Origin of the sequence: Bordetella ansorpii, from assembly GCF_900078315.1 — a bacterium.
GTDB classification, from domain to species: Bacteria; Pseudomonadota; Gammaproteobacteria; order Burkholderiales; family Burkholderiaceae_B; genus Bordetella; species Bordetella ansorpii.
In genome coordinates, this window is record NZ_FKBS01000015.1 from 1 (window position 1) to 55,713 (window position 55,713).

Consider the following 55,713-nt stretch of genomic DNA (forward strand, 5'->3'; position numbering starts at 1 on the left):
TCCGTGAAGGCGGTCGTACCGTCGGCGCCGGCGTCGTCGCCAAGATCCTGAAGTAATCCCCTCGGGGTAAAACCCGAAGCGGCGCCTCCACCGGTGGCGGGGGCGCCAGCAATTCTTCCGGGGTGGTAATCTTGCCGCCCCGAATCGCCGCAACATTCGTTCTTTAGGAATCGCCATGAAAAACCAGAAGATCCGCATCCGCTTGAAGGCTTTCGATTACAAGCTGATCGATCAATCCGCCGCCGAGATCGTCGACACCGCCAAGCGCACCGGCGCCGTGGTCCGTGGCCCCGTGCCGCTGCCCACCCGCATCCGCCGCTATGACGTGCTGCGTTCGCCGCACGTCAACAAGACGTCGCGCGACCAGTTCGAGATCCGCACGCACCAGCGTCTGATGGACATCGTCGATCCGACCGACAAGACGGTCGACGCGCTGATGCGCCTGGACCTGCCGGCCGGCGTGGACGTGGAAATCGCGCTGCAATAAGCAACGCAAGCAATACCTCTTACATGGCGCGCCCCGCGCGCCATGACACCGCGGCGGACTTCATCGAAGTCCGCCGCAGTCGTTTTGGGGCCTGCTTCTTGTATGCCCAACGGCCTGCGCCATCGCGCCGCGGCCGGGCCGATATCGAGCGCTCAGCCGCCGATGAATACCGTCTCGGAGCCTTCGGCGATCTGCCCGCCGCACGAGATGGGGTCGCCGATCCTGCCGGCGGCCTTGCCGTTGATGAACACCGAGCTGGAGCCCGTGGCCAGTGCCCGCGCGTGGTCGGCCTCGTTCGGTCGGGCATGCGAGGCGAAGGGGTCGCCCTCGCGCACCGCGGGCTTGCCATCAATGCTGACGTCGGGCGAGGCGCCGATGCACGGCGTCGGCGGAGCGCCATCGTGATCAGAGGCTTGATCGTCGAGGCGGGCGGCGGCTGGCATAGGGTCGATGTCTCTGAACAGGTGGGATGGTCTGCGGGGCCTGGCGCTCAGCGCCGGGCGTCCGTCTGGGCGAGCTTGATTTCGGGATGAGACAGGAATTGCCGGAAGTCCTTGGGCAGGGCATGCAGCGCCGCTGGCGTGCAGTCGATCTTCACCTGGTCCGAGCGCGCCGCCAGTGTCACGTACACCTTCATCTTGTCCGCCAGCAGGTGAGGCACGAAAGAGGACAGGGTCTGCTCTTCGAACAGGAACGCCGGGTTCATCGATCTGGCGGCAATGAAGAAGGCATCCTCCGTGGGCACCGATGGCGTGGCCTCGGTCCAGGCTTGCCATACCTGTTCGTCGCTGGCGCCCTCGCACCAGGACAGCGACGCCGCGCCGACGTGTGTCCAGCCGGCTGCCGCGCACAGGCTGACCCAGGACGCCGCAGGGATGGATTGCAGTTCGCGACGGATCGATATTTCTCCTTCGCCGATCAGCGCGGAAACGCCCGCGGCCCGCTGCGGTGGCGACGTCCTGGCGAAGCGGGCAAACAGATTGGCATTCGAGTGCTGAATGCGCCAAAGGTCCGGCATGCTTTGGCCACCCTGGGACAGTATGGCGCCGGCCAGTGCCGGCTTGCTGGGATCCACTGCTTGCTGAGTGTTCATCGGGTTACGGGATCGGTTGCTGCATCAGGCGTGCAGGATTGAAATGGGTGTCTTCGATCTTGCAGCCCGCGGGCGGCAGGCCCTGCAGATAAGGGTGCAGATTGGGAATCTGCCGATAGGGCTGGTCGTAGCTCGGTGCGCTGTTCTCAACGACGCAGCGCGCACGGGAGCGGGCAGCCAATTCCCAATACAGGTTCTTGGGGCCTTCGACGCTCCAGACGCCTGCCGATACTCCCAGGCCGCCTGCCACCAATCCCGTTCCGGTATTGGCAATCGTGGCCTGGAAGATGAAATCGCTCGTGAATCCGCCCTTCACGCCGTTGTAGCCCTCGATCCGATAGATCCCGGCAGCGCCGACGGCTTCGATCTCGGCGCCAGCAATGCCGCCGGGCATGCCGGCCAGATCATCGAAAGAAAAGGGTTTGGTTGCGTATACCAACTGAGGAATAGCCTTCTTCATGCGTTCGTAGAGCGCCATGCCGCTGTTTGCCCCGGCTTGCTCTCTTTCCATGGTGACAGCATCGTCGATCTGCTTGGCGTCTCCGGCAAGGTCGTTCACCTTTTCGAAGGCCAGGGCATCCCTGGCGGAGCCGCCCACTGCCTTGAATATCTTGCCAATGGGGGCGCTGACGGTGACGCCGCAATTCAGGATGTTCACCACGCTGATGGCCATACTGTCGAGGCCGAGAAAAATGAAGCTGTGATAGCCGCACACGACGGCTAGGCTACCCTCGTACGAAATGAGCCAGCGCCTGGATTTGGCGCCCATGGTGCCCACCCAATCCTCGGGCCTCATCAGGTCGTTGCCGAACGGAAAGTCTGTGTCGCTCATGTCATCGGCTCCGCAGTCGCGGAAAGCGGTACCTGTCTTCCGTGGATGGCATAGCGGATAGGGGCCGCCCGTACACGCCGATCTTGCCAAGCCATCATGGATAGCCTCGTTGGAGTGTCTTCATTGGATTGAAGTGGGTTTCGTCCAAAGAGCACCCTGCCGGCGGCAAGGACTGCAGATACGGATTCAGGTTTGGAATCTGCCGGTACGGCTGATCATAGCTAGGGGAAGTGTTCTCCACCGAGCAACGTGCCCGTGAGCCGGTTGAAAGCTCCCAATAAAGATTGTGTGAACCTTCGACGCTCCATACTCCCGCGGAAACTCCCACGCCCGCTGATACAAGGCCAGTCCCGGCATTGGCAACCGTTGCGGAAAAGAAATAGTCGCTAGTCATTCCGCCCTTCACGCCGTCATAACCGTCGATGCGATACAAACCCGCGGCGGCGCCGATTTCGATTTCAGCGCCAACGATGCCTCCCGGCATCACCGCTAGATCATCGAACGAAAAAGGCTTGGCAGCAAAAATTACTTGAGGGATGCCCCGCTTCATACGCTCGTAAAGCGCCATCCCCGTAGTGGCGTTGCGCTGCTCCCGGTCCGTGTTGATGGCGTCGTTTATTTTCTTGGAGTTTCCGACCTTTTCATTCGCGCTTTCGAGATCGAGCGCGCCGCGGGACGTCCCTCCCGTGCTCTTGAACACTTTGCCGATCGGCACGCTGAGGCTCGGACCACAGTTGTAGATGGTTACCAGACTGATGGCCAAGCTGTCCAAGCCAAGAAAGATGAAGCTATGGTAGCCGCATGCAAATGTCAGACTGCCTTCGTAGGATATCTGCCATCTCTCGGATTTCGTGCTCGAAAGACCGAGCCAGTCATCGGGCTTGGACAGGTCGTTGCCAAAGGGAAACTCCTGGCTGCTCATATCACTGATCCGCGGGTGTCATGAAGCAGTACTTTTTTTCCCTGAATTGCATTGCGACATACCGGCAACCGCTCCAGTTTTCGCTCAGGCAGACCTGCTCGGGGTCCGCCATTTCTTTCATGGTGCATTTCTCGTTCTTACACACCGTCGTATAAAACTTCCCCGTTTCCAAGTGGCCGGCGGAAATGATGGTCTTGTCCTTTTGCGGGTCAAGGGCCTCGAATGCATTCACCAGGGCCTGCTGCTGCTGGCGTGTGCCAAATGGCGGCTGTCTTCCAATGGTCAGCTCTCCGGCCAACACCATGTTCTTGGTGTACTCGGAATACTGGTCGCTGCCGCAGGACAGCTCGCCCTGTGCCGACGCCAGCGGCGGCTTACTCTGCTCACCAAAAAAATGCGATGCAATCCACACGCAGGCGATCAAGAGCAGCAATGCCCCACCCGAAATAAAAAACTGCCGCTTGTTGTGAATCATGACGATCAATGTCTTTATGCGATTGGCTGAGTGTTGAAATGACGGAGATCAATTCAGATTGATCTTCTTGGACGAGAGCGCAATCTCGTTCTTCGCCTGCATTTCGATGCCGTTCTCGAAATCCAGAAAGAGCGTGTCTCCACTGAGTCTGATGAAGCCGTCTGCGGTCAAGCGCAGTTCCGATTTGCCGACCTGGACATGGAACTCGCCATTCGACGTCAGCGAGACAGTATTGGCGGCATCGGCCGAGAAATGTGAACCCGACGTGAACTGTATCGAGTGCCCCGCGCTCTCGACGATGGTGCCACCCACCGTCACGGTCTTGGTCAGGCCCACGAACTGCGTCTTCACGCCGGCCGTGGCTTCGTTGATGGCCTGGTCGGCGAACAGCGAATAAACGCCGCGTCCCAACTGGTTGATGCCGGGGATGGGCAGCGATTTGGCGACATCGGCGATGCCTTCCACCAGCTTGCGGAACGAGCTGCTCAGCACGCGTCCCACCCCGCTGGGGCCGACGTGCAGCGTCATGTTGCCGTGCACCGACTCGCTGTGATTGCCATCGACCTCGATGGCCTTGTGGTGGCCCACGGACTGCACCCAGTTGTTGTCGATGCGTTCGGTATGGTTGTTCTTGGTCTTCTCGTTGCGGTCTTTCTGCGCCAGGACGTAGATCTCTTCCTCGCCGGTCTTGTCTTCGAAGCGCAGCGCATTGGCCGTGTGATAGTTGCCGCCCGGGCTGGAACGCGTATAGATGCCCATCTGGGTTTCGTTGTCGGGCAGCTTCCAGGGCGGCATCCTGGCCGCGTTGTAGACCCGGCCCGTGATGATGGGGTAATCGGGATCGCCATTCAGAAAATCCACGATCACTTCATCGCCGATGCGCGGCACCTGGATCGCACCGAAATTGCCGCTGGCCCAACTGCTGGAGACGCGGATCCAGCACGAGCTGTTTTCGTCGTGCTTGTCGTAGCGGTCCCAGTGGAAATGCACCTTGACCTGGCCGTACTCGTCGGTCCAGATCTCCTTGCCTTGCGGGCCTACCACCACCGCGGTCTGCGGGCCCTTGGTGCGCGGCTTTTCCGTGATGCGCGGCGGGCGGAACGGCAGCTTGGTGTCCTGCACCGTCAGCATGAACAGGCATCGATGGCCCTGCGAGGCGTCATCGCCCATCGAGCTGTAGTTGTTCTCCTTCAGGTCGTAGCGCGTGGCCAGCACCAGGTATTCGCGGTTCTCTTCCGTGCGCGGGCAGCCCGTCAGGCTGAACAGCGAGCCGGTGGCCACGCCGCGCACCGTGCTGCGCAAGGTGCGCGTGTCGCGCACGTGGTGCTGTTCCTGCATGCGCTGGCGCGCGTAACGCTCGCCCAGCGTGGTGTCGCCGTAGTTGCCGGGCCAGTCATACACTTCGGCCTGGCTGTGTTCGTGTTTCAACGGGATCTGCTGACGCGCCTTCAGGTCGGCGTTGGGCGTGACGAAGTTGTAATCGTTGGTCGTGTACTGGCCTGGCCGCAGGTCCTGGTACACCGCCATCCGGGTCATGTAGTCCTGGCGCGGCAGCGTCAGCTTGTCCTCGGGGAAATACGGGACCTGCTCGTACCCGGCCACGGTCTTGTGGCTCTGCACGTCGTCGCTCATCACCAGGGTGTGCTTGTCCTGGTCGTGGCGGAAATAATAATGAATGCCTTCGGCTTCCAGCAGGCGGCTGACGAATTGGAAATCGGTCTCGTCATACTGCACGCAATAGACGCGCGGCTCGTAGTTTTCCGCCAGCTCGAATTCGAATGTATGGCCGTAGGGCGCCAGCACCTGCTCGACGGTGTCGGGCACCGTCTGGTTCTGGTAGATGCGGAACTCGCGCTTGTGCGTGGCCAGCCACAGCCAGGGCACTGCCACGGCCTCGTAGACGAAATAGCGATCCGTGTCGCCCGCCTGGCCGACCAACGCGAAACTGGCGATCACCCCGCTGAGATAACGGGGCGTGGCCGCGGCTTCGATGGTGATGGTCAGGGGTTGGCCCAGCAGGCCGCCGACGTCGACCTGCATCGAGCGATGCAGCAGGCGCACCCGGTATTCCGACAAGGCGGACAGGGCATCCGTGCCCTGCATGGCGTCAAACAGGAATCCGGAGGGCTCGGCCCCGACCGAAACCCGGATCACTCGATCTGCATTCAGTATGTCTGATAGGTCTGAAATCGAAGACATCTAACCCCGCGTAAAAGAGCGGGTGCTCCTTTGAATCGTATTGTCATAAAACTGTAGTGACCCGAGGCATACTAATGGAACCGCAATGGGCAGATTTCCGAAATTTGTTTCAAATGGTCGGGAATGCTTCTGTCGGTAAACCAGGCAGCAAAATAAAAGAACCGGCGGGTTTATTGCGACAGGACAGAATGCCCGCCGCGCTGCGTCCTGGGCCGCATCCGCTGCCGGCCCTGTTCGCCGCCGCCCATCCAGCGGCATGCTCGTCATTAGCGGCCAGCGAGGCCCCGTCTGGTGGCGGGGCTGGGCGCACCGTTCTTCGGTGGCATGTCACGATTTGGTCAGATTGGCTTTCTAGACTGGCTGCCTTTCCACGCTCCGGGATGGTGCGCGATGCGCGGCGCCTTCAGACCGGGGCCCGTTTTTCGACCCGATGAATCGCACATGGTACCGACACCCGCCGCGCGTCGGCGTTGGAGTGATGGTGGCCGTCATGTCGTGCGCCATGCTTTTCATCGCCATGGCCCCCGATGTTTGCGCGGACACGCAACACTCGACTCCACAGGACTTCGACATTCCTCGGCAACCGCTGCAGGCGGCCCTGGAACAGTATGGCGTCCATACTGGCCGGGCATTGCTGTACGAAACCCGCATCCTGGCCGGGCGCTTCTCGTCGCCGGTGGTCGGCCGCTACACGCCGGACGCCGCGCTGCATCGGTTGATCGACGGGACCGGGGTGCGTGCCGATTACGTGAACGCGAACGCGTTCGTGCTTTCGCTGGCCGCCACGCCCCCGCCGCGCGCGGTCGAACGGATTCCGCCCGGCAAGGCGCGGTATTACGGCCTTCTGCAAGCCGGGATAGAGCAGGCGTTGTGTGGGGATCCGGTCACCGCGCCTGGCGGGTACCGCGTTGGCCTGCGTTTCTGGCTGGATGGGGCCGGCGTGATGCAGCAGTTCGAATTGGCAAGATCCACGGGCAATGTTGGCCTCGACGAAAAGATCATGGTCCGGTTGCGGGGTTTCAGCGTGGGCGAGCGGCCGCCACCCGGCATGCGCCAGCCCCTGACGGTCCTGATCGAGCCTGGGGACCGAGCCACCACGGGCGATTGCGCGGCCGGGCCGAACTAAACGGGCGAAGACGATGAGCACCTACACGCTGGCCGAACTGCGCCATTTCCTGACCGATCGCTACGACGCCCTGAAGCGCCGCCTGGCCTACCAGCTGGGCAGCGAAGAGCGCGCCGGCGATGCGCTGCACGACACCTGGCTGAGGTTGAATGGGCGCGATGACATGCAGCCCGTGGAGAACCCGCAAGCCTTTGTGCTGCGCATGGCCGTCAATGTGGCGGTAGACCGCTGGCGCAAGGACACGCGGCTTGTCAGTGCGTCGGAAATCGATGATCTGCTGCAACTGGACGACGCCGAACTCGGGCCGCGGCACAGCTTCGAAGCCCAGTTCGAGCTGCAACAGCTGCTGCGCGTTCTCGACGAGTTGCCGGAGCGGCGGCGCCAGATATTCCTGGCCATACGCATCGACGGCGTCTCGCGCAAAGAGTTGGCCAAGCAATACGGAATCTCGCAACGCGCCATCGAGGCGGAATTGCGCCGCGCGCACGATTACTGCGCGCAGCGGCTGGACAGGGAAGGGGCATGATGCACGACCCTATTCTCGACAAACAGGCGCGCGACTGGCTGCGCCACCTGACCTCCGGACAGGCCACGGGCCGCGATGTGAAGCGGTTCGAGCAATGGCGCGACGCCAGCGCGCAGCATCGGGCGGCCTGGAACAGCGCGCGCCGGAGCTGGCGCGACCTGGGTGACCTGGGGCGCGCCTGGCGCGAGCGCCGGCCCGCCGAGCAGCCGGTCCGTTCGCGGCGCAGGCTGATCCTGGGGGCGGGGTTGGCGGCAGGCGGCGCCGCGGCCACCGCACTGGCGACGTTCCCGCCGCTGGCATTGTGGCCGTCGCTGCGCGAATGGGGCGCGGACTATCGCACGGCGGTCGGCGAGCAGCGCCGGCTGACGCTGGCGGGGGATGTGCATGTCGTCATGAACACGCGCACCAGCCTGTCGTCCTGGATCGAGGCGGGACAGCAGCGCATCGAACTGCTGGAAGGCGAGGCCGCCTTCGAGTGCGCGCAGGGGGACCGGCCACTGGAAATTCTGGCCGGCGGCGGCAGTATCCGGGCCGGCGTGGCCAGCCTGGACGTGCGGCGGCTGGCCGGCAATGTCTGGGTCACCTGCCTGGCGGGCCAGGCCGAGGTGCTTCACGGCGGGCGGCTACTCGCGCTGGGACCGCGGCAGCAAGTCCGCTACGACCGGGAAGACCTGCAGGCCGTCGTCGCCGTTGCCGATCCTTCTGCCGCCGCCTCCTGGCGCAACGGCGTCGTGGTGATCGACAACCTGTCGTTGTCCGACGCCGTCGATGAGATCAACCGCTATCGGCCCGGCCGGGTGGTCCTGGTCAATGACCGGCTGGCCGGACGCCGCCTGAGTGGGCGGTTCCCCATCGGCGACCTCGATGTGGCCCTGAGCCAGATCGAACGCCTGCTGGGCGCGACCCTGCGGTACGGGCCTGCCGGACTGGTGTTGATTGCCTGAACGTCGCGTGGCATTCCAGGAAATGTATCAAGCCATAAAAATTTAATCAGGGACGAGCTTCCGGTTGCCGGGCGCCCGCACGTCTATGCGGGGTAACGGTCTTGTCGACGGAAGGTTCTCCGGCGGGGCCGATGGCCCAAGTTTTCCGGAACTCTCTCCATGCCCGTTCGCTCTGTGTCCCGCGCCGCCGTCCCGGCCTTTCCCTTGCAGCCCACGGCGTTGCATGCCGCTCTGGCGGCGTTGCTGCTGGCCGGTGGCCTGGCTGCTCCCATCCAGGCCCACGCCGCCGGCGCGTGGTGGGCGGTGCAGGGGGCCGCGCGGGAAAGCGTGTCCGGCGCCGCCGGTCTGAACGCCGCCCGGCTCAAGCGGGCCCAGGGCGCGTCCACGCAATCGGCGAACCAGCGGCTGGCCGCCGAGCAGGCAGAGCGGATGGTCGCCAACGCGGGCCGCACGGCGCAGGTGATCGCCGCCGAGATGGCGCGCCAGCAGCGCGAGCGCGACAGACTGTTGGCCGGTCCTTCGTCCATTCCGGAGGGCGTGGCGCCCGGCGGGCTGCAGCAGGATCTGGCCGCGGGCTGGGAGGGCGCCGAGCAGGCGCTGCGCATCCGGCAGGAGCAGGGCCGCACCGAAGTCGCCATCAGGCAGGACAAGGCGAAGGCCATCCTGAACTGGAAGACCTTCAACGTCGGCAGAAACACCACCGTGCATTTCGACCAGAGCGCGGGTACGGATGCCAGGACGGGACGCAACGACTGGGCGGTGCTCAACCGCATCACCGATCCCAGCGGCAAGCCCAGCGAGATCGCGGGCCAGATCAAGGCCGAAGGCAGTGTGTATCTCATCAACCGAAACGGCATCATCTTCACCGGAACCAGCCAGATCAACACCCGCAGCCTGGTGGCCTCCAGCCTGAAGCTGACGGACGAGCAGTTCAGGGCGGGCCTGAACGTACGGCTCGGGGCGAACACGGGCGATCCGGGCTACTGGAGTGGCCTGGAGATCGCGGTCGGCATTCCCACCTTCGGCGAAAACCCCACGAACTTGCCGGCCGACTCGCTCGTCCAGTTTGCCGACATGGGGCCTGCCTTCGATCCGGGCGCGGCGCCGGGCGATGTCAAGGTGCAGGCCGGCGCGCAGATCAAGGCGCAGGGCGGCCATGTGCTGCTGTTCGCGCCCAAGGTGAGCAATGCCGGCAGCATCCGCACGCCGGACGGCCAGACCTTGATGGCCGCGGGCGAGAACGTCTGGCTGGAAGCCAAGGCGGACGACCCCTCCGTGCGCGGATTCGATGCCGTGGTCTCGTCGGTGCGGCCCTGGGCCTTCCCGGCCAGGTTCCTGGTCGAGCCGCGCACAGACCCCGCCTTCCAGCAGTATCTGATCGGACGAATCGTGTCCGACATCATGCCGCGGATGGAGCAGCGCGCGGCAGAGGTCGGTTACAGCGTGCTCAACACCGGCATCGTGCAGGCCGATCATGGCGACATCACGCTGGTATCGCGCGAGATCAACCAGAACGGCGTGCTGCAGGCCAGCACGGCGCTGAACAACCGGGCGGGCTCCATCCGCCTGCGTGCGTGGGGCCAGGGCGTCTACAACATCGACAACAATCTCGCCGCCTCTGCGTCGCATCTGGTGGCGTGGTCGGGGGGCGCGCTGACCCTGGGGCCGGACAGCATCACCCAGGTCGTCAACGATTGGCAGGACGCCACGCAGATCGAAAGCAGCGCGCTGGCGAACCGCTATCAGCCCGGCCGCATCGAGCTCTACGGCAAATCCATCGACGTGCAGGCCCGCGCCCAGGTCACCGCCGCGGCGGGCGAGATCGACATTCAGGCCCAGGCCAATCCCGCGGCCCTGCTGCGCCACCTTCAGTTCGGCGACGGCAGCCGCATCCTCGTCGGGGAAAATGCCACCATCAGCACCGCTGGCCTGCTGGAGATGCCTGTCGACATGGCCTCCAACTTCGTCGAGGCCGAACTGCGCATCAACGAACTGCGCGACTCTCATCAGCAGTCGGGCACCTGGCTCTACGGCAGGAAAGTCATCGTGGACCGGCGCAAGTCGGGCACCCTCGATGGCCTGATGGGGGGCGTGGAATGGGTGACCGACGACTCGGGCAAGGTGGTCAAGGGCGCCTGGATCGGCACGCCGCTGGCGGACGTGACGGGTTGGGTCGGCAATGGCCTGGTCACCCTGTCCGAGCTGGCGGCCCGGGGCGGCAGCATCACGATCCAGTCCAACGGCTCGATGATTACGCGGCCGGGCTCCATCCTGGACGTCTCCGGCGGTTCGGTGCGCTACAGCGACGGCTGGAATACCGAGACCCTGCTGCGCGGCGCGGACGGGCGCCTGTACCCGATGTCGTCTGCTCCGGCGGACATGATCTACGTCGGTATCGCGGGCCAGTATCAGGCGACGCACGCGCGCTGGGGCGTCACGCGCACTTTCCTGAATCCCGTGCTGCCCGCACGGCGCTGGGAGCGCGGCTACGCCGAAGGACGAGAGGCGGGCTCGATCGAAATCCTGGCCGGCAGCGCCTTCATTCTGGAAGGCGAGATGAAAGGCTCGGTGCAGCCGGGCGACCGCGCGCAGGAACTGTCCGACCTGCCCCAGGCCGGCCGGCTTTTGATCGGCTCCAATCGGGCGCAGGAAGGCCTGTGGACCCTGGGCAAGGTCATCATCGGCAATACGCCTACGCTGTTGCCCGAGGACTTCACCATCGACAGCCCGCTGGGCAAGGACGCTTTCCTGACCGAGGAGGAAGGCCAGTCCGCGGGCACCGCCGCGGGCGCGGGCCGGACCACCTGGCTGTCGGCCGCTTCGCTCAGCCATTCCGGCATGGGCTCCATCGAATTGAACCTGACCGCCGGTTTCAACCTGGAAGAAGGCACCGTGGTGAACCTGACGCCGGGCGCCCGCTTTGTGGCCCAGGTCTACGATGGCTCGGGCAACCCTGGCGATTTCGACATCCAGGGCAGCCTCATCGCACCGGGCGGCAGCATCACCCTGAGCGCGGGCGGGGTCGCGGACAGCGTGCTGCGGCTGGGCGCGAACAGTGTACTGAGCACGGCGGGCCAGTGGATAAACGACACCGCCAGCGGCGGCGCCACGTTGGGCCGCGCCATCCACGGCGGCAGCATCGTGCTGGGCACGCCCGTGAAAGAAGGCCTGGGGACGGTGTACGGCAAGGTGGACGTGGCGGCGGGCGCGGTGGTGGACGTATCCGGCGGCGGCTGGCTGCCCGATGCCGGCCCGGACGGCCGCGGCGGCAAGATGCGGGCCGGCAACGGCGGTATCGCCAGCCTGATGGCGTTCGACAGCGCCGCGCTCGATACGCTGGACCTGCGAGGCTGGTCGGGGGGCAACGCATCCCGGCTCAGCATCATGGCCACCAGCGACGTGCAGCTGGGCGGCGCGGCGCCCGGGGGGGAAGCCGTTCCCGGCGCCCCGGAAACCCTGCATCTGCCCGAAACGCTGTTCAGCGAGCGCGGCTTCGGCACGATCAGCGTCCGCTCGCTCGGCGGGGATGTCGTGGTCGCGCAGGGGGCGCAAGTCCGCGTCCTGCCCACGGGGTGGGACATGTCGGCGCCACTGGCGTTGCGGGGGCTGCCCAGCGGCCAGTCCTTGGGCAGCGTGCTGGGCCCCGTGGCGCTGGATGCCTTGCCCGGAGACGTCCGCGCCGCGCGCGCGCCCGGCGGCCTGTCGCTGACCACCGGCGTATCCGGTGGAAGCATTCGCATCGATGCGGGCTCCCTCATGCAGGTGGAACCCGGTGGGTCCGTGTCCCTGGATGCGGGCGGATCCGGGCAAGCCACCATCGCGGGCCGCATCGTCGCACCGGCGGGCACGCTGGACATCCGGGCCGTCACCTCGTTGACGCTGGCCGAGGGGGCGGAACTGCTGCTGCCCGGCGTGGCGCAAGTTTTCTACGATCCGGTGACGCAGTTGCAGCGGGGCAAGGTCCTCGCGGGCGGCACGGTCTCGCTGACGGCGGGTTCGCTCGACGCGCGGGCAGGTTCGTCGATCGACGTATCCGGCGCCAGCGGCACGGTGCAATACTGGGCTCGCGATGCGGGCGTGCTCGGCCCCAACCGGCGCGCGGCGCAGGAACTGGGCAGCGATGGCGGCGCGGTGGCGGTCACGGTGTCGGCGGGCGGCGCCTTCAACGCCACGTTGCGCGCCCACGGCGGCAATGCGCTGGCGGCGGGCGGCTCCTTGTCCATCGTGGACACCAGCTCGGCCGGCAGCCCGTCCGGAGACCTGGTGACGCCTGACATCGGGTCGTTCCTTTTTTACCGGACACCCGCCGGAATGACCGGTACGCACACGTTCGACGGCGTACAGTACACCCGCGTCATCGGCACGAGCGCCAACCTCGACGTGTTCGACGAGTACGTCGGCGACGTCCGGATGGCCAGCGCAATGCGCACGGCGATCAACGGCACATTGCCGACGCTGGTTTCCAGCAGCAACGGGATGGTCATCGACGCTGGCGCGGCGTCGGCCAGCGGGTCCGGCCAGGGCATGGCGGCGTGGGAATACAACACGTCCATCGATCCGCGGGTGGTCGAGCTGCTCAACAAGTATTTCTGGAGCGGCACCGGGACGGCCTTGAGCCACAAGATCAACATCGGCCGCATCGCCACGTCGGACAGCACCCTGCACGTATCGGCGGCATCGCTGCAGAACACGGGCATTTCCGCGCTGAGCCTGCAATCCACCCAGGTGGGCGTGCAGGTTTCCGGCGGCGTGGATCTGAATGTCGAAGGCCGCTTGCGCATCACGGCGCCGGTCATCAAGAGCGACGGCAAGGGTGGTACGGCGCGCCTGCACGCCCACGCGCTGCAACTGAGGCCCCTGGCCGGCACGGTCGGCGCCGCCGCGGTCAATGCAGGAGAACTGATCCTGTCGGCCAGCCAGGTCCTCGATATCGCGGGCGGCAGCGTGAAGGGCGATGCCTCGCAATCGGTCAACGTGAATCTGCGGGGATTCGAGCGCACCGTGCTGGAGACCGGCGACCTGCGCTTCGTGGCGGGGTTGTACAGCGAAGGGGGCACTGACTACGACGACGCCAATCTGCGGGCCACGCTGGACGTGGATGGGGCATTGGAAATCCGGGCCGCGCAGGTCTATCCGGGCACGGCGGTGACGGCGCGGATCGTGTCGGGCCAGTCCATCGCGGTACGCGGCAACGGCAGCGCCGAGGCGCCGCTGTCGGCCGGCGGCAGCCTGACGCTGAGCGCGCCCGTGATCGAGCAGACGGGCGTGCTGCGGGCGCCCTTCGGCCAGATCGTTCTGGAAGCCAGCGACCGCCTGGTGCTGGGCGATGCCAGCCTGACCTCGGTCTCCGGCGCGGGCCTGGGCGTTCTCTACGGCACGCTTCGCAATGCCGAATATTGGCTGGACCCGTCCAACCCGCAGGGCCGCAGCCGGACCAATCCCAACGATGCCGGCGTCCTGGACGAGAACCGTTATCTGTCTTCGCTGCCTGAGAAGCGCGTGTCCTTGCAGGCGCCGGACGTCAGCATGGCCGCGGGGGCGGTGGTGGACATCGCGGGCGGAGGCGAGCTGTACGCCTGGGAGCACGTGCCGGGGTCGGGCGGTTCGCACGACGCGCTGACGCTGCCGGGCATGTACGCCGTGCTGCCGCGCTATGGCGGGCTGTCGCCCGAGGTGGCCGCTGGCGGGGACGCCGCGGGCCGCAAGGTATGGCTGGCGGGCGGTGGCCTGGAAGCGGGCTGGTACACGCTGCTGCCGGCGCGTTATGCCTTGCTGCCCGGCGCCTTTGCGGTGCAGGCCACGGGGCAGGCCATGCCGGCGGGCGCTGTGTCTTCGGCAGAGGTGGCTCGCTTGCGCGATGGCTCGGTGCTCGTGGCCGGCCGGGTGCAGGACGCCATCAGCGGCGCGCAGGATGCCGCATCGTCGGTCTGGCGCGTGTCCTCGGGCGATCTGGTGCGCAAGGTCAGCGAATTCAACGAAGCCCGGGGCAACGCCTTCTTTGCCTCGGACGCTTTCAAACTGACGCAGTACCGCCTGACGGGGCAGGACGTCGTCACCCCGCGGTTGCCGCGCGACGGCGGCGCGGTGGTCTTCAAGGCCGCCAGCTCCCTGGTTCTGGATGGCCAGTTGCGCGCGCAGCCTGACGAGGGCGGCCGAGGCAGCCTGGTGGACATTTCCGCCGACAGAATCGCCATCGTCGGCGCCGGCCAGGATGGCAGCGATCTGCGTGCCGCCGGCTATCTGGTCGTGGATGCCGGCAGCCTGACGCGCTTCGGCGCGGGCAGCCTGTTGGTGGGCGGCACGCGCACCGGCGACGCGCAGGGCCTGCAAGTGGACGTTGCCGCGAGCGACGTCGTGCTGCGCAACACGGCGGACTCCGCGCTGAGCGGTCCCGAAGTGATCCTGGCCGCCACGAATCTGGTGTCGATCGAGTCGGGCAGCGTGCTGCGCGCGGACGGCCAGGCTTCCGGCGAGGACACGGCGCTGGTGCTCAAGCCGCAGGCGGCGGCCCAGTGGAACAACAACAACACGCCGAACGACACCAACGACGATTACATCGTCACGCCTTCCAAGGACTGGGGCGCCTTGGTGCGCGTGAGCAGCGGCACGGCGGTGCGGGCGTTGCGCCAGAACGTGGACACCACGACGGGCGGGCAGGTGCGCATCGGCGCAGGCGCCCGGCTGGACGGTGGCGCGGCATTGCTGATCGATGCCACCAACACGACCGAGATGGCGGCGGGCGCCCAGGTTTCCGGCACGGCCCTGTCGGTGGCCGCGGGCCGCATCGGCATTGGCGGGGGCTCCGCCGGCCTGGTGCTGGACGCCGACGCGCTGGCGCAGCTGTCGCGCACGCAGGCGCTGACGCTGCACAGCTACGGCAGCCTGGATTTTTATCGCGCGCTGGACATGCGCGATCTGGCGCAGGTGGTGCTCGATGCCGCGGCGCTGCACGGTGCCGGCGCCGACGCCGTGCAGGTGCAGGCCACCCGCCTGACGCTGCAGAACACCGGGGCGCAGGCCGCTGGCGCCGGCGTGGGCAGTGGCCGCCTGGAACTGATGGCCGACGAGTTGGTGCTGGGCGCCGGCAATAAGTCCATTTCCGGTTTCGGCCAGGTGCTGCTGACGGGGCGCCAGCGCATCGTGGGCGAAGGCAGCGGCGGCCTGGATGCCGGCGCCGCGGCGCTGACGCTGAGCGCGCCGGTGCTGCAAGGCGGCGCCGGGGCCGACCAGACGCTGCGCACGCAAGGCCAACTGGTGCTGCAGCGCACGGCGGACATGGACGCCGCCGCAATCACGGCGCTGGGCGCGCGCAGCCTGGGCGCTCGCCTGAGTCTCTCCGGCCAGGGCGTCACCATCGCCTTGCCGGTGCTGGCGCTGGGCGGCAGCGTCTCGGTGGATGCCGGCACGGGCGACCTGACGGTCACGGAGCAAGGCAGCCTGCGCGTGGGCGGCCTTGAACAAGTGTTCTTCGACGTGCCTCAATACGTGGATGCCGGCCAGATCGGCCTGGCCACCCGTGGCGGCTTGATCGACCTGGCTCCGGGAAGCCTGCTGGACCTGTCGGCCCATGAGAATGGCGGCGACGCCGGCAACCTGACGGTCGACGCATCGGCCGGCGGGCGCGTGAACTTCGGCGGCACGTTGCAGGCGCGCGCGGTCACGGGCAGCGGGAACGGCGGCCGCTTCGCGCTGGCCATCGATCAATTGGCCGACTTCGGCTCGTTGGCGCAAATGCTCAACCAGACGGGCTTCAGCCAGTCGCGGCAATTCCGCATCCGCGAGGGGGACCTGACCATCTCGGGCGCCACGCAGGTGGCGGATTTCGAAGTCATCACCGATCGCGGGTCGATTACCGTCGACGGCACGGCGCATGTCGACGCCAGCGCCACCTACGGCGGCAGCATCCGCCTGGTGGGCGGGGGCGGCCTGGCCATGCAAGAGGGCGCGGTGCTGGCCGCCCGCGCCACCGACGCCACCGACGGCGTGGGCAGCGGCCGCATCACCCTGGAGGCCGTCAACGGCAACCTGCAGCTGGCCGGCGGTACGCTGGACCTGAGCGGTGGCGAAGGCGGCAGGCTGCGGCTACGGGCGCAGCGCAATGCGGGCAACGACGGCGTGAACGTCACGGCGTTGAATGCCTCCGTACAGGGCGCCCGTTTCGCCGTGCTGGAAGGTGTGCGCAGCTACGCCAGCACGGATGGCACCGTGGAATCCGTCAAGGCCCTGGCCATCGACCAGGCCAATGCCTTTGCGGGCAACGCCTCGATCCTGTCCGGCCTGGGCGGCAATGCAGGCGCCTATAGCCTGGCCGCGGGCATCGAGATCACCAGCGCCGGCAACCTGACCCTGGGCAGCGATTGGAACCTCAACGGCGACTTCGGCGCGGCGCACCGTGAAGGAACCTTGACGCTGCGCGCGGCGGGCAACCTCAATCTCGATGGCCACCTGAGCGACGGCTTCGACGCGGCCGATCGGCAGGGCAGGCTGAGCACCGCCGCATCGTGGAACCTGCGCCTGGTGGCGGGCGCGGATCTGGCTTCGGTCGACGCGCTGGCCATGCAATCGCTGGGCGCGCTGGCGGCCGATGCCGGCACGCTGCGTGTGGGCACGGCCGACGTCACGCCGGGTAGCGGCGGCGCGGGCAAGCTGGTGCGCACCGGCACGGGCGACCTGACCGTGCGCGCCGGGCGCGACGTGATACTGGCGCACAAGGAATCCGTGCTGTACACGGCGGGCCGTGCCGAAGCGGACCCGACGCTGGGCGGGGGCTTCAGCACCGCAAGCAGCGGCGCCCAGTACGGCGCCGACGGCGGCCACGTCGACATCGCGGCGCAAGGCAGCGTGCAGGCGCCCATCGTTCAGGGGGCGCGATCGGATCAGATCCTGACGGAATGGCTGTTCCGCCAGGGGCGCTACGGCGGCGACGTTTCCAGCCCCTCCGGTTACTACGATGCATACCAGGTCGGCAACCCCTGGGACATCCCCCCGACCATGTCCGCCCAGGGCCAGCAACCGAGCTGGTGGGTGAACTACGCGAGTTTCGAGCAGGGACTGGGTGCGCTGGGCGGCGGCAACGTGCGGCTTTCCGCGGGCGGCGATCTGGTCAATCTGGTCGTGGCCGTGCCCAGCACCATGCGCGTGACGGGCGGGCGCGCCGCCAGCGATGCGGCGGCCGCCATCGTCAGCCGCAATGGGGGGCAACTGCGTGTCACGGCGGGGGGCACCCTGAAGGCGGGCCAATACTACGTGGGCCGTGGCGCGGGGTATATCGAGGCCGGGGCGAGCGGCGCCGGCTATACCCTGACCGGCACGGCGAACACATGGCCCTTCACCGCGTATCGCTACGACATCGCGCCCGTGCTGGCGTTGTCCGACGCCACGCTCACGCTCAAGACGCTGGGCGATCTGGTCGTGCAGACCGTGGTCGATCCCATGGAAATACGCCGTGCCTACGTCGACCAGGCCGACAGGGATGTCTCGGGCTCGGCCAGCCACGGCCTCTTCATGAGCAGCTACACCGAACGCAGCGCCCTCAAGCTGGTGTCCACCGGTGGCAATGTACGGCTTGAGAACCAGTCGGAATTCGTGGCGGGCAACAACACGGGCAATACCACCCAGCTGGTCAGCGGCGTGACGGACACCAAGCTTCAGTCGGACCGGCTGGGCCTGTACCCGGCCAAAGTCAGCGTCTCGGCCCTGGGCGGGAACATCGAGGTGGGTGGATTGCTGGCGATGGCGCCGGCGGCCACCAGCGACCTGTCGCTGCTGGCCGCCCAGGACCTGCGTTTCCTGCGCGGCAACGGTCCGCTGAGTACCGGCGCCATCGTCATGTCTCAGGCGACGCTGGAAAAATGGCCGTCGATACTCACGTCCTGGAACGGGCTCACGACGATGCTCAGCGGCGGGTCGGCGTTCGGAACCCCGCTGAAGGGCCCCTATCTGTCGAATACGTTCCTGACGAATGTCCTGAACGGCTCGGTGTTCGACAATCCCGACACCTTGCCCATGCAACGGTATGACTTCGCGCCCAGCCGCCTGTATGCGGCCAGCGGTTCCATTACCGACCTGAATCTGATCGCGTCGGAGTCGGTGCGCGTGCAGGCCGGCACCGACATCCGCAACGTCGAATTGAGCGGCCGCAACCTGCGCGCCACCGACACCACTGTGCTGGCGGCGGGCAACGACATCCTGGCGATCGAAAACAGGCTCCTGTCGCACCCTTACACGCCGTATGGCGGCAGCGCGCAGACCTATTACTACGACCGGGGCAGCCGCGCCACGCTGCAGGGGCCGGGGGAACTGCTGCTGCTGGCCGGGCGCGACATCCAGGGCAACAACCTGTCGCTGTATTCGAACGCCAACCGCTATTGGGACTACGTCGGGGCGATGCCGCGCGTCGAGCAGCCCAACGTCATCAAGGCGCTGCCCGAGACCGGCGCAAACATTACCTTGATGGCCGGCATGAACGCCGCGCCCAGCTACGCGATCTTCGAGCAGGCCTATCTGGACCCCGCCAACGTGGCCGCCATGCCCGCCTACCTGAAGACCACGCTGGCCGATGGCACGGAAGTGCCGCTGTACCTGACCGATGGGGTGGAACTCCGTGGCGATCTGAACAAGCTGGGGCGCCGTGGCCTGGTCTCCTTCATGGAGGGGATGCTGGGCGCTGACACGGTCGCCAGCCTGACCGGCTCCGAGGATGGCAAGCTCACCGAGCAACAGGCATGGGAGCACTATCAACGCTTGCCTGCGCTGGTTCGCCAGCAGTTCCTGCGCCAGGTATTCCTCTACGAATTGCGGCAGGGCGGCCGCGACCAGAACGACGTGGATGCGCGGAACGCGCCCAGCAACGGCGGTTACCGCCGGGGGTACGCGGCCATCGACACGCTGTTCCGCGGCGCGGCGGCCGAGGACCAGCCCGTGCGCTACGCGCAGGACCTGCCGGACGACTGGCGCGGCAGTTGGACGGGTTCGGGCAATGTCGCCCTGACGCGGCTGGCGGCGCGTACCCATCAAGGGGGCGACATAAACGTCTTCACCCCTGGGGGCGGCCTGCAGGCGGCGGCGCTGGGCGCGGCGGTGCCTGACGGCTACGGTCTGGTCACCTTGGCCTCGCCGGGGCAGATCAATGTGTACGCGGACCGGGACATCATCGTGAACCGGTCGCGCATCCTGTCCTTTGTCTCGCAGGCCGAGCCGCTGGGCAGCGACCAGGTGCTGTGGTCCACGCGGGGGGACATCGACGCAGGCCGGGGCGCCAAGACCGTGCGCGTCCCGCAGGCGCCGACCGTCTCCGCCGACCTGGACGGCAACATCACCGTGGAGGAAAAGCGCGACATGAGCGGCGCCGGCATCGGCACCGTGGGCGAGGGCGACGTGGACCTAGTCGCCCCGGGGGGCACCGTGAACGCCGGCGATGCCGGCATCCGCGTGGCGGGCAACTTCAACGTGGCCGCCTTGCGCGTGTTGAACGCGGCCAACATCCAGGTCGAGGGCGAGTCCAAGGGCGTGCCGGTCGCCGTGTCGGTCAATACCGGTGCGCTGACCAGCGCCAGCGCGGCGGCCAGCAGCGCAGCCACGGCGGCGCAGGACTCGGTGTCGCGTGCACGCGACAGGACGCGGCAGGCGCTTCCGTCCATCGTGACCGTGCAGGTTCTGGGCTTCGGCATGGACGGCGCGGCCGCACCCGGCGCCCAGCCGCCCGCCGGCCGGGCGCCGGTGCGCCAGGGCGCCCCGTCGGGATCGCCTGTCAGCTACCGCCCCGAAAGCGCCATCCAGGTGCTGGGCGATGGGGAACTGCCGGCCAGCCAGCGGGCCCGCCTGCAGGAGGGCGGCAGCCGGTAGGTTTTCCGGAGAAGGAAAAGGGCTGTATGGAAAAATCGACACGAAATCATCGTGTTAGTCATATTGCCTTGCTATCTGGCTCTTTTCCGTGCTAGGATTCGAGACTTGCCATTTTTGGCATGGCCGCTCATGGTCCGTCCATACGGCCCTTTCCGTCAGGCCCGCACACCTCAGCGGGCACGATGGATCGGCTGGCGGGATCCGGTCTTCGGATCCGCCGGAATCATCACTTTGTAGGGCAAAAGCCTTTACCTTTGCCTGATTAGCCCCGACCAATCGCAGTCGGGAATGGAGAAAACGATGTCGAATCCGACACCCACGCCGGCCGCCCATCGGCTGGGCCTGGTGGGCCGCAAGGTCGGCATGACCCGCATTTTCACGGAAGATGGTGAATCCATCCCCGTGACCGTGCTGGACGTGTCCAACAACCGCGTGGCTCAGGTCAAGTCGCCTGAAGTCGACGGCTACGCAGCCGTTCAGCTGGCCTATGGCACTCGCCGCGCTTCGCGCGTCGCGAAGGCCCAGACCGGCCACTACGCAAAAGCCGGCATCGAAGCCGGCAGCATCCTCAAAGAGTTCCGCCTGGATCCCACCCGCGCCGCCGAATTCACGGCCGGCGCCGTGGTTGCCGTGGAATCCGTGTTCGAAGCCGGCCAACAGGTCGACGTGACGGGCACCACCATCGGTAAGGGCTTCGCCGGTACCATCAAGCGCCACCACTTCGGTTCGCAGCGCGCGTCGCACGGTAACTCCCGTTCGCACCGCGTTCCCGGCTCGATCGGTCAAGCGCAGGATCCCGGCCGCATTTTCCCCGGCAAGCGCATGGCCGGCCACCTGGGTGACGTTACCCGCACCGTCCAGAACCTGGACGTGGTGCGCGTCGACGCCGAGCGCGGCCTGCTGCTGGTCAAGGGCGCCGTCCCCGGTTCCGCCGGCGGCGATGTCATTGTGCGTCCGGCCATCAAGGCGCCGGCCAAGAAGGGGGCGTAAGCACCATGGATCTCAAGCTCCTGAATGACCAAGGTCAGGCCGCGACGTTCAGCGCGCCCGACACCGTCTTCGGTCGCGATTACAACGAAGCGCTGGTTCACCAGATCGTCGTGGCCTACCAGGCCAACGCACGCAGCGGTAACCGTGCCCAGAAGGATCGTACCGAAGTCAAGCACTCCACCAAGAAGCCCTGGCGCCAGAAGGGTACCGGCCGCGCGCGCGCCGGTATGACCTCGTCGCCGCTGTGGCGTGGGGGTGGTCGCACCTTCCCGAATTCGCCTGAAGAAAACTTCAGCCAGAAGGTCAACAAGAAGATGTACCGCGCCGGGATCCGCTCGATCCTGTCGCAGTTGGCTCGTGAAGACCGCATCGCCGTCGTCGAGACGTTCTCGCTCGAATCGCCCAAGACCAAGCTCGCCGCTGACAAGCTGAAGTCGCTGGGTCTGGATTCGGTCCTGATCATCACCGACTCCGTCGATGAAAATATGTACCTCGCCACGCGCAACCTGCCGCACGTTGCCGTGATCGAGCCCCGTTATGCCGATCCGTTGTCGCTGATCCACTACAAGAAAGTGCTGATCACCAAGCCGGCCATCGCTCAACTCGAGGAGATGCTGGGATGAACGCCGAACGCTTGATGCAAGTCATTCTGGCGCCCGTCGTGACCGAAAAGGCCACGTTCGTCGCCGAGAAGTATCAGCAAGTCGCTTTCCGTGTCGTGGCTGACGCTACCAAGCCGGAAATCAAGGCTGCCGTCGAACTGCTGTTCAAGGTGCAGGTCGAGTCCGTGCAGGTCCTCAACCGTAAGGGCAAAGTCAAGCGCTTCGGCCGTTTCACCGGTCGTCGCCGCGGCGAGCGCAAGGCTTATGTCTCGCTCGTCGAAGGCCAGGAAATCGACTTTGCGGAGGTGAAGTAAATGGCCCTCGTTAAAGTAAAACCGACTTCGGCCGGCCGTCGTGGCATGGTCAAGGTGGTCAACGCTTCGCTGCACAAGGGTGCTCCGTTCGCCGCGCTGACCGAAAAGCAGATCCGTGGTTCGGGCCGTAACAACAACGGTCACATCACGATCCGCCACAAGGGCGGCGGTCACAAGCAGCACTACCGTCTCGTCGATTTCCGTCGCAACAAGGACGGCATCCCGGCGAAGGTCGAGCGTCTTGAATACGACCCCAACCGTACCGCGCACATCGCACTGCTGTGCTACGCGGACGGCGAGCGTCGCTACATCATCGCTCCCCGTGGCCTGGAAGTGGGCGCAACGGTGCTGTCGGGCATCGATGCTCCGATCCGCGCCGGCAACACCCTGCCGATCCGCAACATCCCGGTCGGTACCACGATCCACTGCGTCGAGATGATCCCCGGCAAGGGCGCCCAGATGGTGCGTTCGGCGGGTGCATCCGCGGTGCTGCTGGCTCGCGAAGGCACGTACGCCCAGGTCCGCCTGCGCTCCGGCGAAGTGCGCCGCGTGCACATCGAGTGCCGCGCCACCATCGGCGAAGTCGGTAATGAAGAACACAGCCTGCGCCAGATCGGTAAGGCCGGTGCGATGCGTTGGCGCGGTGTGCGCCCGACGGTTCGCGGCGTTGCCATGAACCCGGTCGACCACCCGCACGGTGGTGGTGAGGGTCGTACCGGTGAAGCTCGCGAGCCGGTCAGCCCGTGGGGTACCCCGGCGAAGGGTTTCAAGACCCGTCGCAACAAGCGGACGAACAACATGATCGTCCAACGGCGCAAGCGCAAGTAAGAGGCGAACACTATGTCACGTTCGATCAAGAAGGGCCCGTTCGTCGATGCCCACCTCATCAAGAAGGTGGACACTGCCGTCGCGGTCAAAGACAAGAAGCCGATCAAGACCTGGTCGCGCCGTTCCACGATCCTGCCCGAGTTCATCGGTCTGACGATTGCCGTGCACAACGGCAAGCAACACGTTCCCGTGTACGTCAACGAGAACATGGTCGGCCACAAGCTCGGCGAATTCGCGCTGACCCGTACGTTCAAGGGTCACGCCGCCGACAAGAAGGCGAAGAGGTAAGCGATGGAAACTACTGCCATTATCCGTGGGGTTCACATCTCCGCTCAGAAGACGCGTCTGGTCGCGGATCTGATCCGCGGCAAGTCGGTCGCTCAGGCGCTGAACATCCTCACGTTCTCCCCGAAGAAGGCCGCCGGCATCCTGAAGAAGGCTGTCGAGTCCGCCATCGCCAACGCCGAGCACAATGACGGTGCCGACATCGACGAGCTGAAGGTCACGACGATTTTCGTGGACAAGGCTCAATCGATGAAGCGCTTCTCGGCTCGCGCCAAGGGCCGCGGTAACCGCATCGAGAAGCAGACCTGCCACATCACGGTCAAGGTCGGAGCCTAAGGAGTCAAGATGGGTCAGAAAATTCACCCCACTGGGTTCCGTCTCGCGGTCACCCGTAACTGGTCGTCGCGTTGGTACGCTGACGACAAGGCCTTCGGCGGCATGCTGGCCGAAGACATCCGCGTTCGCGAATACCTGAAGAAGAAGCTCAAGAGCGCTTCCGTCGGTCGCGTGGTCATCGAGCGTCCCGCCAAGAACGCCCGCATCACCGTCTACTCGGCTCGTCCGGGCGTGGTGATCGGCAAGCGCGGCGAAGACATCGAAAGCCTCAAGAGCGATCTGCAGCGTCTGATGGGCGTGCCCGTGCACGTCAACATCGAGGAAATCCGCAAGCCGGAAACCGACGCTCAGCTGATCGCCGACTCGATCTCGCAGCAGCTCGAAAAGCGCATCATGTTCCGCCGCGCCATGAAGCGCGCCATGCAGAACGCCATGCGTCTGGGCGCCCAGGGCATCAAGATCATGAGCTCGGGCCGTCTGAACGGTATCGAAATCGCGCGTACCGAGTGGTATCGCGAAGGCCGTGTGCCGCTGCACACGCTGAAGGCGAACATCGACTACGGCACCTCCGAAGCCCACACCACCTACGGTGTGATCGGCATCAAGGTCTGGGTCTACAAGGGCGACATGCTGGCCAATGGCGAGCTGCCCCCGGAAACCGCCGCTCCGCGTGAAGAAGAGCGCCGTCCGCGCCGTGCCCCCCGTGGCGATCGTCCCGATGGCGCCCGTGCGGGCCGTCCCGGTGGCGGTGGCCGTGGTCGTGGTGGTCCCCGCAAGGCGGACGCTGCTCCGGCGCCTGAAGGAGAATAACCATGCTGCAACCCTCTCGCAGAAAATATCGCAAAGAGCAAAAAGGCCGCAATACGGGCCTGGCTACCCGCGGCGCTGCGGTTTCCTTCGGCGAATTCGGCCTGAAGGCAACCGGCCGCGGCCGTCTGACCGCGCGTCAGATCGAAGCCGCCCGTCGTGCCATCAACCGTCACATCAAGCGTGGCGGCCGTATCTGGATCCGTATCTTCCCCGACAAGCCGATCTCGCAAAAGCCGGCTGAAGTCCGGATGGGTAACGGTAAGGGTAACCCGGAGTACTGGGTCGCCGAGATCCAGCCCGGTAAGGTGCTGTACGAAATGGAAGGGGTCAGCGAAGAGCTGGCGCGCGAGGCGTTCCGCCTGGCTGCCGCCAAGCTGCCGATCTCCACGACGTTCGTTGCGCGTCATATCGGTTCTTAAGGAGTCCACATGAAAGCCAGCGAACTCCGTTCGAAGGATGCCGCCGAGCTCGGCAAAGAGCTCGAAAGCCTGCTGAAGGCCCAATTCGGCCTGCGTATGCAGAAGGCCACGCAGCAGCTTGCCAACCACCGCCAGCTGCGTAACGTCCGCCGCGACATCGCGCGCGTCCGTACGCTGCTGACCGAGAAGGCAGGGAAGTGATAATGAGCGAAACCCAAAACACCCAAGTTGCCAAGCGTCAGCGTACGCTGGTCGGCAAGATCGTCAGCAACAAGATGGACAAGACTGTCGTCGTTCTGGTTGAACGCCGCGTCAAGCACCCCATCTACGGCAAAATCATCATGCGTTCGGCCAAGTACAAGGCGCACGACGAGACGAACCAGTACAACGAAGGCGATACGGTCGAAATCGCTGAAGGCCGCCCGCTGTCGCGCTCCAAGGCGTGGTCGGTGGTGCGCCTGGTGGAAGCCGCCCGCATCATCTGATGCAGGCGTGACAGCAGGGCGGTCACGCCCCGCTGCTTCCTCGCGTACGTCAAAAAGCCAGAGGCGCCAAGCTTCTGGCTTTTTTATTTGCTGAATCCCTGTCCCGCCACGCGCGGGATGGGGATTCTTCTTTTCGGGGGGCATGTTCCCGCCAACCGGACATGGCCTGGCCTCGTCCCGCGGGCCGACAGGTCCCGGGAACCCGCCCAGGGTTTCGGTTACTCACCGGAAAGCGGAAACCCGTCCGCTGGAATGGAGAGCCCCGATGAATTCGATTTCCGCGATTGCGCAGGCCATCGCCGAAGGCGCGGCCACCCTGGCCCCCGGCCAGGAGGTCCACATGCCTGTGGACGCAAACCGCATGGTCCGGGTATTGCGACGCACCGTGCCGTCCACCCTCGGACTATCCGTGGCCACGCTGGCCGTGGGGCGCAGCGAAGAACAGCAGGCGGCCGCGCGCGAGGCGCTGCTGCGACTCGGCGCCGATAGCCGCTTCACCCAGGCATTTGCCGGCGGACTGGATGACGAAGGCCGGGATTGCATCCTGGCGGAACTGGCCGAGCCGGTCGACGCCGCCGCGGTCGAGATCCTGCTGAATCAGATGCTGGAACGCTGCGCGGCGCCCGCGCAGCAGTCCGACACGCCCGCGTCGGACGACGTCTCCCTGTCGCCGATCGACATGGCCGCTCGCTGGTTGCGAGTCTGAGCACCGCCTCCCAAGGAAAGACAGATGCCGCAATTCGACGACCCCGCTTTCCAGCGCCTGGCCGCCAGCCTGGGCGAGGTGACGCCCACGTCCCCGCGCAGCTTCGACCTGGTATTCGACGACAACCTTTGCGTGACCGTATCCAGGCATCCCCGGCGGCCGGAGGTGTGCGTCGACGTCTGGTGCCATGACGTCTCGGCATACGTCGGCGCGCCGCGCCGCGCGCTGGTCGATACGCTGCTGCTGCTCAATCGCACCGCGCAGGCCGGACAGCCTTTCCGCGTGGGCCTGGACAGCCGCGACTTCATCGTCGTGCACGCCAGCCAGGCCATGGACCGCCTCGAGGGCGGCACGTTCGGCGCCTGGCTGACCTGGATGCTCGATCAGGGCCGACGCGTCCGCGAACTGGTACGCGCCATCGGCTTCGAGAACGGCCGCCTGACCTATGAACTGGCCGCTGCACCGGCCGCCGCGCTAGCCGCCGCGCCTACAGGAGACGAGTAATGGTTACCGCACCCTTAGGCAACGTAGGCCATCTGTCGACGCAATGGAACGACGCAGTCCAGCGCAGCAGCGAGACCCCCAAGGGTTTCGCCAGACTGGCAGGCGTCTTCAGCACGCCCACCCGCAGCGCCACTGACCTGGTCAACACGCGTGAAGCGTTCAAGGGCTTCTTCCAGGCCCAGGTCTCGCAGCTCGGGGCTGGCGTGCCCGGGCACAGCAAGGCGGGCTTCGAGGTCCGGGCCCAGGAGCTGTGCGCTTCCATCCTGGAAAACTCGCTGGACACCGCGATGCAGGAAGCCATCGCACGCGGCGATGGCCGGGTGCCGGACAAGGTGCTGCGCGAGGCCGTGTCCAAGGCCAACGCCCGTGCCCAGGAAGCCCTGCAGGAGCTGCAGATCCACGCCTCGCACGCGAGGCTCACGGTGGATCGCCAGGTGGACATCCGTCCCCAGGTGGTGCCGCGTTTCGGTCCAGGCCAGGAAGTGGTCGGCTTCAACGTGATCAGGCAAGCCCCGCAGATCGAGAACCTGGTGTTTCGCGGTGGCGGCGCCAAGGGCATCGGCAATCCGGAAGCCCTGGTCGAGATGCAGGGCGCCGGCATGCTCAGCGGCCTGAAGCACCTGGTGGGGACATCCGCCGGCGCGCTGACCGCGGTCTGCCTGTCCTGCGGGCAGGATGCGCATGCCTTCCAGACGTTCTCCGCCTCGGTCGACATGAACGAACTGAAGGGCAAGCCGGAAGACTTCGAGGCCCGCTATCCCATGGTCAACGTAAGCTGGCGCACGGGGTTCCATGCGGGGCGCGCGCTCGAACTGCTGGACCAGACGTCGGCCACCGGCGTGTCCCAGTACCTGAACAAGCACTGGGACCCGGCCGCCATGCGAGAGAAGCTCGCCAGCCTGGGTAGCGAACAAGAGATCGACAGCGCCATCGAACGCCTGGACTCGTTGCGCACGCAGGACTTCGATGACGACCGCACGGGCCAGATGGTGACGTTCAAGGACCTGCACTTGATGCACCTGCTGGCGCCCACGCAGTTCAAGGAACTGACGCTGACCGGTTGGGACAACACCAACAAGCAGGAGACCTATTTCAACGCGCAGAACACGCCGGATATGCCGGTGGCCGTCGCGGGGCGCATCTCCATGAGCATCCCGGTGTACTTCCGATCCGTGGATTTCGATCCGGGCGACGGCAGCGGCACGCGCTCGTTCACGGATGGCGGCGTGGGCAGCAACATGCCCACCGAAGTCATCACGGACAACCTGCAAGGGCGGGCGCTGGAAGAGGCGCGGGCGCGAACCGCCTTGCTGACGTTCGACGAGAACGGCAAGGCCTATACCGTGCTGCACCAGGAACCCGAAGGGCCCGCGACGGGATTCGGCGCGTGGGCCAAGGCCAAGGCATCCGGCAACTCGCAGCTCTCCGACACGGGGCACCAGGACAGGACCAAGATCCACGACGCGGGCTCGAATGCCTTCGTGATCTTTCACGGGGACATCGGTACATTCGACCTGGACGCGTCGCCCGAGCGGGTACGCAAGGCGCAGACGCTGTCCACCCTGAAGACGCTCGAGCAGATCGAGCAGCGCCGGGATCAGGCCTACGCGGCCGAGTTCGACAGCGCGCAGGACTGCTTCGCGGTGCTGACGGATCTGGAAAAGCAGGCGTTGCGAGAGGGCGGCGAACCCCATCCCGGCAACTATCCTCCCCACTACGAGACCGATCCGATCTACCGCTTCGAACTCGAGCTGTACGAACTGGCGCACAACGAAGTGGGCTGATGTCCCGCCGATTCTTTCGCGAGGGGCCGCACGCCGGGGGCCGATTCCTGGCGAAGACTCGGCGGTCCCTGCTCAGCCGCCTGGCGCCGCGGGAATCACCACCGCGTCCAGCGCCAGGGCGCCGCGGGGCAAGGCCAGCAGCGGATTGATCTCCAGCGATGCCAACCGGCCTCGCTGGACCACCGCCAGTTGCGACAGTCGCACCAGGGCGTCGGCCAAGGCATCCAGATCGCAGGGCGGCGCGCCGCGCGCGCCCTGCAGCACGGCATGGCCCTTGATTTCGCGGATCATCGACAGCGCCTCGCCATGCCCGAACGGCGCCAGGCGGAAGCTGACGTCCTTCAGCACTTCGACGAAGACGCCGCCCAGGCCGAACATCACCACGGGGCCGAACACGGAATCGTCGTGGATGCCGGCAATGCACTCGACGCCGGCCGGCGCCATCGGCGCCACCAGCACGCCATCGAGGCGGGCTTGCGGAGCATGCCGGCGTACCGAGGCCAGGATGTCGGCGTGGGCCTGGCGCACGGCAGCCTCGCCGGACAACTTCAGCGCCACGCCCCCCACGTCGCTCTTGTGCACGATGTCGGCGGATACGATCTTCAGCACGACTGGCGCGCCGATATCCGCTGCGGCCGCGACGGCGCCATCGGCATCGCTGACCAGCACGCTGGGCGTTGCTGGCAATCCTGCTTCGCGCAGCAGCGCCATGGCCTGTACTTCGTTGTAGGACCGCAGCAGGGGCAGGCCCTGCCGTGCGGACGCATCCGATGCCGGATGGTCCGCTTCATTCGTCCGCTTATCGGCCAACCCCGCAAGCGAGGCAATCGTACGTACCGCTGCGCTCGGATCCGCGAACACCAGGCAGCCCAGTTGCTCCAATTCGCGGCGGCGCGCGGGGGGAAACAGCGCGCAGATCGCCAACGGCACGTCGGGCCGGCTGGCCTGCAATTGCCGCGCGAAATTCTCGAAGGTCGGCCACAGTGTCTCCGACGAGCCCGCCGCCGCCAGGAAAACCGCCAGCGCGTCGTAGCGGCCGTCGGACAGCATGTCTTGCGCCGTGCTCAACAGCACGCCGGGTTCCGAGACGGCCTGCCCCGTCACGTCGACGGGGTTGCGGCCGCTGGCAAACGGCACCTGCGCAAGCAGGCGGGCCTGCGCGTCGGCGGCGGGTTCCGGCAGCACCAGCCCGGTGTCTGCGGCGTCGTCGGCCATCAACGCACCCACGCCGCCCGATATCGTGAAGATGCCCAGGCGATTGCCGCGAGGGGGCTGCTTCCAGGTGTCCAGCGCATAGCCCAGATTGAAGAACTCCTCGATGGTGCGGGCGCGCAGCACGCCGTACTGGCGGAACAGTGCGTCGTAGATGGCGTCGTCACCCGCCAGCGCGGCCGTGTGCGAGGCGGCCGCCCGTGCGCCGGCCTGGGTGCGGCCGATCTTCGTCACCACCACGGGCTTGCCCGCGGCGCGGGCGCCGGCAAACGCGGCGCGCAGCTTGTCGCCATCGCGGCAACCTTCCATGTACGCCATGATGACGCGTGTATCGGCGTCGTTGGCCAGCCAGGCGATGCAGTCGGCCACGTCGATGTCGGCCTCGTTGCCCGTGCTGATCCAGTGCGACAGTCCCAGGCCGCGTTCGCGCGCCATGCTGTAGGCATAGGCGCCGAATGCGCCGCTTTGCGACACCATGCCGATACCGCCCGGCGCCACGGCGCCGTTGGCGGGGGCCGGTGAAAAGGTGGCGTACACCTGCTTGCGTACGTTCATGAAGCCCAGGCAGTTCGGCCCCAGCAGGCGGATGCCGCGTTCGTGGGCGGCCTGCGTCAGCGCGGCTTGCTGCGCGCGGCCCGCGTCGCCGGTTTCCGAGAATCCAGAGGTGAAGATCACCGCGCCGGCGATCTGGCCGGGCCGCGCTTGCGCCAGGGCCTGCGCGGCGTGGGCGGCGGGCACGGCGAGGATGGCCAGGTCGATGGCATCGTCCACCGCCGACAGGCCGGCGAACGCAGGCAGTCCCTGGATTGCTTCGGCGCGGGGATTGATGGGCACGATGCGGCCCGCATAGCCATACTGCCGCAGCAGCGTGACCGGCATCGCGCCGATCTTGCCGGGCGTGGCCGAGGCGCCCACGATGGCAATGCTGTGCGGGTCGAACAGGCGGGAAAGCGAGGCGTCCAGGTGTGTGGTCATGGTTGCAGCGGAATCAGGGCTCAGGAGAAACGCACCACGGTGCGGCCGGTGCTGGCGCGGTCGAGCATCGCGGCCAGGGCTTGCGGCAGTTCAGGCGGATCGATGACGCGCGCGATGCGGTCCAGGCGGGCGGGCCGGTAATCGGCGGCCAGGCGCGGCCACACCTCGCGGCGCAGCGGCATGGGGCTGTTGGCGTTGATGCCCAGCAGCTTCACGCCGCGCAGGATGAAAGGAATGACGGAGCCGGGCAGGTCCGACCCGCCCGCGTTGCCGAACGATGCCGCCGCACCGTCGGGCTTCAGGCTGGCCAGGGCGTGCGCCAGCAGGGCGCCGCCCACGGAATCGATCACGCCGGACCAGCGCGCGCTGGCCAGCGGCTTCACGCCGGCGGACAGATCGGGCGGCGGGATGACCTGGGCCGCGCCCAGGGCGCGCAGATAGGGCTCGGCGTCGGCCTTGCCCGTCATGGCGCATACGCTGTAGCCGCGCTGGCTGAGGATGTCGATGGCGATACCGGCCACGCCGCCCGTGGCGCCCGTGACCAGCACCTCGCCCTGGTCGGGCCGCAATCCGCAATGTTCCATCCAGTGCAGCGACAGGGCCGCCGTGTAGCCGGCCGCGCCCAGTACCGCCGCGTCGCGCAGGCTGATGCCGGCGGGCAGGGGCAACACCCATTCATGTCGCACGCGCGCGTATTCGGCATAGCCGCCATCGGCGTCCACGCCGATGCCGAAGCCATGCACCACCACTTCCTGCCCGGGCGCCAGCGACGGATCGGCGCTATGCACGATGGTGCCGCTGAGATCGATGCCGCCGATGCGCGGGTACTCGCGCACGATGCGGCCTTGTCCGGCCTGGGCCAGTGCGTCCTTGTAGTTCAGCCCGGCGTACGCCACCTTGATCAACGTGTCGCCCGGCGACAACTGATCTTCGGACAGCGTGTCGAAGCGGCCCACGGGGGGCGCGCCGTCGGCGCCGGCATGCAATCGGTAGGCTTGGAAACGCGATATCGCCATGGGGTTCTCCAGATACGGCATTCAGGACAGGAAGCGACGTGCCAGCGTGGCGCGATGCAGTTCGTTGGCGCCGTCGTAGATGCGGAACGGACGCAGCTCCTGCCAGATCATCGATACAGGGGTGTCCTCGGACAGACCGGATGCGCCCATCATCTGCACGGCGCGGTCGGCTACGCGGTTCACGGTCTCCGAAACGAACACCTTGGCCATGGCGCTGTGTTGCTTCACGGGCAGGCCCGCGTCCAGCCGGTCGGCGCATTCCAGCGTCATCAGACGGCTGGCGTGCAGTTCGATGTGCGAGTCGGCCACCATGGCCTGGATCTGCTGCAGGTCCGCCAGCCGGGACCCGAACGAGGTGCGTTCCCGCACGTAGGCCTGCGCGGTTTCCAGGGCGCGGCGCGCGCGTCCGATGTAGCGCATGCAATGCAACAGCCGTGCCGGCTCCAGGCGCAACTGCGCATGGTGCAGGCCGCGGCCCACCTCACCCAGTACCGCGTCGTCGGGCACTTCGCAGTCCTGCAGCAGGATCTCGGCATGGCCTCCGATCTGATAACCGGTGACCATGCCGATGTCGCGCACGACGCGGTAGCCCGGCGTGTGCCGGGGCACCAGGAACAGCGTGGCGCCGCTTTCGGTCCTGGCCAGCACCAGCGCGAAGTCGGCCGCCACGCCGCCGCTGATGAACTGCTTGTGGCCGTTCAGCACCCATCCCGCGCCGCGCTTCGCGGCATGGGTTTGGAGCATGGACGGATCGGAACCCGCGCCGGGCGCCGGCTCCGTCATCGCGAAGCAGGCGCGTTGGTTGCCACGGGCCAAAGGCGCCAGGAAGCGCTGCTGTTGCTCGGGCGTACCCAGTTTCAGCAGGGTCAGCATGTTGGGCTGGTCGGGCGCCGCGCAATGCAGCGCCGCCGGGCCCAGGAAGCCGCGGCCCGCTTCTTCCAGCACGCGCGCCAGGGCCCTCCAGCCCAGGCCCATGCCGCCCCATTCGGCGGGCAACTGCGGGGCGAACAGGCCGGCCTGGCGGGCGCGCTCGTGCAACTGCGCCACGCTGCGGTCCAGCGCGGCGACGTCGCGGGCGATGGCCGGCGACTCCGCGGGAATGGCGACTTCGTCGACGAAGCGGCGCACGCGTGCGCACAGGTCGTCCACATAGGCATCGTTTTGTTGACAAGAGACATTCATGGCGATGGCCTAAGGTTCGATCTTCACGCCGGCTTGTTGCACGACCGTGCGCCAGCGCTGCGTTTCTTCGTCGATGTGGCGGCCGAAGTCCTGCGGCGTGCCACCGGTGGCCTGCATGCCGAGCCGCGAGAAATAGCGCCGCACCTGCGCATCGGCCAGCACCGTGCCGATGTGCCGGTTCAGCAGCGCGATCACGTCCTTGGGCGTGCCGGCCGGCGCCATCACGCCCCACCACGACGAGGCGGTCAACGGCACGCCCAGTTCGGTCAGGGTGGGAACGTCCGGCAGATCCGGGTTGCGCGCCTTCGCGGCGATGGCGATGGGCCGCAGGCGCCTGGCCTGCACCTGCGCGTACACCGGCGCCAGATTGTCGAAGCTGAGCGCGACCTGTCCGCCGGCCAGCGCCGTCGCCGCCTCGCTGCTGCCCTTGTAGGGGATGTGCCGCAGCGCGATGCCGGTGTCGCGCGCGAATTGCTCGCCCGCCAGATGCGGAATACTGCCCGTGCCGGCGGTGGCGAAGGCCAGGCCCTGCTGTTGCCGGGCCGCCTGCTTCAACCCCGCCAGGTCGTGCACCGGACTGCTGGCCGGCACCAGCAGATAGACCGGTACGTCCGTCGCCCAGGCCACGGGCGTCAGGTCGCGGCGCACGTCGTAGGGCAGCGTGCTGTACAGCACGCTGTTGGTGGCCAGGTTGGCCGTACCCATCAACAAGGTGTAGCCATCGGCCGCGGCATTGGCGACGTAAGACGTGCCGATCTGCGTGGCCGCGCCGGGCTTGTTCTCGACCACCACGGGCTGGCCCAGCAGCGGCGCCAGCTTCTGGGCGATCATGCGCGCCGCGGTATCCGTGCCGCCGCCCGCGGCGTACGGCACGATCAGCCGGATCGGCTTGTCCGGATAGGCCGCCGCGGCGGGCAGGGCGGCCGTCAGCAGCGCCGCGGCCCACAGGGCGCGCAGCTTGCGCAGGGAAGCATGCATGGGGATCTCCTTCGCGCCGCTACTGGATGCGGGCGCCGGTCGACTTCACCAGCTTGCCCCACCACGCGGTTTCTTCCTTGATCTGCTGCGCGAACTCGGCGGGCGTGCTGCCCAGCGGTTCGGCGCCCAGTTCCTGCAGCCGTTTGCGCAGCTGCGGATCCTTCAGCGCCTGCACGGCCGCGGCATGCACGCGCTCGACGATCCTGGGGTCGGTGCCGGCGGGCGCCATCAGGCCTTTCCAGGCCATCACCACGAAGCCCTTCTGGCCTTCTTCCTCGAAGGTCGGAATCTCGGGGGCGGCGGTGGCGCGCTTGTCGCTGGGCACGGCCAGGGCGCGCACCGTGCCGGCCTTCACTTGCGGCAGCAGCGCGGGCATGTTGTCGATCATGAAGTCGATGTGGCCGGCCACCAGGTCGGTCATGGCCGGGCCGGTGCCCTTGTACGGCACATGCTCCATCTGCAGGCCGGCCCGCTGCTTCAGCAGTTCGCCAGCCAGGTGCGCAGGCGACCCGTTGCCGGGCGAGCCGAACGACAGCTTGCCCTGGTGCTGGCGCGCGTATTGCAGGAACTCGGGCAGCGTCCTGGCCGGCAACGATTTGGTCACCACCATCAGGTTGTGTTCGCGCTCCAGGCAGGTGATGGGCGCCAGGTCCTTGGCCGGGTCGAACGGCATGCCGGTATACAGGCTGGGATTGATCACCGTGGGACCGGCCGCCGCCAGCAGCAGCGTGTAGCCATCGGGCGTGGCGCGCGCCACGAAGTCGCCGCCGATGTTGCCGCCCGCGCCGGGCTTGTTCTCGACGATGATGGGCTGGCCCAGGATGGGGTGCAGCGCCTCGGCCATCAGGCGGCCCAGGATGTCCGCCGAGCCGCCGGGCGCGAAGGGCACGATCAGCCGGATGGGCTTGTCGGGATAGGCCGCCGTTGCCGCCAGCGGCAGCGCGGCGCATGCGGCGGCCATCGCGGCGGCGGCCAACCACTTGTACAGGGATCTGGACAGCATGGAGTTCTCCTTTGGGGATAGGGGCCCTCGGCTTCTATGGCCTGGGTCCCCGTTGAGGCCCTAGCGGCCTGGTGCGTGACCGGCTTGCGCCAGCGTGTGCCGTGCGATGGTCAGCTGATGGATCTGGCTGGTGCCTTCGTACAGGCGGAACAGGCGCACGTCGCGGTAGAACCGTTCGATGCCGTGGTCGGCGATGTAGCCGTATCCGCCATGCATCTGCACGCAGCGGTCGGCCACGCGGCCGCACATCTCCGACGCAAAGTATTTGCAGATCGATGCGTTCAGCGTCACGTCCTGGCCGGCATCGCGCTCGCGCGCGGTCTGCAGCACCAGCGCGCGGGCCGCCTGGATCTCGGTCTGGCAATCGGCCAGCATGGCCTGCACCAGCTGGAAATCCATCAGCGGCTTGCCGAACTGCTGGCGCTCGGCCACGAAACGCATCGTGTCGTCCAGCATGCGGATGGCCGGGCCGATGCACAGCGCGGCCAGGTGGATGCGCTGCTTGTTCAGCACCTTCATCGCCGTCTTGAATCCCCGGCCCTCCTGCCCGCCGATGATGTTGGCGGCCGGCACGCGGCAGTTCTCGAAATGCACCGCCGATACCGGCGAGCCGGCCTGGCCCATCTTGTCGTAGGGGCGCGCTGTGGACAGGCCCGGCGTGCCGCGTTCGACGATGAACGCCGTGATGCCCTTGGCGCCCGGCGCCTGTGGATCGGTGCGCGCCATCACCGTGAACAGGCCGGCGAGCGGTGCGTTGGTGATGAAGCACTTCTCGCCGTTGAGCACGTAGCTGTCGCCGTCGCGGACCGCGGTCGTGCGCAGCGCCGTCGCGTCCGAGCCGGCCTGCGGCTCGGTCAACGCAAAGCAGCCCGTCAGTTCGCCAGACGCCAGCCTCGGCAGATAGCGCGCCTTCTGCGGCTCGGTGCCGTCCGCCACGAGCGCTTCGGAACCGATGCCGGTATTGGTGCCGACCCGGGCGCGAAACGCCACCGAGCATTGCGACAGCTCCAGCGCCGCCACGATCAACTCCTCGGTGGTCATGCCCGCGCCGCCGTACTGCTCCGGGATCGAATAGCCGAACAGGCCCTGCGCCGCCATGGCCGACACCAGGTCTTCAGGCACTTCGTCCCGCTGCGCGACCTCGGCCTCGCGCGGCACGAGCCGCTGCCGCACGAAGCGGCGCAGGGAATCGATGAATGTGGAAAAGCCTTCCGGATCGCGGATCAAGATGTTGTCTCCATGCGGGGCGGGCTGGGCGGGCGGGTAATCGCTCGCGGACCCGTTGTGTGAAATCAGGCTATCAAATGGCCGCGGCGGCTGAGACAACTGTTTCGATATCTTGAACGCGCGCGGCGGCGTCGCCCGCCGGCCTGATCTATCATCGCCAGGACACTCCGGACCGATCCATGACAGGCCATCGACATGCCGATCCCGCGTTCGCCACTACGCTGGCGCACGGGTTGCTGGTGTTGCAGACGTTTCGCCACGGCGAGCCCGCGCTGAGCAACCGCGAGCTGGCCGAACGCACCCGGCTGTCCAAAGCCACCATCTCGCGCCTGACCTACACGCTGATGCAGCGCGGCCTGCTGCGCTACGACAGCGGATCGCGCCGCTATCTGCTGGGGCCCGCGGTGCTGTCGCTGAGCTATCCGCTGCTGTCCAGCATCAAGGTCCGCCAACTGGCGCGGCCGCTGATGAAGCGTCTGGCCGATGCCGCTGGCGGATCCGCGTCGCTGGGCATGCATCACGACTTGCACATGGTCTACGTGGAAACCTGCCGCGGCCATGACGCCGTGGCCTTCCGTCCCGACATCGGCGCCTTGCTGCCCCTGCTGCAATCGGCGATGGGCCGGGCCTGGCTGGCGCAGGCCGATCCCGCCGAGTCCGAACCCTTGCTCGACGTGCTGCAGCGGCAGGACCCCGCTGCCTGGCGCCGCTACGCGCCGGCCTGGGAGCAGGCGCGGCGCGATTATGCCGAGCATGGCTATTGTGTGGGGGAGGGGGACTGGCACGCCGATGTGCACGCCGTGGCGATGCCCATGCGACGTCCCATCGATGGCCAGGTCTTCGTCTTCAACTGCGGCGTGCCGGTGCGCCGCCTGCGCGCGGGCGAACTGCGCAACCGCATCGCGCCGCGCCTGCGCACGCTGGTGACCCGCGTCGAATCCCTGGTCGCGCGGCAGGCGGTCGAATGACGCGCGACGCCGATCCCGATTTCGCCACCACGCTGGCGCATGGCATCGACATCCTGGGCTGTTTCCGCGCGGAACAGCCGGAACTGGCCAACAAGGATTTCGCGCAGCAGACGGGGCTGTCCCGCAGCGCGGTCGCGCGGCTGACCCACACCCTGGTCGAACTGGGCTTCCTGCAGCGCGTCGGCGCGCCCGCGCGCTACCGCCTGGGAGCGTCCGCGCTGGCGCTGAGTTACCCGCTGCTGGCCAGCATGCAGATCCGCCAGATGGCCCGTCCGCTGATGAAGCAACTGGCCGACCATGCGCGCGGCGCCGTGTCCCTGGTGGTGCGTGATCGCCTGCAGATGGTCTATGTGGAGACCGCCCGGTCGAACGAAGCCCTGCAGACCCGTCCGGACATCGGCGCATCGCTGCCGATGCTGTCCAGCGCGGCCGGCAAGGCTTGGCTGGCCCGGGCCACCGACGATGCGCGCGGCGCCGTGTTGAACCAGTTGCGCGTGGCGGCTCCGGTCCACTACGCGGCGCATTTCCCCAGCCTGGGCGCCGCACGGCGAGATCTCGAGCGTAAGGGTTATTGCGGCAACAACATGGAATGGCGTCCCGACGCCTATGGATTCGCCGCGCCGCTGTGCCGCCCCTACCAGTCGCTCCTGTACGTCTTCAACTGCGGCGTGCCGTCCGGCGATGGGCCTTACCGCGAGCGCGCGGCCGATATCGGCCCCCGGCTGGTGGCGCTGGCGCGCGAGACCGAGGTGTTGCTGGGCATGGTCTGATGGGCGGTCTGCATCTGCCGGGCACACCGGCCGTGTGCGTCGGTCGCCGCCTGCTGTTTCCTTGCAAAGAAATGGGGATGGGTAAAAAAAGCCATCAACCGTTTCAAGCCGGCTGAAGCGGCGAGGGCAGGGAGGGTCTCTCCGGTTTGGCGCCACGCCGTGCGCCTGGGCCGGGGCTTCGCCAGGGTGCGAATATCGGGGAGGGAACAGCGGTTTCAGACAGTCACAAAAATGTCTTGTTAGCTCCCGTTATGGAATGGGGACGCACTTGCCAAACCTTTGGAGGCGGTCGTAGGCTTGTTACATGCCTGCTATCACCACTCCCCCCGCCCCGAGCGCCCCGTCGAAATCCGGCGTTCTCTCCCGTGCTCTCTTTCGCCTGGTCGAATGGCTGCATCGCCGGATCGCCAATGCGTCGGAAGTGGGCGACCATCCGATCTTCGACAACGCGTTGTTTCCGTGGGTCGGCGATCTCGAGTCCCGCGCGCCCGGCATCAGCGCCGAGTTGCGCAGCCTGCTCGAAGACCGCAAGCGGTTGCCGGCCTTCCACGAACTGTCCCCCGATGTGGGCATGATCACCGCCGACGACCAGTGGAAGACCTTCGTCTTCATGGCCTATGGCATGCGGTCGCAGCGCAACCTGGACCGTTGCCCCGAAACCGCCAAGGCGTTGAAGACCATCCCGGGACTGCGCACGGCCTTTTTCTCCATCCTGGAGCCGGGCAAGCGCATTCCGCTGCACAAGGGGCCGTACAACGGCGTGCTGCGCCTGCACCTGGCGCTGGTCGTGCCCGAACCGCGCGAGCGCTGCTGGATCGAAGTCGATGGTCAGCGGTACGTCTGGCAGGAAGGCCGGGCCGTCGTGTTCGATGACCTGTATCCCCATCAGGTGCACAACGATACCGACGGCGTGCGCGCCGTGTTGTTCGTGGATTTCGAACGCCCCTGCCGGGCGCCCGTGCGCTGGTTGAACAAGGCCATCCTGGCGATGGCCCCGTTCACCGACGAACTGCGCCGCGGCAAGGCCAACCACGAGGCCTGGGAAAAGAACTACTACGACGGTTCCAGGAAACCGTGACGCATGAGGCGGGCCGGTGCAAGGCCGGACCCCGCCGGCGTCACCCGGCGTCACCCGCTGGGACGACGGGCAAACAGGGCAAAAACCACACTTTGCCCTGTTCTGCAAATTGTGCTTGCGCTGGCCTCTTCATCGGGCTAGAATTACCAGCTTTCCCGAATTGTCTTTCGGGGTCATGGCAAATACAAGCGATGGCCGCAGGGCAAGTTCAGAAAAAAGCAGGTAAGTAAGTTAGCAAGACCAAGCAGGAACACCGGTGTCCTTCTTGTCAGGCCAGGCCCGCAATTTTCATTGCGTCGGCGTGGCCAGATGGCAGGGCCCGCAGGATTTCAACCCAGGGTCGCCGCGTCCGCGTGGCGGACCTGACGGGACCAAAACTGGCAGGAAATGCGCGCCCTCCGGCAAGGAAGGCGAAGTTTCCAGTTAAGTTGGAACAGGAAAAATCATGATCCAAATGCAGACCACGCTGGACGTGGCCGACAATACTGGTGCGCGTCACGTCATGTGCATCAAGGTGCTCGGCGGCTCCAAGCGCCGTTATGCCGGCATCGGCGACGTTATCAAAGTCAGCGTCAAGGACGCGGCCCCGCGCGGCCGTGTCAAAAAGGGCGAAATCTACAACGCCGTGGTGGTTCGCACCGCCAAGGGCGTGCGCCGCAAGGACGGCTCGCTGATTCGCTTTGGCGGCAATGCCGCTGTGTTGCTCAACGCCAAGCTGGAGCCCATCGGCACCCGCATCTTCGGACCCGTTACGCGTGAACTGCGTACCGAGAAGTTCATGAAGATCGTGTCGTTGGCCCCGGAAGTGCTGTAAGGAGCCCGCGATGGAAAAGATCCGTAAAGGCGACGAAGTCATCGTCCTGACCGGCCGCGACAAGACCCGTCGTGGCACCGTGCTGGCCCGCGTCGATGCCGACCACGTTCTGGTCGAAGGCATCAACGTGGTGAAGAAGCACGCCAAGCCGAACCCCATGGCTGGCAACCCCGGCGGCATCATCGAAAAGACGATGCCCATTCACATCTCGAACGTGGCGCTGTTCAATCCCGCCACGGGCAAGGCTGATCGCGTGGGCATCAAGGAAGAGGACGGCCGCAAGGTGCGCGTGTTCCGTTCCAATGGTGCCGTGGTCGGCGCCAAGGCGTAAGGGGCGAAAGACATGTCTCGTTTGCAAGCGTTTTACAAAGAGAAGGTCGTCGGCGACCTGACCGAAAAGTTCGGCTACAAGAGCCCGATGCAAGTGCCGCGCATCACCAAGATCACCCTGAACATGGGTGTCTCGGAAGCTGTGTCGGACAAGAAGGTCATCGAGCACGCCGTGGGCGACCTGACCAAGATCGCCGGCCAGAAGCCGGTCGTGACCAAGACCCGTAAGGCTATCGCAGGTTTCAAGATCCGCGAAAACTACCCGATCGGTTGCATGGTCACGCTGCGCGGCCAGCGCATGTACGAATTCCTGGATCGCCTGGTGGCGGTTGCGCTGCCTCGCGTGCGCGACTTCCGCGGTATCTCGGGTCGTGCGTTCGACGGTCGTGGCAACTACAACATCGGGGTGAAAGAGCAGATCATTTTCCCCGAAATCGAGTACGACAAGATCGACGCGCTGCGTGGGCTGAACATCAGCATCACGACTTCCGCCAAGACCGACGAAGAAGCCAAGGCGCTGTTGACCGCCTTCAGCTTCCCGTTCCGCAACTAAGGGGCTGATGACGTGGCTAAACTCTCCCTCATCAATCGCGACATCAAGCGCGCCAAGCTGGCTGACAAGTTTGCAGCCAAGCGCGCCGAACTGAAGTCGATCATCGACGACCAGTCGAAGACCGACGAAGAACGTTACCAGGCTCGCCTGAAGCTGCAACAACTGCCGCGCAACGCCAACCCGACTCGCCAGCGCAATCGCTGCGTGGTCACGGGTCGTCCGCGTGGGGTGTTCCGCAAGTTTGGCCTGACCCGCCACAAACTGCGTGAAATGGCCATGAAGGGTGAAATCCCCGGCATGACCAAGGCCAGCTGGTAGGAGAAAAAATATGAGCATGAGCGATCCCATCGCCGATATGCTGACCCGCATTCGCAATGCGCAGCAAGTGGACAAGGCCACGGTGGCCATGCCTTCCTCGAAGCTGAAAGTGGCCATCGCCACCGTGCTGCAAGACGAGGGTTACATCGACGGCTTCCAGATCAAGGGCGACCAGGCCAAGCCTGAGCTCGAGATCACCCTGAAGTACTACGCCGGCCGCCCGGTCATCGAGCGCATCGAACGCGTCTCGCGCCCCGGTCTGCGTATCTACAAGGGCCGCAGCAACATTCCTCAGGTCATGAACGGCCTGGGCGTGGCTATCGTGTCGACCTCGCGCGGCGTGATGACCGATCGCAAGGCCCGCGCCAATGGCGTCGGCGGCGAAGTGCTGTGCTACGTGGCCTAAGGAGAAATTCTCATGTCACGTATCGCTAAATACCCCGTCGAACTGCCCAAGGGCGTCGAAGCCACGATCGGTGCCGGTGAAATCGTCGTCAAGGGCCCGCTGGGTTCGCTGACGCAAGCGCTCACCGGTGAAGTCGGTATCCGCCAGGAAGACGGCAAGCTGAGCTTTGCCGCCCTGAACGATTCCCGCCAGGCCAAGGCGATGTCGGGCACCGTGCGCGCGCTGGTCGCGAACATGGTCACCGGCGTCAGCAAGGGCTTCGAGCGCAAGCTGAACCTGGTTGGCGTGGGTTACCGCGCCTCCGTGCAGGGCACCGCCGTGAAGCTGCAGCTGGGCTTCTCGCACGACGTGCTGCACGATCTGCCCGCTGGCATCAAGGCTGAATGCCCGACCCAGACGGAAATCGTCATCAAGGGCTCCAACAAGCAAGTCGTCGGTCAGGTGGCCGCTGAGATCCGAGCATACCGCTCGCCCGAACCCTACAAGGGCAAGGGTGTGCGTTATTCGGACGAGCGCGTCGTCATCAAAGAAACCAAGAAGAAATAACGGCGCACGCAAGGACGAATCATGGACAAGAAACTTTCCCGTTTGCGTCGTGCGGTTCCGACCCGCCGGAAGATCACCGAGCTGCGCGTTCATCGCCTCTCGATTTTCCGCTCGAACCTGCACATCTACGCCAACATCATCTCGCCCGAGGGCGATCGCGTGCTGGTCAGCGCTTCCACGCTGGAAGCCGAAGTGCGTGCGCAGCTGGGTGGCTCGGGCGCCGGTGGCAACACCGCCGCCGCCGCCCTGGTGGGCAAGCGCGTTGCTGAAAAGGCCAAGGCCGCCGGCATCGAGCTGGTTGCCTTCGATCGCTCGGGCTTTCGTTATCATGGCCGCGTCAAGGCGCTGGCCGATGCCGCGCGTGAAGCCGGCCTGAAGTTCTAAGCGAGGATCTGTCAAATGGCTAAAGTACAAGGCAAGAACGCCGCGGAAAAAGAGAACGACGACGGTCTTCGCGAAAAGATGATCGCGGTCAACCGCGTCAGCAAGGTCGTGAAGGGTGGTCGCACCATGAGCTTCGCCGCGCTGACCGTGGTGGGCGATGGCGATGGCCGCATCGGCATGGGCAAGGGCAAGGCGCGTGAAGTGCCGGTCTCGGTCCAGAAGGCGATGGAACAGGCCCGTCGCGGCATGTTCAAGGTGGCTCTGAAGAACGGCACGCTGCATCACACGGTGGTTGGCAAGCACGGCGCCTCGACGGTGCTGATCTCGCCCGCTCCGGACGGTACCGGCGTCATCGCCGGCGGCCCGATGCGCGCCATCTTCGACGTGATGGGCGTGCGTAACGTGGTTGCCAAGAGCCTGGGCTCCAGCAACCCCTACAACATGGTCCGCGCTACGCTGAACGGCCTGCGCGCCTCGCTGACCCCGGCGGAAGTCGCGGCCAAGCGCGGCAAGACCGTTGAAGAGATCCTGGGGTAAATCATGTCTCAGCAGAAACAGCTCAAAGTCACGCTCGTGCGCTCCGTGATCGGCACCAAGCAATCCCACCGCGACACCGTTCGCGGTCTGGGCTTGGGCAAGGTCAACAGCAGCCGCGTGCTGATCGACACCCCCGAGGTCCGCGGGATGATCCGCAAGGTGGATTATCTCGTCTCGGTCTCGGAAGTCTAAGGAATCGAGATGTCTGATATTCAACTCAATTCGCTGAAGCCCGCCGAGGGCAGCAAGCACGCCCGCCGCCGCGTCGGCCGTGGCATCGGCTCCGGTCTGGGCAAGACCGCCGGCCGTGGCCACAAGGGTCAGAAGTCGCGTTCGGGCGGCTTCCACAAGGTCGGTTTCGAAGGCGGTCAGATGCCGCTGCAGCGTCGCCTGCCCAAGCGTGGTTTCACGCCCCTGGGTCAGCACCTGTACGCGCAAGTCCGCCTGTCCGACCTGCAGGCCCTGGAAGTCGAAGAAGTCGACGTCCAGGCCCTGAAGGCTGCCGGCGTGGTTGGCCAGCAAGTGCGTTATGCCAAGGTCATCAAGTCGGGCGAACTGTCGCGCAAGGTTACCCTGCGCGGCATCACCGCGACGGTCGGCGCTCGCGCTGCCATCGAAGCCGCTGGCGGCTCGCTTGCTTGAACTTGAGGTGACGTGTGGCTAAAGCACAGGCACTGGGCAAGACGGGGGCGCGGTACGGCGATCTGAAACGCCGTCTCGTGTTCCTGGTGCTCGCCCTGGTTGTATATCGTCTGGGCACGCATATTCCCGTTCCGGGCATCAACCCGGATGCGCTGGCAGACCTGTTCCGCCAGAACCAGGGCGGTATCCTGGGCCTGTTCAACATGTTCTCGGGCGGGGCGCTGTCGCGCTTCTCGATCTTCGCCCTGGGGATCATGCCGTACATCTCCGCCTCGATCATCATGCAACTGATGTCGGTGGTGGTGCCGTCCCTCGAAGCCCTCAAGAAAGAGGGCGAGGCCGGCCGGCGCAAGATCACCCAGTACACCCGCTACGGCACTGTCGTGCTGGCGCTGGTGCAGGCGGTCGGGATTTCGATTGCGCTGGAGTCGCAGCCTGGTCTGGTGACGGACCCGGGTCTCGTCTTCCGCTTCACGACCGTGATCACGCTGGTCACCGGCACCATGTTCGTCATGTGGCTGGGCGAGCAGATCACCGAGCGTGGACTGGGTAATGGGATCTCGATCCTGATCTTCGCCGGTATCGTCGCGGGCTTGCCCACGGCGCTGGCCGGATTGCTGGATCTGGTGCGTACCAGCTCGATGTCGGTGCCGTCGGCGCTGTTCATCGTGGCCCTGATCGTTCTGGTGACTGCGTTCGTGGTGTTCGTCGAACGTGGCCAGCGCAAGATCACCGTGAACTACGCCAAGCGCCAGGTCGGCAACAAGGTGTATGGCGGGCAAAGCTCGCACCTGCCGCTGAAGCTGAACATGGCCGGGGTGATTCCGCCGATCTTCGCATCGTCGATCATTCTGTTCCCGGCCACGATCAGCAGTTGGTTCTCCAACAGCAGCGGCATGACCTGGCTGCGCGACCTGGCTGTGGCGCTTGAACCGCGCCAACCGCTGTACGTCACGCTTTACTCGGTTGCCATTATTTTCTTCTGCTTCTTCTACACGGCCCTGGTGTTCAACAGCCGTGAGACCGCAGATAACCTGAAGAAGAGCGGTGCGTTCGTCCCCGGTATTCGTCCCGGTGAACAGACGGCTCGCTACATCGACAAGATCCTGATGCGCCTGACTCTGGCTGGCGCCCTCTACATCACGTTGGTGTGCTTGCTGCCCGAGTTCCTGGTGATGCGCTGGAACGTCCCGTTCTACTTCGGTGGTACGTCCCTGTTGATTATTGTTGTTGTAACGATGGACTTCATGGCTCAGGTTCAGGCCTACATGATGTCTCACCAATACGATTCGCTGCTCAAGAAGTCCAACTTCAAGGGCGCGGGAATGCCGATGCGGTAAGCACAATGTCCAAGGACGACGTCATTCAGATGCAAGGCGAGGTTCTCGAGAACCTCCCCAACGCGACTTTTCGCGTCAAGCTTGAAAATGGCCACGTAGTGTTGGGCCACATTTCCGGCAAGATGCGCATGCATTACATCCGGATTCTGCCGGGCGACAAGGTCACAGTGGAGCTCACGCCCTATGACCTGACTCGAGCCAGGATCGTATTCCGCTCGAAGTAAGAGCCCCCCGGTTTTCGGAAAATTAGGAGTCATCCATGAAAGTAATGGCCTCGGTCAAGCGGATCTGCCGCAACTGCAAAGTCATCAAACGTCACGGCGTCGTGCGCGTCATCTGCACTGACCCGCGTCATAAGCAGCGTCAAGGCTGAGCCGGTCGACACCGGACAGTACCCACGCTAAGAACGGATATATCAAGGAACAGTCATGGCCCGTATTGCTGGCATTAACATTCCGCCGCAACAGCACGCCGAGATCGGCCTGACCGCCATTTTTGGCATCGGCCGCACCCGCGCTCGCAAGATTTGCGAAGCTGCTGGCGTCCCCGTTGACAAGAAGGTCAAGGATCTGAACGACGCTGAACTGGAGCGCATCCGCGAACACGTTGGCGTGTTCACGGTGGAAGGCGACCTGCGTCGTGAAGTGCAGCTGTCGATCAAGCGTCTGATCGACCTGGGAACCTATCGCGGCATGCGCCACAAGCGCGGCCTGCCCGTGCGCGGCCAGCGCACCCGCACCAACGCCCGCACCCGCAAGGGCCCGCGTCGCGCTGCGGCTTCCCTGAAGAAATAATCGAGGAACTGGATAATGGCGAAAGCTTCCACCAGCGGCGCTTCGCGCGTGCGCAAAAAGGTCAAGAAGAACGTCTCGGACGGCATCGCGCACGTCCACGCGTCCTTCAACAACACCATCATCACCATCACCGATCGCCAGGGCAATGCCCTGTCGTGGGCGACGTCGGGCGGCGCTGGCTTCAAGGGCTCGCGCAAGTCGACCCCGTTCGCCGCGCAGGTTGCCGCTGAAACGGCTGGCCGCGTCGCGATGGAATACGGCATCAAGACCCTCGAAGTGCGTATCAAGGGTCCTGGTCCTGGCCGTGAATCGTCGGTGCGCGCGCTCAATGCGCTGGGCATCAAGATCTCCAGCATCGCTGACATCACGCCCGTTCCGCACAACGGCTGCCGTCCGCCGAAGCGTCGTCGTATCTAAAGGGAATCCACATGGCACGTTATATTGGACCCAAGTGCAAGCTCTCGCGCCGCGAGGGTACTGACCTGTTCCTCAAGAGCGCCCGCCGCTCGCTGGATTCCAAGTGCAAGCTGGACTCCAAGCCCGGCCAGCACGGTCGCACCTCCGGCGCCCGTACGTCGGACTACGGCCTGCAACTGCGCGAGAAGCAAAAGCTCAAGCGCATGTACGGCGTTCTGGAAAAGCAGTTCCGCAAGTACTTCGCTGAAGCCGACCGCGTCCGTGGCAACACGGGCGAGAAGCTGATCCAGCTGCTGGAATCGCGTCTGGACAACGTCGTCTACCGCATGGGCTTCGGCTCGACGCGCGCTGAAGCGCGTCAGCTGGTCAGCCACCGCGCCATCGAGCTGAACGGCCACACCGCCGACATCGCCTCGATGCTGGTCAAGGCTGGCGACGTCATCAGCGTCCGCGAGAAGTCGAAGACGCAAGGCCGCATCAAGGAATCGCTCGATCTGGCCACCAGCATCGGCATGCCCCAGTGGGTCGAAGTCGACACCGCCAAGATGTCCGGCGTGTTCAAGTCGGCTCCCGATCGCGCTGATGTCGCTCGCGACATCAACGAATCGATGGTCGTCGAACTGTACTCGCGTTAATTCGCGATGGCCTGCCGGCGCATTGCGCTGGCAGGCCGGTACGAAACGCATCGCCGTCATGGCCCGCTACCGCCTTTCTGGTGGAGCGGGCCTTGCGGTTGTGTGAAGCGAGGCGTGGCGACTAGCCCGCAAACCTTTTTTCCCACCTTCCATCAGCCTTATCGGTGTAACGAGCCGAGGGTATTGAAAAGGAACTCAGTACATGTCCACTCAAGGTTTCCTGAAGCCGCGTTCCATCGAAGTCGAACCGGTCGGCACGCATCACGCCAAGATCGTGATGGAGCCGTTCGAGCGCGGTTACGGCCACACGCTGGGCAACGCCCTGCGCCGCATCCTGCTGTCGTCGATGACCGGCTACGCGCCCACCGAAGTGCAGATGACGGGTGTCGTGCATGAATACTCGACCATCCCCGGCGTGCGCGAAGACGTGGTCGACATCCTGCTGAACCTGAAGGGCGTGGTGTTCAAGCTGCACAATCGCGACGAAGTCACCCTGGTCCTGCGCAAGAACGGCGCCGGCGTGGTGGTGGCCGGCGATATCGAGCTGCCGCACGACGTCGAGATCATCAACCCCGACCACGCCATCTGCAACCTGACCGACGCCGGCAAGCTCGAGATGCAGATCAAGGTCGAGAAGGGCCGTGGCTATGTGCCGGGCAACGTGCGCGCGCTGTCGGAAGACCGCACCCACACCATCGGCCGCATCGTGCTGGACGCGTCGTTCAGCCCCGTGCGCCGCGTCAGCTACGCGGTGGAAAGCGCCCGTGTGGAACAGCGTACCGACCTCGACAAGCTGGTTCTGGACGTCGAAACCAACGGCGTGATCTCGCCCGAGGAAGCCGTGCGCCAGTCGGCCCGCATCCTGATGGACCAGATCTCCGTGTTCGCCGCCCTGGAAGGCGCGGGCGATTCGTACGAAGCCCCGGTCCGCGGCACGCCGCAGATCGACCCCGTGCTGCTGCGCCCGGTCGACGACCTGGAACTGACCGTGCGTTCGGCCAACTGCCTGAAGGCCGAAAACATCTACTACATCGGCGACCTGATCCAGCGTACCGAGAACGAACTGCTCAAGACCCCGAACCTGGGTCGCAAGTCGCTCAACGAGATCAAGGAAGTGCTGGCCGCACGCGGCCTGACGCTGGGCATGAAGCTCGAAAACTGGCCCCCGCTGGGTCTCGAGCGCCCCTGAGCGTTGTAAGCGTCCCACAGGCGATGGCGCACGATGTGTTATCGTGCGCCCCGCCTCGGGCAATCCAGATTTTTGCAGTACCTCTTTTCCACCGGACCGCGACTCGGGTTTCAACGTAAACCCGGCCGATAGAAGAACCGGATAACCACGAAGACGGAAACGTCCTCACCTAGATTCAAAGGAAATCATCATGCGTCACGGTAATGGCCTTCGCAAACTCAATCGCACCAGCAGCCACCGTCTTGCCATGTTCCGCAACATGGCCGTTTCGCTGATCACTCACGAAGCGATCAAGACCACCCTGCCGAAGGCGAAAGAACTGCGCCGCGTCGTCGAACCCCTGATCACGCTGGGCAAAGAGCCCACCCTGGCCAACAAGCGCCTGGCGTTTGCTCGCCTGCGCGATCGCGACGCCGTGGTCAAGCTGTTTGCCGACATCGGCCCGCGCTACGCGGCCCGTAACGGCGGCTACACCCGCATCCTGAAGATGGGCTTCCGTCAAGGCGACAACGCTCCCATGGCTTTCATGGAACTGGTTGACCGTCCGGAAGTCGATGCTTCGGAAACCGAAGGCGACGCCGAATAACACGGCAACGCATCGGCAGCGTCGTATGCTGAAAGTAGAACGGGCCTTCGGGCCCGTTTTGCTTTCGGGGCGCCGGTATCGGCGGCGATGCCTTGCGCGCGTTGGCGCGGCGCCGGGGCAGCGTGCCGGGCCGCTGGCCACCGCGATTGGATCGCAGTCCAGTCAGCCGGCCGGGTCCGGCGAGGCCTCGCGCAGCGCCTGAGCCGTTTCCGCCAGCACCCGCGCATCCGCCTGGGGCGGCATGATGAAGGTCAGGTCGCGCTCTTCGATGTACTGGGTGGACGTCACGTCCTGCGGGTCGTGCATGGGAATCACGTGCGCATGGGCGTGCGCGACGTGGATGCCGGTGTACGCGAACGCCACGCGCGGCACGTCGTACAACTGCTTCATGCGGCGCGCCAGGCGCTGGCCCAGGGCGAGCGATTGCGCCGCGATTTCGGGCGGCAGATCCTCGAAGTACGGGTGGTGCGCCTTCGGGATGATCAGCACATGGCCCGGGCGCACCGGATGGATGTCCAGGAACGCCAGCAGGGCGTCGTCCTCGTGCACGACGTGGGCGGGGATATCGCGCCGCGCGATGCGGCAGAACAGGCAATCGTCCGACATGCAGGGTCTCTCCGGGCAAGGGTGGGCCGAATCGATAAAATACTCCCGGCGGTCCGTCGTGGACCGATTTTTCCGGAGCCCCGCATGATGCGCGACGACGATCCGGTGCTGGTGATCAGCAACGCGCCCGACACGCTGCTGGCCAAGCGCATCGCCCACGTGCTGGTCGAGGACGGCCTGGCCGCCTGCGTGAACCTTGGCGTGCCCGCGCTGTCCGTATATCGCTGGCAAGGCGAGATCGAGGGCGCCGAGGAAATCCCGCTCACCATCAAGACCACCTGGGCCCGCCAGCAGGACGTGGTGCAGGCGCTGGCGCGGCTGCACCCCTACGAGGTGCCCGAAATCATCGTGGTGCCCGTCGTGGGCGGCCTGGCCTCGTATCTGGACTGGATACGCGAGCAGACCCGCCCCACGGGCGCGCAATAAGAGAACGCCATGCGGCAGCAAGCAGCGGTTTCCGTCGGCCCATCCCGTGCAGCCTGGCTGCGCGCCTGGGCGTTCCTGTGCCTGCTGGCGCTGTGCGCGCTGCTGGCCGGCCGCCATGCCAATGCCGCTACCGAGGCCGACTTCCTCGACCCCGAGAAGGCTTTCGCCTTCAGCGCCACGATGACGGCGCCCGATACCCTGGAACTGCGCTACAAGGTCGCCCCGGGCTATTACATGTACCGTGAGCGCTTCGCGCTGGCCGCCGATCCGGCCCAGCCGGTGGTGCTGGGCGATCCCATCTATCCCCAGGGCGAGGTCAAGCACGATCCCACCTTCGACAAGGAGATGGAGGTCTATCACCGCGACCTGGCCATCCGGGTGCCGCTGGCCGCGGGCGCGCAGGGGCCGCTTACGATCACCGTCACCAGCCAGGGCTGCGCGGATGCCGGCCTGTGCTATCCGCCCATGGATCACGCCGTGAAGCTGGTGGCCGCGGGCACCGGGTATGCCATAGAAGGCCGGCAGGCGTCGTCGCCGGAGCAGGGCGCGGGATTGAGCCTCGCCCAATCCTCGCAAGGCAGTACGCCTGCGGTAGCGGGCACCGGCGCCACGGCCCCGGCCGACACCAGCCTGGGTTCCCTGCTGCATGCCGGCGACGTCGGCCTGGCGGGCGCGCTCAGCGGCCTGGGCTGGCTCAAGACGGCGGGCGTGTTCCTGCTGCTGGGCCTGCTGCTGGCGTTCACACCCTGCGTGCTGCCCATGATTCCCATCCTGTCCTCGGTGGTGCTGGGCGGCGCGCAGCGGCCCTCGCGCTGGCGTGGGCTGGGCCTGGCGGCGGCCTATGTGCTGGGCATGTCGGTGGTGTACACGGCCCTGGGCGTGGCCGCGGGCCTCAGCGGGGCAGGCCTGGCCGCCTGGCTGCAGACGCCATGGGTGCGGGGCCTGTTCGCATTGCTGCTGGCCGTGCTGGCCCTGGCCATGTTCGACGCCTTCACGTTCCAGATGCCGTCGGGCGTGCAGGCCCGGCTGGCCGAGCGGTCGAACCGGATTCCCGGTGGCCGGGTCACGGGTGCGGTGCTGATGGGGGCCGTGTCCGCCCTGATCGTGGGCCCGTGCGTGGCCGCGCCGCTGGCCGGCGCGCTGCTGTACATCTCGCAGACGGGAGACGTGTTGCTGGGAGGCTCGGCGCTGTTCGCCCTGGCCTGGGGCATGGGCGTGCCGCTGCTGCTGGTGGGGGCTTCGGCGGGCACGCTGCTGCCGCGCACCGGCCCGTGGATGGAAGGCGTCAAGCGCCTGTTCGGCCTGCTGCTGCTGGCCACGGCCTGGTGGATGGTGATTCCCATCGTGCCCACTTGGGCGCAGATGCTGGGCTGGGCCTTCCTGGCCATCGTGGGCGCGGTCATGCTGCGGGCGTTCGACGCCTTGCCGCAGGGCGCCGGCGCCGCACGCATGTTCGGCAAGGGCCTGGGCCTGCTGCTGGCGCTGGCGGCCGCGGCATGGCTGGTCGGCGCCGTCAGCGGCGGCCGAGACGTGCTGCAGCCCCTGGCCCATCTGGCGGCGCGCGAATCCTCGGGCGGCATGGCCGCGGCCGGCGCGGCGCCCGAAGCCAGGTTCCAGCGCGTGCGCAGCAACGCCGAGCTGGATGCGCTGCTGGCCAGCAGCTCCAGGCCGGTCATGCTGGATTTCTATGCCGACTGGTGCATCTCTTGCAAAGAGATGGAGCGCTTCACCTTCACCGACCCCCAGGTGGCCGCGCGCATGGCCGGCATGGTGCTGGTGCAGGCCGACGTCACGCAGAACAACGCCGACGATCGCGCGCTGCTCAAGCGCTTCAAGCTGTTCGGCCCGCCGGGCATCATGTTTTTCGCGCCGGGTGGCCGCGAGTTGACCGACGTCCGCGTCATCGGCTTCCAGGACGCGCGCCGCTTTGCGGCGACGCTGGAGAAAGTCAGCGCCCGCTGAGGCAATGGCAGCAATGAAAACGGCCGGTGTGGAAGTCTCCTTCCACACCGGCCGTTTCGTTTTCCACCTACGTGCCGATCAGGCCTTCAGCAGCGTGGCCGCGTCGATCGCGAAGTACGTCAGGATGCCGTCCGCGCCGGCGCGCTTGAACGCCAGCAGCGATTCCATCATCACCTTGTCGTGGTCCAGCCAGCCGTTGGCGGCCGCGGCCTTGATCATCGCGTACTCGCCGCTGACCTGGTAGGCGAAGGTGGGCACGCGGAAGGCGTCTTTCACGCGGCGCAGTACGTCCAGGTAGGGCATGCCGGGCTTGACCATCACCATGTCGGCGCCTTCCTGCAGATCGGCGGCCACTTCGCGCAGGGCTTCGTCGAGGTTGCCCGGATCCATCTGGTAGGCTTGCTTGTTCGACTTGCCCAGGTTGGACGCCGAACCCACGGCGTCGCGGAACGGACCGTAGAACGCGCTGGCGTACTTGGCCGAATAGGCCATGATGCGCGTGTGGATGTGCTGCGCGTCTTCCAGCGCCTGGCGGATGGCGCCGATGCGGCCGTCCATCATGTCGCTGGGCGCCACGATGTCCACGCCGGCGTGCGACTGCACCAACGCCTGACGGATCAGGATCTCGACGGTGGGTTCGTTCAGCACGTAGCCGTCCTCGTCGATCAGGCCGTCCTGGCCGTGGCTGGTGTAGGGGTCCAGCGCCACGTCGGTCAGCACGCCCAGTTCGGGGAAGCGCTGCTTGATCTGAGCGACCACGCGCGGGATCAGGCCATCCGGATTCGTGGCCTCGATGCCGTCGGGCGTCTTCAGCGACGGATCGATCACGGGGAACAGGGCCAGCACCGGGATGCCCAGTTCGACGCAGCGCTCGGCCACGGCCAGCAGCGTGTCGGGCGAATAGCGCATCACGCCGGGCAACGAGGCCACGGGTTGCGCCAGGCCCTGGCCTTCGGCCACGAACACCGGATAGATCAGGTCATCGACGGTCAGGGCATTCTCGCGCACCAGGCGACGAGTGAAGTCGTCGCGGCGCAGGCGGCGCGGGCGCGAAGCGGGAAAGGCGGGCGAGATGATGTGCGGATTCATGGTACGACCTTCGGGGAAATCCAGTTTTCGATCACTTCGGTCGCTTCCGGCAGGCCGATGCGTTCGGTGGAGGAGAACGGCACCGCGCTCAGGTGGCCGATGTCTGCCAGTTCCTTGCGCACGGCCTGCACGGCGCGGATGCGCTGGCCGTAGGGCAGCTTGTCGGCCTTGGTGAGCAGCGCCATGACGGGGCGGCCGGTGGGAGCCAGGAAATCGGCCAGGCGGCGATCCAGCGGCGTGACGCCGCGGCGGATGTCGATCAGCAGCACGACACCGGCCAGCGAGGGGCGATCACGCAGATAGCCGCCCAGGATGTCGGCCCATTGCTCTTTCTCGCGGTGCGCGACCGAAGCGTAGCCATAGCCGGGCAAGTCGACCAGGAAACCGATGTGCTCGCCGGGCACGAGCGGGTCGGGCAGGCCGAACAGATTGATCAGGCGGGTGCGGCCGGGCGTCTTGCTGGAGTAGGCCAGGCGGCGCTGGTTGCACAGCACATTGATGGCGGACGACTTGCCGGCGTTGGAGCGGCCCACGAAGCAGACTTCGGGCGCGCTCGGAGCGGGCAGCTGATCGAGACGGGCGGCCGAGATGGTGAACGAGGCGCGGTGCAGGATGGACACGGGTATACCGGGGGGGTTGATTTCGATCCCTATTGTATAATCCGGCGTTTGCAACATAGGTCCCCGCACGAGGGATCGGCAAATTCGTCCGCGATTCTTGGTCAGTAGTATCTGAGTCAAAACGGGACTGAGTAAAGAGGGGCGGGAGGCCGGAGACGACACGTAAGCCATCGATCATGGCCATCAGGCCATGCGCGCGGCATACGCGACGTGGAAGCAGTAGGCGTGCGGGCAGGCGTAGGCGCGGTGTTCATCGTGCCTTGATCGATACCGATCGTCGAGGTTTACACATGAAGCATGTGCTGTCCCGGATGTTGGTAGCAAGTGGGCTGATGCTGGTCGCATCGGCATACACCGTCAGTTCCGCAGCGGAAGCGGGCGCCGGACCATCGAAACCCGATGCCGCGAAGGGCGAACAGCTGTTCACTCAGGGCGATGCCGCGCGAGGCATCATCGCCTGTGTGACCTGTCACGGGCCGGGGGGCAACAGCTCGCTGCCGGCCAATCCCAATATCGCTGCCCAGCCGCACGAGTACCTGGTCAAGCAGCTCACCGACTTCAAGACCAAGGAAGGCGCCAAGATGCCTGCGCGCAATGGCGCGGGGGGCAATCCCTCGCCCATGACGGCCATCGTCCAGTCGATGACGCCACAGGACATGCAGAACGTGGCCTTGTATCTGGCTGCGCAACCCCTCAAGCAGCCTGCCACCGCCGGCCAGAAAGACCTGGTCGAACTGGGCCGCAAGATCTGGCGCGGCGGCCTGCCCGATCGCGGCGTGCCCGCCTGCGCGGCTTGCCACAGCGCCAATGGCGCCGGCATTCCCGGCCAGTATCCGCGCCTGTCGGGCCAGTTTCCCGCCTATCTGGAAGAGCAACTGAAGCTGTTTCGCAGCGGCGACCGCAAGAGCAGTGTTCCCATGCATGACATCGCGGACCGCATGACAGATGCCGACATCAAGGCCGTCGCCGACTACGCCGCCGGTCTGCGCTAACATAGCGCCTGCCGGCCGTACCCCGTCAGGGGTGCTGTTTTGCAGCCGCCATTGAAACACTCGCGCACGGAACTCAAACCCGTGTCGCACTGTCCATGAAGGGGAGCCGCGGCGCCGCGGCTCCCTTTTTCACATGAATTCAACCTTTCCCCCCCGATCCCGCTCTTCGCTGCGCAGTCTGCCTGGCGAACTGGTCGAGCTGCTGAGCTCGATGCGTTTTGCCGTCAGCCTGCTGATGTTCATCTGTGTGGCGAGCATCGTCGGGACGGTGCTGGCGCAGAACCGTCCGTCCAACACCTACGTCGACCAGTTCGGTCCGTTCTGGTACGAGGTGTTCGACAAGTTCTCCATCTGGCACGTCTACAACAGCTGGTGGTTCCTGGTGATCATGGCGTTTCTGGTGGTGTCCACCTCGATCTGCCTGATCCGCAACGCGCCCAAGATGCTGCGCGATGCCCGCTCGTTCCGCGAGCACGTGCGCGCCAGCAGCCTGCGCGCCTTCCCGCATCGCGTCGAGGCCGAACAACCCGTGCCGGTGGACCAGGCCGCCGCCGACGTGCGCGCCAGGTTGGGTCAACTGGGCTATGCCGTGCGCGAGCGACGCGACGGCGACGGCGTGATGCTGGCCGCCAAGAAGGGCAGCGCCAACCGCCTGGGCTACATCTTCGCCCACGCGGCCATGGTCATCATCTGTATTGGCGGGTTGCTGGACAGCGAACTGGCCGTGCGCCTGCAGGTCATGCTGGGCGGCAAGCATCCCATCACCGACAACATGCTGATCGCCGACGTGCCGCCCAGCGGACGCCTGTCGGTGGACAACCCCAGCTTCCGCGCCAGCGTGCTGGTGCCCGAGGGCAGCCAGGTCGGCACCGCCGTGGTCATGGTGGGCGATGGCGCGCTGGTGCAGCCACTGCCGTTTGCGCTGAAGCTGAAGAAGTTCATCGTGGATTACTACTCCACGGGCATGCCCAGCCGCTTCGCCAGCGAGGTCGAAGTCACCGATCCCGACAACGGCAAATCGTTCGACGCCACCATCGAGGTCAACGAGCCGCTGCGCTACAAAGGCGTCACGGTCTACCAGTCCAGCTTCGACGACGGCGGCAGTTCCGTGCAGCTCACCGGCTATCCGCTGGTGGGCGCCGAGGCCAATACGTTCCAGCTGGACGGCACGGTGGGCAAGCAGTCCGAACTCACCGCCACGGGCGCGCAGGGCAAGCCCTATTCCATGCAGGTGGACATCACCGCGCTGCGGCCCATCAACGTCGAGGACCTCAGTTCAGGCCGTCCCGAGGCCTCGCGCGCCGCCATGAGCCTGGGCGACCACGTGGCGTCGGTGTCGGGCAGCGCGGCCGGCAAGAAGAACGAGAACCTGCACAACGTCGGCCCCAGCATCGAATACCGCCTGATCGACGATGCCGGCCAGGCCCACGAATTCCGCAACTACATGCTGCCGGTCACGCTGGATGGCGCGCAGGTGCTGCTGGCAGGGGTGCGCAACAGCGCCGCCGAGCCCTATCGCTATCTGCGCATCCCGACCGACGAGAACGGTTCCGTGGCCGAATTCATGCGCCTGCGCGCCGTGTTGAACGATCCGGCCGCGCGCCGCG

At 66.0% G+C, this 55,713-nt stretch carries 58 protein-coding genes (1 of these 58 only partly in view); 43 read left to right on the forward strand and 15 right to left on the reverse strand.

The features are described 5' to 3' along the window. Positions 1-175: 175 nt before the first annotated feature. A complete protein-coding gene (gene rpsJ / locus A7W11_RS14615; protein WP_003806903.1) occupies positions 176-487 on the forward strand; it encodes a 30S ribosomal protein S10 in 312 nt (103 codons plus the stop codon). Positions 488-639: 152 nt separating this feature from the next. Here the strand turns inward: rpsJ and A7W11_RS14620 are convergent, their stop codons facing one another. The 6 genes from A7W11_RS14620 to A7W11_RS14645 all read right to left on the reverse strand — a co-directional run bounded on the left by A7W11_RS14620 (position 640) and on the right by A7W11_RS14645 (position 6,008). Continuing rightward, entirely contained in the window at positions 640-930 is a 291-nt protein-coding gene (locus A7W11_RS14620; protein WP_066414132.1) for a PAAR domain-containing protein, read from the reverse strand. A 47-nt stretch (positions 931-977) separates the two neighbouring features. Continuing rightward, complete coding sequence (locus tag A7W11_RS14625; RefSeq protein WP_156523104.1) at positions 978-1,580, reverse strand: hypothetical protein; 603 nt, start codon at positions 1,578-1,580, stop codon at positions 978-980. Between the two features lie 4 nt (positions 1,581-1,584). Then, on the reverse strand, positions 1,585-2,412 hold the full coding sequence (locus tag A7W11_RS14630; RefSeq protein WP_066124684.1) for a hypothetical protein: 828 nt from the start codon (positions 2,410-2,412) through the stop codon (positions 1,585-1,587). 94 nt (positions 2,413-2,506) lie between these two features. Next, positions 2,507-3,334, reverse strand: coding sequence for a hypothetical protein (locus A7W11_RS14635; RefSeq protein WP_066414144.1), 828 nt, complete (start codon positions 3,332-3,334; stop codon positions 2,507-2,509). A 1-nt stretch (position 3,335) separates the two neighbouring features. Continuing rightward, the gene (locus A7W11_RS14640; protein WP_156513291.1) at positions 3,336-3,809 is read right to left on the reverse strand and encodes a hypothetical protein; all 474 of its coding nucleotides are present in this window, start codon (positions 3,807-3,809) and stop codon (positions 3,336-3,338) included. 48 nt (positions 3,810-3,857) lie between these two features. Further along, positions 3,858-6,008, reverse strand: a complete 2,151-nt coding sequence (locus A7W11_RS14645) for a type VI secretion system Vgr family protein (RefSeq protein WP_082887261.1) — start codon at positions 6,006-6,008, stop codon at positions 3,858-3,860. A gap of 478 nt (positions 6,009-6,486) precedes the next feature. Here A7W11_RS14645 and A7W11_RS14650 point away from each other — a divergent pair, with 478 nt between their 5' ends. The 17 genes from A7W11_RS14650 to A7W11_RS14730 all read left to right on the forward strand — a co-directional run bounded on the left by A7W11_RS14650 (position 6,487) and on the right by A7W11_RS14730 (position 28,511). Beyond that, positions 6,487-7,134 carry an STN domain-containing protein gene (locus A7W11_RS14650; protein WP_066414146.1) on the forward strand — a complete coding sequence of 216 codons (648 nt, stop codon included), beginning with the start codon at positions 6,487-6,489 and terminating at the stop codon, positions 7,132-7,134. Between the two features lie 13 nt (positions 7,135-7,147). Then, on the forward strand, positions 7,148-7,660 hold the full coding sequence (locus A7W11_RS14655) for an RNA polymerase sigma factor (protein WP_066414155.1): 513 nt from the start codon (positions 7,148-7,150) through the stop codon (positions 7,658-7,660). Next, positions 7,657-8,604 carry a FecR family protein gene (locus A7W11_RS14660; protein WP_066414156.1) on the forward strand — a complete coding sequence of 316 codons (948 nt, stop codon included), beginning with the start codon at positions 7,657-7,659 and terminating at the stop codon, positions 8,602-8,604. The genes A7W11_RS14655 and A7W11_RS14660 overlap by 4 nt, the downstream gene beginning before the upstream one ends. Before the next feature lie 159 nt (positions 8,605-8,763). Continuing rightward, complete coding sequence (locus A7W11_RS14665) at positions 8,764-20,448, forward strand: filamentous haemagglutinin family protein (RefSeq protein ID WP_066414157.1); 11,685 nt, start codon at positions 8,764-8,766, stop codon at positions 20,446-20,448. A 300-nt stretch (positions 20,449-20,748) separates the two neighbouring features. Beyond that, entirely contained in the window at positions 20,749-21,438 is a 690-nt protein-coding gene (gene rplC / locus A7W11_RS14670) for a 50S ribosomal protein L3 (protein WP_066124699.1), read from the forward strand. A 5-nt stretch (positions 21,439-21,443) separates the two neighbouring features. Next, positions 21,444-22,061 (forward strand): 50S ribosomal protein L4, encoded by a 618-nt coding sequence (gene rplD, locus A7W11_RS14675; RefSeq protein ID WP_066414159.1) that lies wholly within the window; start codon positions 21,444-21,446, stop codon positions 22,059-22,061. Further along, complete coding sequence (gene rplW, locus A7W11_RS14680) at positions 22,058-22,354, forward strand: 50S ribosomal protein L23 (protein ID WP_066124704.1); 297 nt, start codon at positions 22,058-22,060, stop codon at positions 22,352-22,354. The genes rplD and rplW overlap by 4 nt, the downstream gene beginning before the upstream one ends. After that, entirely contained in the window at positions 22,355-23,182 is an 828-nt protein-coding gene (gene rplB / locus A7W11_RS14685) for a 50S ribosomal protein L2 (RefSeq protein WP_066414164.1), read from the forward strand. Positions 23,183-23,194: 12 nt separating this feature from the next. Next, positions 23,195-23,470 carry a 30S ribosomal protein S19 gene (rpsS, locus tag A7W11_RS14690; protein ID WP_066124710.1) on the forward strand — a complete coding sequence of 92 codons (276 nt, stop codon included), beginning with the start codon at positions 23,195-23,197 and terminating at the stop codon, positions 23,468-23,470. Between the two features lie 3 nt (positions 23,471-23,473). Further along, positions 23,474-23,803, forward strand: coding sequence for a 50S ribosomal protein L22 (rplV, locus tag A7W11_RS14695; protein WP_066124713.1), 330 nt, complete (start codon positions 23,474-23,476; stop codon positions 23,801-23,803). A gap of 9 nt (positions 23,804-23,812) precedes the next feature. Next, positions 23,813-24,613: a 30S ribosomal protein S3 gene (gene rpsC, locus A7W11_RS14700; RefSeq protein ID WP_066124714.1), complete on the forward strand. Its 801-nt coding sequence runs from the start codon at positions 23,813-23,815 to the stop codon at positions 24,611-24,613. 2 nt (positions 24,614-24,615) lie between these two features. Further along, on the forward strand, positions 24,616-25,032 hold the full coding sequence (gene rplP, locus A7W11_RS14705) for a 50S ribosomal protein L16 (protein WP_066414167.1): 417 nt from the start codon (positions 24,616-24,618) through the stop codon (positions 25,030-25,032). A gap of 9 nt (positions 25,033-25,041) precedes the next feature. Beyond that, entirely contained in the window at positions 25,042-25,233 is a 192-nt protein-coding gene (gene rpmC / locus A7W11_RS14710; protein ID WP_066124717.1) for a 50S ribosomal protein L29, read from the forward strand. 2 nt (positions 25,234-25,235) lie between these two features. Beyond that, entirely contained in the window at positions 25,236-25,517 is a 282-nt protein-coding gene (gene rpsQ, locus A7W11_RS14715; RefSeq protein ID WP_066124719.1) for a 30S ribosomal protein S17, read from the forward strand. 265 nt (positions 25,518-25,782) lie between these two features. Further along, complete coding sequence (locus A7W11_RS14720) at positions 25,783-26,223, forward strand: hypothetical protein (RefSeq protein WP_066414173.1); 441 nt, start codon at positions 25,783-25,785, stop codon at positions 26,221-26,223. A 24-nt stretch (positions 26,224-26,247) separates the two neighbouring features. Next, positions 26,248-26,727 (forward strand): type III secretion system chaperone, encoded by a 480-nt coding sequence (locus tag A7W11_RS14725; protein WP_066414179.1) that lies wholly within the window; start codon positions 26,248-26,250, stop codon positions 26,725-26,727. Next, a complete protein-coding gene (locus A7W11_RS14730; RefSeq protein ID WP_066414181.1) occupies positions 26,727-28,511 on the forward strand; it encodes a patatin-like phospholipase family protein in 1,785 nt (594 codons plus the stop codon). Before A7W11_RS14725 ends, A7W11_RS14730 begins: the two co-directional genes overlap by 1 nt. Positions 28,512-28,583: 72 nt before the next feature. Here A7W11_RS14730 and A7W11_RS14735 read toward each other — a convergent pair whose 3' ends face one another. From A7W11_RS14735 to A7W11_RS14760, 6 genes are read right to left on the reverse strand one after another with little or no spacing between them, the layout of a single operon-like run. After that, a complete protein-coding gene (locus tag A7W11_RS14735) occupies positions 28,584-30,698 on the reverse strand; it encodes an acetate--CoA ligase family protein (protein ID WP_066414183.1) in 2,115 nt (704 codons plus the stop codon). Positions 30,699-30,718: 20 nt separating this feature from the next. Beyond that, complete coding sequence (locus A7W11_RS14740; protein WP_066414186.1) at positions 30,719-31,714, reverse strand: acrylyl-CoA reductase family protein; 996 nt, start codon at positions 31,712-31,714, stop codon at positions 30,719-30,721. A 21-nt stretch (positions 31,715-31,735) separates the two neighbouring features. Beyond that, entirely contained in the window at positions 31,736-32,896 is a 1,161-nt protein-coding gene (locus tag A7W11_RS14745; RefSeq protein ID WP_066414191.1) for an acyl-CoA dehydrogenase family protein, read from the reverse strand. A 9-nt stretch (positions 32,897-32,905) separates the two neighbouring features. Continuing rightward, positions 32,906-33,874, reverse strand: coding sequence for a Bug family tripartite tricarboxylate transporter substrate binding protein (locus A7W11_RS14750; protein WP_066414197.1), 969 nt, complete (start codon positions 33,872-33,874; stop codon positions 32,906-32,908). A 19-nt stretch (positions 33,875-33,893) separates the two neighbouring features. Then, positions 33,894-34,877, reverse strand: coding sequence for a Bug family tripartite tricarboxylate transporter substrate binding protein (locus A7W11_RS14755; RefSeq protein ID WP_066414202.1), 984 nt, complete (start codon positions 34,875-34,877; stop codon positions 33,894-33,896). Positions 34,878-34,937: 60 nt separating this feature from the next. After that, positions 34,938-36,104: an acyl-CoA dehydrogenase family protein gene (locus A7W11_RS14760; protein WP_066414204.1), complete on the reverse strand. Its 1,167-nt coding sequence runs from the start codon at positions 36,102-36,104 to the stop codon at positions 34,938-34,940. A 179-nt stretch (positions 36,105-36,283) separates the two neighbouring features. Here A7W11_RS14760 and A7W11_RS14765 point away from each other — a divergent pair, with 179 nt between their 5' ends. The 21 genes from A7W11_RS14765 (at position 36,284) to rplQ (ending at position 48,411) form a co-directional block, all read left to right on the forward strand. Beyond that, on the forward strand, positions 36,284-37,072 hold the full coding sequence (locus tag A7W11_RS14765) for an IclR family transcriptional regulator (protein ID WP_066414209.1): 789 nt from the start codon (positions 36,284-36,286) through the stop codon (positions 37,070-37,072). After that, a complete protein-coding gene (locus A7W11_RS14770; protein WP_066414214.1) occupies positions 37,069-37,842 on the forward strand; it encodes an IclR family transcriptional regulator in 774 nt (257 codons plus the stop codon). Before A7W11_RS14765 ends, A7W11_RS14770 begins: the two co-directional genes overlap by 4 nt. A 304-nt stretch (positions 37,843-38,146) precedes the next feature. Then, a complete protein-coding gene (locus A7W11_RS14775; protein ID WP_066414219.1) occupies positions 38,147-38,920 on the forward strand; it encodes an aspartyl/asparaginyl beta-hydroxylase domain-containing protein in 774 nt (257 codons plus the stop codon). Between the two features lie 445 nt (positions 38,921-39,365). Then, positions 39,366-39,734, forward strand: a complete 369-nt coding sequence (gene rplN / locus A7W11_RS14780) for a 50S ribosomal protein L14 (RefSeq protein WP_066124741.1) — start codon at positions 39,366-39,368, stop codon at positions 39,732-39,734. Between the two features lie 10 nt (positions 39,735-39,744). Continuing rightward, positions 39,745-40,065, forward strand: a complete 321-nt coding sequence (gene rplX, locus A7W11_RS14785; RefSeq protein WP_066414223.1) for a 50S ribosomal protein L24 — start codon at positions 39,745-39,747, stop codon at positions 40,063-40,065. 12 nt (positions 40,066-40,077) lie between these two features. After that, positions 40,078-40,617 (forward strand): 50S ribosomal protein L5, encoded by a 540-nt coding sequence (gene rplE / locus A7W11_RS14790; RefSeq protein ID WP_066414227.1) that lies wholly within the window; start codon positions 40,078-40,080, stop codon positions 40,615-40,617. A gap of 12 nt (positions 40,618-40,629) precedes the next feature. Beyond that, on the forward strand, positions 40,630-40,935 hold the full coding sequence (gene rpsN, locus A7W11_RS14795) for a 30S ribosomal protein S14 (RefSeq protein WP_066124748.1): 306 nt from the start codon (positions 40,630-40,632) through the stop codon (positions 40,933-40,935). Between the two features lie 10 nt (positions 40,936-40,945). Next, the gene (gene rpsH / locus A7W11_RS14800; RefSeq protein WP_066124750.1) at positions 40,946-41,341 is read left to right on the forward strand and encodes a 30S ribosomal protein S8; all 396 of its coding nucleotides are present in this window, start codon (positions 40,946-40,948) and stop codon (positions 41,339-41,341) included. A gap of 12 nt (positions 41,342-41,353) precedes the next feature. After that, positions 41,354-41,887 (forward strand): 50S ribosomal protein L6, encoded by a 534-nt coding sequence (gene rplF, locus A7W11_RS14805; RefSeq protein ID WP_066414230.1) that lies wholly within the window; start codon positions 41,354-41,356, stop codon positions 41,885-41,887. Between the two features lie 21 nt (positions 41,888-41,908). Further along, positions 41,909-42,271, forward strand: a complete 363-nt coding sequence (gene rplR, locus A7W11_RS14810; protein ID WP_066124754.1) for a 50S ribosomal protein L18 — start codon at positions 41,909-41,911, stop codon at positions 42,269-42,271. A 15-nt stretch (positions 42,272-42,286) separates the two neighbouring features. Beyond that, the gene (rpsE, locus tag A7W11_RS14815; protein ID WP_066124756.1) at positions 42,287-42,808 is read left to right on the forward strand and encodes a 30S ribosomal protein S5; all 522 of its coding nucleotides are present in this window, start codon (positions 42,287-42,289) and stop codon (positions 42,806-42,808) included. Positions 42,809-42,811: 3 nt separating this feature from the next. Continuing rightward, a complete protein-coding gene (rpmD, locus tag A7W11_RS14820; protein ID WP_066124757.1) occupies positions 42,812-43,000 on the forward strand; it encodes a 50S ribosomal protein L30 in 189 nt (62 codons plus the stop codon). A gap of 9 nt (positions 43,001-43,009) precedes the next feature. Continuing rightward, entirely contained in the window at positions 43,010-43,450 is a 441-nt protein-coding gene (gene rplO / locus A7W11_RS14825; RefSeq protein WP_066414234.1) for a 50S ribosomal protein L15, read from the forward strand. Between the two features lie 14 nt (positions 43,451-43,464). Continuing rightward, entirely contained in the window at positions 43,465-44,790 is a 1,326-nt protein-coding gene (secY, locus tag A7W11_RS14830) for a preprotein translocase subunit SecY (RefSeq protein WP_066124761.1), read from the forward strand. Positions 44,791-44,795: 5 nt separating this feature from the next. Continuing rightward, positions 44,796-45,014, forward strand: coding sequence for a translation initiation factor IF-1 (gene infA / locus A7W11_RS14835; protein ID WP_003806927.1), 219 nt, complete (start codon positions 44,796-44,798; stop codon positions 45,012-45,014). 35 nt (positions 45,015-45,049) lie between these two features. Next, complete coding sequence (rpmJ, locus tag A7W11_RS27490; RefSeq protein WP_003806928.1) at positions 45,050-45,163, forward strand: 50S ribosomal protein L36; 114 nt, start codon at positions 45,050-45,052, stop codon at positions 45,161-45,163. A 55-nt stretch (positions 45,164-45,218) separates the two neighbouring features. Beyond that, positions 45,219-45,584 carry a 30S ribosomal protein S13 gene (rpsM, locus tag A7W11_RS14840; protein ID WP_066124763.1) on the forward strand — a complete coding sequence of 122 codons (366 nt, stop codon included), beginning with the start codon at positions 45,219-45,221 and terminating at the stop codon, positions 45,582-45,584. Positions 45,585-45,599: 15 nt separating this feature from the next. Then, positions 45,600-46,001 (forward strand): 30S ribosomal protein S11, encoded by a 402-nt coding sequence (gene rpsK, locus A7W11_RS14845; protein WP_003806930.1) that lies wholly within the window; start codon positions 45,600-45,602, stop codon positions 45,999-46,001. An 11-nt stretch (positions 46,002-46,012) separates the two neighbouring features. Then, complete coding sequence (gene rpsD / locus A7W11_RS14850) at positions 46,013-46,636, forward strand: 30S ribosomal protein S4 (protein ID WP_066414238.1); 624 nt, start codon at positions 46,013-46,015, stop codon at positions 46,634-46,636. A gap of 202 nt (positions 46,637-46,838) precedes the next feature. After that, complete coding sequence (locus A7W11_RS14855) at positions 46,839-47,825, forward strand: DNA-directed RNA polymerase subunit alpha (protein WP_066124767.1); 987 nt, start codon at positions 46,839-46,841, stop codon at positions 47,823-47,825. A gap of 190 nt (positions 47,826-48,015) precedes the next feature. Then, the gene (rplQ, locus tag A7W11_RS14860; RefSeq protein ID WP_066414241.1) at positions 48,016-48,411 is read left to right on the forward strand and encodes a 50S ribosomal protein L17; all 396 of its coding nucleotides are present in this window, start codon (positions 48,016-48,018) and stop codon (positions 48,409-48,411) included. 162 nt (positions 48,412-48,573) lie between these two features. On the opposite strand, the gene A7W11_RS14865 is transcribed toward rplQ, so the two are convergent. Continuing rightward, positions 48,574-49,017, reverse strand: coding sequence for an HIT family protein (locus tag A7W11_RS14865; protein ID WP_066414245.1), 444 nt, complete (start codon positions 49,015-49,017; stop codon positions 48,574-48,576). A gap of 84 nt (positions 49,018-49,101) precedes the next feature. Between A7W11_RS14865 and cutA the strand changes: the two genes are divergently transcribed. Continuing rightward, positions 49,102-49,443, forward strand: a complete 342-nt coding sequence (gene cutA, locus A7W11_RS14870) for a divalent-cation tolerance protein CutA (protein ID WP_066414247.1) — start codon at positions 49,102-49,104, stop codon at positions 49,441-49,443. Between the two features lie 9 nt (positions 49,444-49,452). Continuing rightward, positions 49,453-51,405, forward strand: a complete 1,953-nt coding sequence (dsbD, locus tag A7W11_RS14875) for a protein-disulfide reductase DsbD (protein WP_082887262.1) — start codon at positions 49,453-49,455, stop codon at positions 51,403-51,405. 78 nt (positions 51,406-51,483) lie between these two features. Here dsbD and hemB read toward each other — a convergent pair whose 3' ends face one another. Together hemB and yihA are read right to left on the reverse strand one after the other, a co-directional pair. Continuing rightward, positions 51,484-52,494, reverse strand: a complete 1,011-nt coding sequence (gene hemB, locus A7W11_RS14880; protein ID WP_066414249.1) for a porphobilinogen synthase — start codon at positions 52,492-52,494, stop codon at positions 51,484-51,486. After that, positions 52,491-53,114: a ribosome biogenesis GTP-binding protein YihA/YsxC gene (yihA, locus tag A7W11_RS14885; RefSeq protein ID WP_066124776.1), complete on the reverse strand. Its 624-nt coding sequence runs from the start codon at positions 53,112-53,114 to the stop codon at positions 52,491-52,493. The genes hemB and yihA overlap by 4 nt, the downstream gene beginning before the upstream one ends. A gap of 290 nt (positions 53,115-53,404) precedes the next feature. Between yihA and A7W11_RS14890 the strand changes: the two genes are divergently transcribed. After that, positions 53,405-54,106: a c-type cytochrome gene (locus A7W11_RS14890; RefSeq protein ID WP_156523105.1), complete on the forward strand. Its 702-nt coding sequence runs from the start codon at positions 53,405-53,407 to the stop codon at positions 54,104-54,106. A 133-nt stretch (positions 54,107-54,239) separates the two neighbouring features. Then, a protein-coding gene (locus A7W11_RS14895) for a cytochrome c biogenesis protein ResB (RefSeq protein WP_066414252.1) crosses the window boundary here: on the forward strand, positions 54,240-55,713 show its 5' portion. The gene runs 608 nt beyond the window's last position; 1,474 of the gene's 2,082 nt are visible here — the first part of the coding sequence; its start codon is at positions 54,240-54,242; its stop codon lies off the right edge, out of view.

Coding starts and splice junctions, on each gene's coding strand:
- dsbD (WP_082887262.1), top strand. CDS start 49,453: ATGCGGCAGCAAGCAGCGGTTTCCGTCGGCCCATCCCGTGCAGCCTGG.
- A7W11_RS14765 (WP_066414209.1), top strand. CDS start 36,284: ATGACAGGCCATCGACATGCCGATCCCGCGTTCGCCACTACGCTGGCG.
- A7W11_RS14660 (WP_066414156.1), top strand. CDS start 7,657: ATGATGCACGACCCTATTCTCGACAAACAGGCGCGCGACTGGCTGCGC.
- A7W11_RS14755 (WP_066414202.1), bottom strand. CDS start 34,877: ATGCTGTCCAGATCCCTGTACAAGTGGTTGGCCGCCGCCGCGATGGCC.
- rplP (WP_066414167.1), top strand. CDS start 24,616: ATGCTGCAACCCTCTCGCAGAAAATATCGCAAAGAGCAAAAAGGCCGC.
- rpsK (WP_003806930.1), top strand. CDS start 45,600: ATGGCGAAAGCTTCCACCAGCGGCGCTTCGCGCGTGCGCAAAAAGGTC.
- rplF (WP_066414230.1), top strand. CDS start 41,354: ATGTCACGTATCGCTAAATACCCCGTCGAACTGCCCAAGGGCGTCGAA.
- A7W11_RS14745 (WP_066414191.1), bottom strand. CDS start 32,896: ATGAATGTCTCTTGTCAACAAAACGATGCCTATGTGGACGACCTGTGC.
- rpsE (WP_066124756.1), top strand. CDS start 42,287: ATGGCTAAAGTACAAGGCAAGAACGCCGCGGAAAAAGAGAACGACGAC.
- rpsD (WP_066414238.1), top strand. CDS start 46,013: ATGGCACGTTATATTGGACCCAAGTGCAAGCTCTCGCGCCGCGAGGGT.
- rplD (WP_066414159.1), top strand. CDS start 21,444: ATGGATCTCAAGCTCCTGAATGACCAAGGTCAGGCCGCGACGTTCAGC.
- A7W11_RS14725 (WP_066414179.1), top strand. CDS start 26,248: ATGCCGCAATTCGACGACCCCGCTTTCCAGCGCCTGGCCGCCAGCCTG.
- rplC (WP_066124699.1), top strand. CDS start 20,749: ATGTCGAATCCGACACCCACGCCGGCCGCCCATCGGCTGGGCCTGGTG.
- A7W11_RS14750 (WP_066414197.1), bottom strand. CDS start 33,874: ATGCATGCTTCCCTGCGCAAGCTGCGCGCCCTGTGGGCCGCGGCGCTG.
- rplE (WP_066414227.1), top strand. CDS start 40,078: ATGTCTCGTTTGCAAGCGTTTTACAAAGAGAAGGTCGTCGGCGACCTG.
- A7W11_RS14770 (WP_066414214.1), top strand. CDS start 37,069: ATGACGCGCGACGCCGATCCCGATTTCGCCACCACGCTGGCGCATGGC.
- infA (WP_003806927.1), top strand. CDS start 44,796: ATGTCCAAGGACGACGTCATTCAGATGCAAGGCGAGGTTCTCGAGAAC.
- rplX (WP_066414223.1), top strand. CDS start 39,745: ATGGAAAAGATCCGTAAAGGCGACGAAGTCATCGTCCTGACCGGCCGC.
- cutA (WP_066414247.1), top strand. CDS start 49,102: ATGATGCGCGACGACGATCCGGTGCTGGTGATCAGCAACGCGCCCGAC.
- rplB (WP_066414164.1), top strand. CDS start 22,355: ATGGCCCTCGTTAAAGTAAAACCGACTTCGGCCGGCCGTCGTGGCATG.
- A7W11_RS14625 (WP_156523104.1), bottom strand. CDS start 1,580: ATGAACACTCAGCAAGCAGTGGATCCCAGCAAGCCGGCACTGGCCGGC.
- rplQ (WP_066414241.1), top strand. CDS start 48,016: ATGCGTCACGGTAATGGCCTTCGCAAACTCAATCGCACCAGCAGCCAC.
- rplW (WP_066124704.1), top strand. CDS start 22,058: ATGAACGCCGAACGCTTGATGCAAGTCATTCTGGCGCCCGTCGTGACC.
- rplN (WP_066124741.1), top strand. CDS start 39,366: ATGATCCAAATGCAGACCACGCTGGACGTGGCCGACAATACTGGTGCG.
- A7W11_RS14665 (WP_066414157.1), top strand. CDS start 8,764: ATGCCCGTTCGCTCTGTGTCCCGCGCCGCCGTCCCGGCCTTTCCCTTG.
- A7W11_RS14865 (WP_066414245.1), bottom strand. CDS start 49,017: ATGTCGGACGATTGCCTGTTCTGCCGCATCGCGCGGCGCGATATCCCC.
- rpsQ (WP_066124719.1), top strand. CDS start 25,236: ATGAGCGAAACCCAAAACACCCAAGTTGCCAAGCGTCAGCGTACGCTG.
- hemB (WP_066414249.1), bottom strand. CDS start 52,494: ATGAATCCGCACATCATCTCGCCCGCCTTTCCCGCTTCGCGCCCGCGC.
- rpsS (WP_066124710.1), top strand. CDS start 23,195: ATGTCACGTTCGATCAAGAAGGGCCCGTTCGTCGATGCCCACCTCATC.
- rplV (WP_066124713.1), top strand. CDS start 23,474: ATGGAAACTACTGCCATTATCCGTGGGGTTCACATCTCCGCTCAGAAG.
- A7W11_RS14855 (WP_066124767.1), top strand. CDS start 46,839: ATGTCCACTCAAGGTTTCCTGAAGCCGCGTTCCATCGAAGTCGAACCG.
- A7W11_RS14730 (WP_066414181.1), top strand. CDS start 26,727: ATGGTTACCGCACCCTTAGGCAACGTAGGCCATCTGTCGACGCAATGG.
- A7W11_RS14890 (WP_156523105.1), top strand. CDS start 53,405: ATGAAGCATGTGCTGTCCCGGATGTTGGTAGCAAGTGGGCTGATGCTG.
- rplR (WP_066124754.1), top strand. CDS start 41,909: ATGGACAAGAAACTTTCCCGTTTGCGTCGTGCGGTTCCGACCCGCCGG.
- rplO (WP_066414234.1), top strand. CDS start 43,010: ATGTCTGATATTCAACTCAATTCGCTGAAGCCCGCCGAGGGCAGCAAG.
- A7W11_RS14735 (WP_066414183.1), bottom strand. CDS start 30,698: ATGACCACACACCTGGACGCCTCGCTTTCCCGCCTGTTCGACCCGCAC.
- rpsJ (WP_003806903.1), top strand. CDS start 176: ATGAAAAACCAGAAGATCCGCATCCGCTTGAAGGCTTTCGATTACAAG.
- A7W11_RS14630 (WP_066124684.1), bottom strand. CDS start 2,412: ATGAGCGACACAGACTTTCCGTTCGGCAACGACCTGATGAGGCCCGAG.
- rpmD (WP_066124757.1), top strand. CDS start 42,812: ATGTCTCAGCAGAAACAGCTCAAAGTCACGCTCGTGCGCTCCGTGATC.
- A7W11_RS14720 (WP_066414173.1), top strand. CDS start 25,783: ATGAATTCGATTTCCGCGATTGCGCAGGCCATCGCCGAAGGCGCGGCC.
- A7W11_RS14620 (WP_066414132.1), bottom strand. CDS start 930: ATGCCAGCCGCCGCCCGCCTCGACGATCAAGCCTCTGATCACGATGGC.
- A7W11_RS14655 (WP_066414155.1), top strand. CDS start 7,148: ATGAGCACCTACACGCTGGCCGAACTGCGCCATTTCCTGACCGATCGC.
- rpsC (WP_066124714.1), top strand. CDS start 23,813: ATGGGTCAGAAAATTCACCCCACTGGGTTCCGTCTCGCGGTCACCCGT.
- rpsM (WP_066124763.1), top strand. CDS start 45,219: ATGGCCCGTATTGCTGGCATTAACATTCCGCCGCAACAGCACGCCGAG.
- A7W11_RS14640 (WP_156513291.1), bottom strand. CDS start 3,809: ATGATTCACAACAAGCGGCAGTTTTTTATTTCGGGTGGGGCATTGCTG.
- rpmC (WP_066124717.1), top strand. CDS start 25,042: ATGAAAGCCAGCGAACTCCGTTCGAAGGATGCCGCCGAGCTCGGCAAA.
- A7W11_RS14635 (WP_066414144.1), bottom strand. CDS start 3,334: ATGAGCAGCCAGGAGTTTCCCTTTGGCAACGACCTGTCCAAGCCCGAT.
- rpsH (WP_066124750.1), top strand. CDS start 40,946: ATGAGCATGAGCGATCCCATCGCCGATATGCTGACCCGCATTCGCAAT.
- A7W11_RS14650 (WP_066414146.1), top strand. CDS start 6,487: ATGGTGGCCGTCATGTCGTGCGCCATGCTTTTCATCGCCATGGCCCCC.
- A7W11_RS14775 (WP_066414219.1), top strand. CDS start 38,147: ATGCCTGCTATCACCACTCCCCCCGCCCCGAGCGCCCCGTCGAAATCC.
- A7W11_RS14740 (WP_066414186.1), bottom strand. CDS start 31,714: ATGGCGATATCGCGTTTCCAAGCCTACCGATTGCATGCCGGCGCCGAC.
- rpmJ (WP_003806928.1), top strand. CDS start 45,050: ATGAAAGTAATGGCCTCGGTCAAGCGGATCTGCCGCAACTGCAAAGTC.
- A7W11_RS14645 (WP_082887261.1), bottom strand. CDS start 6,008: ATGTCTTCGATTTCAGACCTATCAGACATACTGAATGCAGATCGAGTG.